At 70.0% G+C, this 56,340-nt stretch carries 57 protein-coding genes and 1 riboswitch (1 of these 58 cut by a window edge); of the genes, 24 read left to right on the forward strand and 33 right to left on the reverse strand.

Annotated elements, in window-relative coordinates; all coding sequences use genetic code 11:
* Positions 1-1,231, reverse strand: partial view of an APC family permease gene (locus tag HH310_RS01490; protein ID WP_169173522.1) — the 5' portion only. It extends 149 nt beyond the left edge of the window; only the first 1,231 of its 1,380 coding nucleotides appear in the window; it begins with the start codon at positions 1,229-1,231; the stop codon falls past the left edge of the window.
* A gap of 193 nt (positions 1,232-1,424) precedes the next feature.
* On the opposite strand from HH310_RS01490, the gene HH310_RS01495 reads away from it, so the two are divergent.
* Complete coding sequence (locus HH310_RS01495; protein WP_169173523.1) at positions 1,425-3,239, forward strand: GAF domain-containing protein; 1,815 nt, start codon at positions 1,425-1,427, stop codon at positions 3,237-3,239.
* Here the strand turns inward: HH310_RS01495 and HH310_RS43460 are convergent.
* On the reverse strand, positions 3,217-4,479 hold the full coding sequence (locus HH310_RS43460; protein ID WP_169173524.1) for a M48 family metalloprotease: 1,263 nt from the start codon (positions 4,477-4,479) through the stop codon (positions 3,217-3,219). The genes HH310_RS01495 and HH310_RS43460 overlap by 23 nt on opposite strands.
* Before the next feature lie 88 nt (positions 4,480-4,567).
* Here HH310_RS43460 and HH310_RS01505 point away from each other — a divergent pair, with 88 nt between their 5' ends.
* From HH310_RS01505 to HH310_RS01520, 4 genes are all read left to right on the forward strand, one after another.
* A complete protein-coding gene (locus tag HH310_RS01505) occupies positions 4,568-5,200 on the forward strand; it encodes a copper resistance CopC family protein (protein ID WP_169173525.1) in 633 nt (210 codons plus the stop codon).
* Positions 5,201-5,268: 68 nt separating this feature from the next.
* The gene (locus tag HH310_RS01510) at positions 5,269-6,396 is read left to right on the forward strand and encodes an acyl-CoA dehydrogenase family protein (RefSeq protein WP_248293552.1); all 1,128 of its coding nucleotides are present in this window, start codon (positions 5,269-5,271) and stop codon (positions 6,394-6,396) included.
* Complete coding sequence (locus tag HH310_RS01515) at positions 6,393-7,223, forward strand: phosphate/phosphite/phosphonate ABC transporter substrate-binding protein (RefSeq protein ID WP_312033746.1); 831 nt, start codon at positions 6,393-6,395, stop codon at positions 7,221-7,223. Before HH310_RS01510 ends, HH310_RS01515 begins: the two co-directional genes overlap by 4 nt.
* Positions 7,201-8,370: a ferritin-like domain-containing protein gene (locus HH310_RS01520; RefSeq protein WP_169173527.1), complete on the forward strand. Its 1,170-nt coding sequence runs from the start codon at positions 7,201-7,203 to the stop codon at positions 8,368-8,370. The genes HH310_RS01515 and HH310_RS01520 overlap by 23 nt, the downstream gene beginning before the upstream one ends.
* A 17-nt stretch (positions 8,371-8,387) precedes the next feature.
* On the opposite strand, the gene HH310_RS01525 is transcribed toward HH310_RS01520, so the two are convergent.
* The 4 genes from HH310_RS01525 to HH310_RS01540 all read right to left on the reverse strand — a co-directional run bounded on the left by HH310_RS01525 (position 8,388) and on the right by HH310_RS01540 (position 9,907).
* A complete protein-coding gene (locus HH310_RS01525; protein WP_169173528.1) occupies positions 8,388-8,813 on the reverse strand; it encodes an SHOCT-like domain-containing protein in 426 nt (141 codons plus the stop codon).
* A 20-nt stretch (positions 8,814-8,833) separates the two neighbouring features.
* Complete coding sequence (locus HH310_RS01530; protein WP_312033747.1) at positions 8,834-9,079, reverse strand: hypothetical protein; 246 nt, start codon at positions 9,077-9,079, stop codon at positions 8,834-8,836.
* Between the two features lie 11 nt (positions 9,080-9,090).
* A complete protein-coding gene (locus tag HH310_RS01535; protein WP_169173530.1) occupies positions 9,091-9,453 on the reverse strand; it encodes a DUF2089 domain-containing protein in 363 nt (120 codons plus the stop codon).
* A gap of 85 nt (positions 9,454-9,538) precedes the next feature.
* A complete protein-coding gene (locus HH310_RS01540) occupies positions 9,539-9,907 on the reverse strand; it encodes a metalloregulator ArsR/SmtB family transcription factor (RefSeq protein ID WP_169173531.1) in 369 nt (122 codons plus the stop codon).
* 50 nt (positions 9,908-9,957) lie between these two features.
* On the opposite strand from HH310_RS01540, the gene HH310_RS01545 reads away from it, so the two are divergent.
* Positions 9,958-11,028 (forward strand): cation diffusion facilitator family transporter, encoded by a 1,071-nt coding sequence (locus HH310_RS01545; RefSeq protein WP_169173532.1) that lies wholly within the window; start codon positions 9,958-9,960, stop codon positions 11,026-11,028.
* Here the strand turns inward: HH310_RS01545 and HH310_RS01550 are convergent.
* The 3 genes from HH310_RS01550 to HH310_RS01560 form a co-directional block, all read right to left on the reverse strand.
* The gene (locus HH310_RS01550; RefSeq protein ID WP_169173533.1) at positions 10,994-12,262 is read right to left on the reverse strand and encodes a hemolysin family protein; all 1,269 of its coding nucleotides are present in this window, start codon (positions 12,260-12,262) and stop codon (positions 10,994-10,996) included. The two genes, HH310_RS01545 and HH310_RS01550, sit on opposite strands and share 35 nt — an antisense overlap.
* A 68-nt stretch (positions 12,263-12,330) precedes the next feature.
* Positions 12,331-12,906, reverse strand: a complete 576-nt coding sequence (locus HH310_RS01555; RefSeq protein WP_169173534.1) for an alpha/beta fold hydrolase — start codon at positions 12,904-12,906, stop codon at positions 12,331-12,333.
* Between the two features lie 89 nt (positions 12,907-12,995).
* Positions 12,996-13,523, reverse strand: a complete 528-nt coding sequence (locus HH310_RS01560) for a hypothetical protein (protein WP_169173535.1) — start codon at positions 13,521-13,523, stop codon at positions 12,996-12,998.
* A gap of 205 nt (positions 13,524-13,728) precedes the next feature.
* Between HH310_RS01560 and HH310_RS01565 the strand changes: the two genes are divergently transcribed.
* From HH310_RS01565 to HH310_RS01595, 7 genes are all read left to right on the forward strand, one after another.
* Positions 13,729-14,577 (forward strand): hypothetical protein, encoded by an 849-nt coding sequence (locus HH310_RS01565; protein ID WP_169173536.1) that lies wholly within the window; start codon positions 13,729-13,731, stop codon positions 14,575-14,577.
* 19 nt (positions 14,578-14,596) lie between these two features.
* A complete protein-coding gene (locus tag HH310_RS01570) occupies positions 14,597-16,099 on the forward strand; it encodes an acyl-CoA ligase (AMP-forming), exosortase A system-associated (protein WP_169173537.1) in 1,503 nt (500 codons plus the stop codon).
* A complete protein-coding gene (locus HH310_RS01575) occupies positions 16,099-17,265 on the forward strand; it encodes a pyridoxal-dependent decarboxylase, exosortase A system-associated (protein WP_169173538.1) in 1,167 nt (388 codons plus the stop codon). The genes HH310_RS01570 and HH310_RS01575 overlap by 1 nt, the downstream gene beginning before the upstream one ends.
* 12 nt (positions 17,266-17,277) lie before the next feature.
* Complete coding sequence (locus HH310_RS01580) at positions 17,278-17,529, forward strand: acyl carrier protein (protein ID WP_169173539.1); 252 nt, start codon at positions 17,278-17,280, stop codon at positions 17,527-17,529.
* A 37-nt stretch (positions 17,530-17,566) separates the two neighbouring features.
* Positions 17,567-18,265, forward strand: a complete 699-nt coding sequence (locus HH310_RS01585) for a DUF1775 domain-containing protein (protein ID WP_312033748.1) — start codon at positions 17,567-17,569, stop codon at positions 18,263-18,265.
* A 137-nt stretch (positions 18,266-18,402) separates the two neighbouring features.
* Positions 18,403-19,026 carry an HD domain-containing protein gene (locus HH310_RS01590; RefSeq protein WP_169173540.1) on the forward strand — a complete coding sequence of 208 codons (624 nt, stop codon included), beginning with the start codon at positions 18,403-18,405 and terminating at the stop codon, positions 19,024-19,026.
* Between the two features lie 97 nt (positions 19,027-19,123).
* Positions 19,124-21,241: a glycoside hydrolase family 3 protein gene (locus HH310_RS01595; protein ID WP_169173541.1), complete on the forward strand. Its 2,118-nt coding sequence runs from the start codon at positions 19,124-19,126 to the stop codon at positions 21,239-21,241.
* Here the strand turns inward: HH310_RS01595 and HH310_RS01600 are convergent.
* The 10 genes from HH310_RS01600 to HH310_RS01645 form a co-directional block, all read right to left on the reverse strand.
* The gene (locus HH310_RS01600) at positions 21,238-22,029 is read right to left on the reverse strand and encodes a hypothetical protein (protein ID WP_169173542.1); all 792 of its coding nucleotides are present in this window, start codon (positions 22,027-22,029) and stop codon (positions 21,238-21,240) included. The genes HH310_RS01595 and HH310_RS01600 overlap by 4 nt on opposite strands.
* Entirely contained in the window at positions 22,026-23,693 is a 1,668-nt protein-coding gene (locus HH310_RS01605) for a CotH kinase family protein (protein ID WP_169173543.1), read from the reverse strand. Before HH310_RS01605 ends, HH310_RS01600 begins: the two co-directional genes overlap by 4 nt.
* Before the next feature lie 148 nt (positions 23,694-23,841).
* On the reverse strand, positions 23,842-24,321 hold the full coding sequence (locus tag HH310_RS01610) for a DUF1877 family protein (RefSeq protein WP_248293553.1): 480 nt from the start codon (positions 24,319-24,321) through the stop codon (positions 23,842-23,844).
* 166 nt (positions 24,322-24,487) lie between these two features.
* Positions 24,488-25,474, reverse strand: a complete 987-nt coding sequence (locus HH310_RS01615) for an aldo/keto reductase (RefSeq protein ID WP_169173545.1) — start codon at positions 25,472-25,474, stop codon at positions 24,488-24,490.
* Positions 25,471-26,532: an NAD-dependent epimerase/dehydratase family protein gene (locus tag HH310_RS01620; protein ID WP_169173546.1), complete on the reverse strand. Its 1,062-nt coding sequence runs from the start codon at positions 26,530-26,532 to the stop codon at positions 25,471-25,473. The genes HH310_RS01615 and HH310_RS01620 overlap by 4 nt, the downstream gene beginning before the upstream one ends.
* A gap of 11 nt (positions 26,533-26,543) precedes the next feature.
* Positions 26,544-26,903, reverse strand: coding sequence for a tautomerase family protein (locus HH310_RS43465; protein ID WP_169173547.1), 360 nt, complete (start codon positions 26,901-26,903; stop codon positions 26,544-26,546).
* An 11-nt stretch (positions 26,904-26,914) separates the two neighbouring features.
* Complete coding sequence (locus HH310_RS01630) at positions 26,915-27,703, reverse strand: carbohydrate ABC transporter permease (protein WP_169173548.1); 789 nt, start codon at positions 27,701-27,703, stop codon at positions 26,915-26,917.
* A complete protein-coding gene (locus HH310_RS01635) occupies positions 27,703-28,662 on the reverse strand; it encodes a carbohydrate ABC transporter permease (protein WP_169173549.1) in 960 nt (319 codons plus the stop codon). The genes HH310_RS01630 and HH310_RS01635 overlap by 1 nt, the downstream gene beginning before the upstream one ends.
* On the reverse strand, positions 28,659-30,002 hold the full coding sequence (locus tag HH310_RS01640) for an ABC transporter substrate-binding protein (protein WP_169173550.1): 1,344 nt from the start codon (positions 30,000-30,002) through the stop codon (positions 28,659-28,661). The genes HH310_RS01635 and HH310_RS01640 overlap by 4 nt, the downstream gene beginning before the upstream one ends.
* Before the next feature lie 241 nt (positions 30,003-30,243).
* A complete protein-coding gene (locus tag HH310_RS01645) occupies positions 30,244-31,338 on the reverse strand; it encodes a LacI family DNA-binding transcriptional regulator (protein ID WP_169173551.1) in 1,095 nt (364 codons plus the stop codon).
* A 158-nt stretch (positions 31,339-31,496) separates the two neighbouring features.
* Here HH310_RS01645 and HH310_RS01650 point away from each other — a divergent pair, with 158 nt between their 5' ends.
* Together HH310_RS01650 and HH310_RS01655 are read left to right on the forward strand one after the other, a co-directional pair.
* The gene (locus HH310_RS01650; RefSeq protein ID WP_169173552.1) at positions 31,497-32,753 is read left to right on the forward strand and encodes an endo-1,4-beta-xylanase; all 1,257 of its coding nucleotides are present in this window, start codon (positions 31,497-31,499) and stop codon (positions 32,751-32,753) included.
* Between the two features lie 71 nt (positions 32,754-32,824).
* Positions 32,825-33,253 (forward strand): MarR family transcriptional regulator, encoded by a 429-nt coding sequence (locus tag HH310_RS01655; protein WP_312033749.1) that lies wholly within the window; start codon positions 32,825-32,827, stop codon positions 33,251-33,253.
* Between the two features lie 28 nt (positions 33,254-33,281).
* Here the strand turns inward: HH310_RS01655 and HH310_RS01660 are convergent, their stop codons facing one another.
* The 4 genes from HH310_RS01660 to HH310_RS01675 form a co-directional block, all read right to left on the reverse strand.
* The gene (locus HH310_RS01660; RefSeq protein ID WP_169173554.1) at positions 33,282-34,205 is read right to left on the reverse strand and encodes a zinc-binding alcohol dehydrogenase family protein; all 924 of its coding nucleotides are present in this window, start codon (positions 34,203-34,205) and stop codon (positions 33,282-33,284) included.
* Between the two features lie 69 nt (positions 34,206-34,274).
* Positions 34,275-34,904: a 5,6-dimethylbenzimidazole synthase gene (gene bluB, locus HH310_RS01665; RefSeq protein WP_169173555.1), complete on the reverse strand. Its 630-nt coding sequence runs from the start codon at positions 34,902-34,904 to the stop codon at positions 34,275-34,277.
* A gap of 35 nt (positions 34,905-34,939) precedes the next feature.
* Positions 34,940-35,130, reverse strand: a riboswitch (cobalamin riboswitch).
* A gap of 43 nt (positions 35,131-35,173) precedes the next feature.
* Positions 35,174-35,323 carry a M55 family metallopeptidase gene (locus tag HH310_RS01670; RefSeq protein ID WP_169173556.1) on the reverse strand — a complete coding sequence of 50 codons (150 nt, stop codon included), beginning with the start codon at positions 35,321-35,323 and terminating at the stop codon, positions 35,174-35,176.
* A gap of 172 nt (positions 35,324-35,495) precedes the next feature.
* A complete protein-coding gene (locus tag HH310_RS01675; RefSeq protein ID WP_169173557.1) occupies positions 35,496-36,401 on the reverse strand; it encodes an alpha/beta hydrolase in 906 nt (301 codons plus the stop codon).
* A gap of 102 nt (positions 36,402-36,503) precedes the next feature.
* Between HH310_RS01675 and HH310_RS01680 the strand changes: the two genes are divergently transcribed.
* Both HH310_RS01680 and HH310_RS01685 read left to right on the forward strand, forming a co-directional pair.
* A complete protein-coding gene (locus tag HH310_RS01680) occupies positions 36,504-37,547 on the forward strand; it encodes a hydroxyneurosporene dehydrogenase (RefSeq protein WP_169173558.1) in 1,044 nt (347 codons plus the stop codon).
* Positions 37,548-37,635: 88 nt separating this feature from the next.
* Complete coding sequence (locus HH310_RS01685; RefSeq protein ID WP_169173559.1) at positions 37,636-38,676, forward strand: aldo/keto reductase; 1,041 nt, start codon at positions 37,636-37,638, stop codon at positions 38,674-38,676.
* Between the two features lie 10 nt (positions 38,677-38,686).
* On the opposite strand, the gene HH310_RS01690 is transcribed toward HH310_RS01685, so the two are convergent.
* Genes HH310_RS01690 through HH310_RS01700 form a run of 3 tightly spaced genes read right to left on the reverse strand, consistent with a single transcriptional unit; the run spans position 38,687 to position 42,115 of the window.
* A complete protein-coding gene (locus HH310_RS01690; RefSeq protein ID WP_169173560.1) occupies positions 38,687-39,910 on the reverse strand; it encodes a nucleotide disphospho-sugar-binding domain-containing protein in 1,224 nt (407 codons plus the stop codon).
* A 2-nt stretch (positions 39,911-39,912) separates the two neighbouring features.
* On the reverse strand, positions 39,913-40,833 hold the full coding sequence (locus tag HH310_RS01695; RefSeq protein ID WP_169173561.1) for an NADP-dependent oxidoreductase: 921 nt from the start codon (positions 40,831-40,833) through the stop codon (positions 39,913-39,915).
* A 25-nt stretch (positions 40,834-40,858) separates the two neighbouring features.
* Positions 40,859-42,115, reverse strand: coding sequence for an MFS transporter (locus HH310_RS01700; RefSeq protein WP_169173562.1), 1,257 nt, complete (start codon positions 42,113-42,115; stop codon positions 40,859-40,861).
* Between the two features lie 122 nt (positions 42,116-42,237).
* On the opposite strand from HH310_RS01700, the gene HH310_RS01705 reads away from it, so the two are divergent.
* The gene (locus HH310_RS01705) at positions 42,238-43,221 is read left to right on the forward strand and encodes a GlxA family transcriptional regulator (protein ID WP_169173563.1); all 984 of its coding nucleotides are present in this window, start codon (positions 42,238-42,240) and stop codon (positions 43,219-43,221) included.
* A gap of 118 nt (positions 43,222-43,339) precedes the next feature.
* Positions 43,340-44,863: an APC family permease gene (locus tag HH310_RS01710; protein ID WP_169173564.1), complete on the forward strand. Its 1,524-nt coding sequence runs from the start codon at positions 43,340-43,342 to the stop codon at positions 44,861-44,863.
* Here the strand turns inward: HH310_RS01710 and HH310_RS01715 are convergent, their stop codons facing one another.
* Positions 44,864-45,664, reverse strand: a complete 801-nt coding sequence (locus HH310_RS01715) for an SAM-dependent methyltransferase (protein WP_169173565.1) — start codon at positions 45,662-45,664, stop codon at positions 44,864-44,866.
* A gap of 207 nt (positions 45,665-45,871) precedes the next feature.
* On the opposite strand from HH310_RS01715, the gene HH310_RS01720 reads away from it, so the two are divergent.
* Positions 45,872-47,833: a S53 family peptidase gene (locus tag HH310_RS01720; protein WP_312033750.1), complete on the forward strand. Its 1,962-nt coding sequence runs from the start codon at positions 45,872-45,874 to the stop codon at positions 47,831-47,833.
* A gap of 190 nt (positions 47,834-48,023) precedes the next feature.
* Here the strand turns inward: HH310_RS01720 and HH310_RS44645 are convergent, their stop codons facing one another.
* The 3 genes from HH310_RS44645 to HH310_RS01730 form a co-directional block, all read right to left on the reverse strand.
* Entirely contained in the window at positions 48,024-48,155 is a 132-nt protein-coding gene (locus HH310_RS44645; RefSeq protein ID WP_282438363.1) for a hypothetical protein, read from the reverse strand.
* A gap of 599 nt (positions 48,156-48,754) precedes the next feature.
* Complete coding sequence (locus tag HH310_RS01725; protein ID WP_169173567.1) at positions 48,755-49,591, reverse strand: class I SAM-dependent methyltransferase; 837 nt, start codon at positions 49,589-49,591, stop codon at positions 48,755-48,757.
* Between the two features lie 89 nt (positions 49,592-49,680).
* Positions 49,681-49,908, reverse strand: coding sequence for a hypothetical protein (locus tag HH310_RS01730; RefSeq protein WP_169173568.1), 228 nt, complete (start codon positions 49,906-49,908; stop codon positions 49,681-49,683).
* A 188-nt stretch (positions 49,909-50,096) separates the two neighbouring features.
* Between HH310_RS01730 and HH310_RS43470 the strand changes: the two genes are divergently transcribed.
* Together HH310_RS43470 and HH310_RS01740 are read left to right on the forward strand one after the other, a co-directional pair.
* The gene (locus HH310_RS43470; protein ID WP_169173569.1) at positions 50,097-50,420 is read left to right on the forward strand and encodes a YciI family protein; all 324 of its coding nucleotides are present in this window, start codon (positions 50,097-50,099) and stop codon (positions 50,418-50,420) included.
* The gene (locus HH310_RS01740; RefSeq protein WP_169173570.1) at positions 50,417-51,643 is read left to right on the forward strand and encodes an RNA polymerase sigma factor; all 1,227 of its coding nucleotides are present in this window, start codon (positions 50,417-50,419) and stop codon (positions 51,641-51,643) included. The genes HH310_RS43470 and HH310_RS01740 overlap by 4 nt, the downstream gene beginning before the upstream one ends.
* On the opposite strand, the gene HH310_RS43475 is transcribed toward HH310_RS01740, so the two are convergent.
* Together HH310_RS43475 and HH310_RS43480 are read right to left on the reverse strand one after the other, a co-directional pair.
* Positions 51,631-51,924, reverse strand: a complete 294-nt coding sequence (locus HH310_RS43475; protein WP_312033752.1) for a LysR substrate-binding domain-containing protein — start codon at positions 51,922-51,924, stop codon at positions 51,631-51,633. The genes HH310_RS01740 and HH310_RS43475 overlap by 13 nt on opposite strands.
* A gap of 50 nt (positions 51,925-51,974) precedes the next feature.
* Positions 51,975-52,196: a LysR family transcriptional regulator gene (locus tag HH310_RS43480; RefSeq protein WP_248293554.1), complete on the reverse strand. Its 222-nt coding sequence runs from the start codon at positions 52,194-52,196 to the stop codon at positions 51,975-51,977.
* A 75-nt stretch (positions 52,197-52,271) separates the two neighbouring features.
* Here HH310_RS43480 and HH310_RS01750 point away from each other — a divergent pair, with 75 nt between their 5' ends.
* The gene (locus HH310_RS01750) at positions 52,272-52,895 is read left to right on the forward strand and encodes a dihydrofolate reductase family protein (RefSeq protein WP_169173571.1); all 624 of its coding nucleotides are present in this window, start codon (positions 52,272-52,274) and stop codon (positions 52,893-52,895) included.
* A 56-nt stretch (positions 52,896-52,951) separates the two neighbouring features.
* Positions 52,952-54,541: a methyl-accepting chemotaxis protein gene (locus HH310_RS01755; protein ID WP_169173572.1), complete on the forward strand. Its 1,590-nt coding sequence runs from the start codon at positions 52,952-52,954 to the stop codon at positions 54,539-54,541.
* Between the two features lie 144 nt (positions 54,542-54,685).
* On the opposite strand, the gene HH310_RS43065 is transcribed toward HH310_RS01755, so the two are convergent.
* Positions 54,686-56,317, reverse strand: a complete 1,632-nt coding sequence (locus HH310_RS43065; protein ID WP_211191613.1) for a CHAP domain-containing protein — start codon at positions 56,315-56,317, stop codon at positions 54,686-54,688.
* Positions 56,318-56,340: the final 23 nt, after the last annotated feature.

Consider the following 56,340-nt stretch of genomic DNA (forward strand, 5'->3'; position numbering starts at 1 on the left):
AGACCGATCCGTACAGCGCCGCCGCGAAGATGAGAATCCCCACCGCCGGAATGCCCAGGTGCAGAAGCGGGCGGTAGCGCGGATGCGTCCGCCGGAAGAAGACCGCGCCGCCGACACACAGTCCGATGTAGACGATGATGATGGCGAGCGTACCGAGCGTGGCGAAGAAGTAATACACCGTGGTCGGCGCCGCACCGAGGGCGCCGGGACCGACGCCGAACCCGACCGCCGCCGCGAGCACGGTCGCCAGCACGGCCGAGGTCACCGTGGCGTTCACCGGCGTCTTGAACCGGGCGTGCACCACCCCCAGCCGGCGTGGCAACGATCCTTCCCGGCCCATGGCGTACAGGGTGCGGGTGGCCGCTGTCACACAGCCGACGCAGACGATGAACGCCGACAGCAGCGCCCCGACCTCGACCAGCGTGCCGAAGGCACCGCCCAGGTAGGTGTCCGCGATCGTCCGCAGCGCGAAGTGGTCGGCGCCGAAGGCGCTCCCGGCCCGGACGCCGAAACCGATGGTGAGGCTGTAGGTGGTCCAGAGGTAGAAGACGATCGCGAACCCGACGGACACGATCACCGCCACCGGGATCGACCGGCGCGGCCGCGATGTCTCCTCGCCGAAGTCGGCCGCCGTCTCGAAGCCGATGTACGACGTGACGCCGAGGATGATCCCGTAGAAGACGCCGTTGAATCCGCCCTTCTGGGTGTGGCTGAACGTGAACGGCGCCAGGGTGTTCCCGTGGGCGCCGCCCTTGGCCGTCACCACCACGTTCACGACCAGGATCACGAGCACCGTGGCGAGCCCGACGGCCAGTTGCAGGCGCGTGGTGATCCGGACGTGCGCGACCGACAGCAGGACCAGCACCACCATGCCCGCCGCGAACAGCGGGAACCACCAGTGAATCGCCAGATGCAGCAGGTCGCAGAGCAGGTAGGAGACCGCGGCCATCGTCATCGGCACGAAACAGAGCACCGCGAACCCGTACGTCCAGCCCGCGACGAAGCCCGCCGGCCTGCCGAGGGTCCGGCTCGCGTACGTGTAGGCGTATCCGGCCGAGGCCATCCGCCGCGCGAACCCGGCGACCACGAACGCGAGCGCCAGGCAGGCGATGCCGCCGATGAGGAACGCCAGCGGTGTCGAACCACCGGCCACCGCCGCCACCCCGGGCACGTTGAGCAGCATCGCCATGCCCGGCGCGAGCACGGTGACCGAGACGGCGACGGCATCCACCGTGGAAAGCACGCCCCGGGCCAGTTGTCTGTCTAAGGGAGGCACTCCACCATGACGTGACGCAGACCGCAAGGTTCACCCGTGCGTTGTGGATCACGTCGCTGAATTCCGGGACGGTGTCGGCGTTTCCCAGGTGCTCCCGACCTGACCTGGCGGCCGTTCCATGTTCAGAAGACCCCACCTCGTAGACGCGGTGACGTTGGTGGTCCTAGCCGCCGCGACCGCTTTCGCGGTGACGTGTGTCGTCTGCGAGGGCCCCCTCGTCGTATCCAGCCTGCTCGTCGGCATGGCGGCGATCGTGGGCACGGTCACCGCGACGATCGCCCGCGACGCGATCCGCTCCGAACGCGCACGCGGCCGTCTGGCCGACGAGCAGGCCGCGCTGCGGCACATCGCCACCTTGGTGGGGTCTTCCGCCGCCCCGGCCGACGTCTGCGCGTCGGTCGCCGAGGCGATCGCGCGGCTCTTCGGTGCCGACGCGACCTTCGTGGCCCGCCTCGATCATCCGGACGACATCGGCCAGGGCGATCCGAGCCTGACCATCGTCGGTTCCTACGGCCTCGCCGCGACGACGGCACCGGCGGGCACGCGGCCCGCGCTGCTGCGGAGCCGGTTGGTGCACACCGCGCTGCAGACGCGCCGGCCGGCCCGCGTGGACACCGGCCGCGACCAGACCGGACCGCCGGCCGCGATCGCCGCCCGGCTCGGCCTGCGGTGCGCGATCGCCGTGCCCATCGTGGTGGGCTCGCGTCTCTGGGGCGTCACGATCGTCGGATCCGCGGGTGACATCGAGGCGGGCGCCGAGCGCAGCATCGCCGACTTCGTCGAGCTCAGCGCCCTGGCCATCGCGAACTCCGAGGCCGACACCGCGGTCACCCGGCTGGTCGAGGTCCAGGCGTCGCTGCGCCGCATCGCCCTGCTCATCGCCGAGGGCGAGCCACCGGAAGTGGTGTTCGCCACGGTCACCCGCGAGGTGCTGCGCCACGTCGGCGAGGACGGCGACACGGCTCGGCTGATGCGCTTCGAGCTCGACGGCACGTTCACGTTGCTGGCGCACGCCGGACCCGATCGGCCGCCCGGCATGGCCGAGCTGCCGGAGATCCTGCCGATCGACGGCGTTCTGGAGACCGTACGCCGGACCGGGCGGCCCAGCCGCGTCGGCGACTATCGCACGCTCGCGGGCGGCGAACCGCTGGTGCGTCAGGGGGTGCTGGCGGCGGCCGGCGTGCCGGTGCACGTCAACGGGCGGCTCTGGGGACTGACCGTGATCGCGGCCCGACGGCCCTGGCTGGCCCCCGATCTGGAAGCCCGGATGACCAAGTTCACCGACCTGGTCGCCACCGCCGTCGCGGACGCCCAGAGCCGCGCCGAACTGATCAGCTCCCGCGCCCGGATCGTCGCGGCCGCCGACGAGACCCGCCGGCGCATCGAACGCGACCTGCACGACGGCGTCCAGCAGAGCCTGACCGCCCTGGCCCTGCGGCTGCGTGCGGCGGCGATGGACGCGGCCGTGCGGGGCGAGACGCACGACGACGCATCCGCCGGTGCCGCCGATCTCATGACGATCATCGAGCACCTGCGGGAGCTGTCCCGCGGCATCCACCCGGTCACGTTGTCCGTCTCCGGCCTGCCCACCGCCCTGCGCGCCCTGGCCCGCCGAGCACCGGTGCCGATGACCGTCGACGTCCGTTTCGACGAACGGCTGCCCATATCGCTCGAGGCCGGCGCCTACTACGTGGTCTCGGAGATGCTCACGAACGCGGCGAAGTACGCCCACGCCTCGGCCATCGAGGTGATGGCCGAGACGAAGGACGACATGCTGACCCTGCGCGTGCACGACGACGGCGTCGGCGGCGCGGACCCGGGCGGCGGGACCGGGCTGCGGGGCCTGCGGGACCGGATCGAGGCGCTGGGCGGGTCCTTCGATCTGCGCAGCCCGCCGGGCGGGGGCACGACGCTCACCTGCCGGGTCCCGGCCGGCGTTCTCAGCCCTGGAGCTCGCGGATGACCCGCTTCTCGTGCACCGCCAGCTCGTCGTCGATGTGTGCGGCCTCGGCCTCGGTCAACGTGACGGCGGCCGCCTGGGCGGGACGGCGCTCGAGCATCTCGGCGCGAAGCGCGGCGGGCGGGTGCGAGGCGTACAGGGAAACCTCGGTGTGGCGGCTGAGCCGGCGCAGCAGCGGGACCTTCGGAGCGAGGTTGCTGCGCGCGACGCGGGCGGCGTCATGCCAGGCCGACATGCCGTGGCCGGCGCGGGCTTCGCGGCGCACGACGGTGTCGATCGAGTCGGTCATCACGATCTGATCGGTCAGGGTGATCGCCGCGGCGGTGCCACCCGCCCGGGCGGCCATCTCGTCGGCCAGGTATTCGGCGCGTTGCGAGTCGCGCTGGCTGATCCACACGAGCAGCACCTGCAGCGTCCGGGCGATGCCCGCGACGACCCGGCCGAGCGCCCGCGTGATGATCGAGGAGACGTACTCCAGCAGCCCGCGCCCGCCGATCCCGTCGAGGGCGAACAGCGCCGCGACCCGGCTCAGCGTCGTCTCGGCGACCTGCGTGAGCAGGCCCCGGCGGACGTCACCGTTGACGAAGTGACCCAGCTCGTGGCCCAGCAGCGCCACCCGCTCCTGCGGTTCCAGCGTCGCCCACAGCGGCAGGCCGACGCAGAGCACCCGGGTGCGGCGCAGACCCACCGTGGTGGTGTACGCGTTCAGCTCGCAGCCGAGCAGCAGCACCTGCGGCATCGGCGCACCGACCGCGGCGGCGACCCGCTCGACCAGCCCGACGAGGTGCGGCGCCTTGTCCAGGTCCACGAGACGGCCCTGTTCGGGCAGTTTGGACAGCCGGCCCAGGCGCGGGCGCAGCATGAAGGCCATGCCCAGCAGCGCGGCGCCGAGAATCGTGCCCAGGCTGATGAAATCGAAGAAGAACAACCACAGCCCGAGTATGCCGATGCCCAGCACCACGGCGAGAAGCACGACCGACGCGGCCAGCGTGGTCAAGCGGGCCGCCGTCATCCGCCGCGGGGACAGCGGACCGTCGGCGAGAGCGGTGAACTGCGCCTCGGTCAGGCGGCTCGCCACCCGGTACAGCCGGCGGTCGAGAAAGCGCCAGCCGAGCACGACCGGCACCGCCTGATCGATGTTCCAGTCGCAGGACGGGCACCACGGCTTCTTGAGCCCGGTGGTCACCGTCGGCTGGGCACACCGGGGGCACGCCACGGCGGGCACAGTGGAGGGAGCAGTCACGGTCGTGGATCATGCCGGGTCGGAAGTCCCTTCGCCACCCCGTACGGCTCCGGCCGCCACGGCGATCGAAAGACGTTAATATCCTTCGATGGGGCGTACCTCGATCAGGTCTTTCATCGTCGTGGCCGGCGTGCTGGCGCTGGCCCTCGTGGCACCGCAACCGGCCTCGGCGCACGGCCGGCTGGTCAGTTCGATCCCGGCGGAGGGCGCGCGGCTGGACTCTCCGACCGCGACGGTGACCCTCGCGTTCACCGAGAAACCAGCGTCGTCCGCGTTCTTCGCGGTCATCGCCCCCAGCGGCGTCCGCGTCGATCAGCCGTGGTCGCACGCGACGCCTTTCCGCCTGGACAAGCCGGTCACCGAGTATCAGCTCGAGAACGGGCAGTGGCAGCCGCGCGAGTTCCACGCCGGGTTCCCCGCCCGCATCCCGGTGACCCATTGGCCCGAGCGCGGGGCGTACGTCGTGCGCTATCAGACGGTGGCGTCGGACGGCGACACCGTGCAGGGCGAAATCCGGTTCACGTACGCCGGTGCGACCACCCCGGCACCGCCCGGCTGGCGGCCGCCTGCGAACGGCCCGAGCGTGGTGCCGGCGGCGGCCGCGGCGACGCCCAGCGAGGAGAACGGCCGGGGTCCGTGGCCGTGGCTCGTACCGGTTCTGCTCGTGGTCGCGGTCGCCGGAGCCGTGGCCCTGGTCCGCACCGAGCGGTCCAAGCACTGATCCCACCAGCGGAAACGCTTGCGTCCCACGGACCCACCGGTGTTACGTTCCTACGAATGAGCGTGCACATGTCTGTCAATGACGACCTGACGCGGATCGTCGACGAGATCGTCGCGCCGGAAGCGGCCGAGATCGACCGTTCCGGATCGTTTCCGCACAAGGCGGTCGACGCGCTGGCGGACGCCGGGCTGCTCGCCGTCACCGTGCCGGCCGAGTTCGGTGGCGGCGGGAGCCTGCGCGACGCCGCCCGCGTGGTGCGGACCCTGTCCGGCGCGTGCGGGTCCACCGCGATGGTCGTGATGATGCACTACAGCGCCGTGGCCGCGCTGGCCGCCGCGGGCCGCGAGGCGGAGTTGCGCGAGATCGCGGACGGGCGGCACCTGAGCACGCTGGCGTTCTCCGAACCCGGTTCGCGCAGCCATTTCTGGGCGCCGATGAGCTCGGCCGCCGCGGACGGCGACGCGGTGCTGCTGAACGCGCGCAAGAGCTGGGTCACCTCGGCCGCCGCGGCGGACAGCTTCGTGTGGTCGAGCCGGCCGATGTCCGGCGACGGGCCGATGTCGCTGTGGTTCGTGCGAGCGGACACGCCCGGGCTGTCGGCGGCCGGCGGCTTCGACGGTCTGGGGCTGCGCGGCAACGGCTCGGTCCCGATGTCGGCGGTCGAGGTGCGGGTGCCGCCGGGGTCGCTGCTCGGCTCCGACGGCGGCGGCCTGGACCTGGCGCTGGCCTCGGTGCTGCCGGTTTTCCTGCTGCTCAACGCCTCGGCCAGCGTCGGGCTGATGGAGGCGGTCACCGCCGAGACGGTGGCGCACCTCGGCCGCACCCGGCTCGAGCATCTCGGCCGGTCGCTCGCCGCCGCGCCGGAACCCCGCGCCGCGGTGGCCCGGATGCGGATCGACACCGACCGCACCGCAGCACTGGTCGACGCGGCGCTCACCGCGATGGAGGAGGGCCGGCCCGAGGCGCAGCTGCTGGTGCTGGAGGTGAAGGCCGCAGCCGACGAGGGCGCGGCGGCCACCGCGGACCTCGCGATGCTCACCTGCGGCGGGGCCGCGTTCCGCAAGGAACTGGGCATCGAGCGCCGGTTCCGCGACTCGCGCGCGGCCCGGGTGATGGCTCCGACCACCGCGGCGCTGCACGACTTCGTCGGGCGGGCGCTGTGCGGTCTGCCGCTGCTGGACGGGCCGGACGCGTGAGCCTGCTGCTGGGCGCGGTCGCCTACGACCCCAAGGTGGTCACCATCTGGACCGGTTTCCGGACGTGGTTCCGCGACCGCGGGGTGGACTTCGACTACGTGCTCTACTCGCAGTACGAACGTCAGGTCGAGGCGTTGCTGGACGGCTCGATCGACCTGGCGTGGAACTCGCCGCTCGCGTGGATCCGGGCGCGGCGGCTGGCCCGGCACCGCGGCGCCGAGGTGCGCGCGGTCGCCATGCGCGACACCGACCGCGACCTGGCCTCGGTCATCGTGGTGCGGGCCGATTCGGACCTGCACACCCTCGACGATCTGCGGGGCCGCACGGTGGCCACCGGCGCGATCGACTCGCCGCAGGCCACCCTGCTCCCCCTCGCGGTGCTGGCCGACGCCGGGGTGCAGGCCCGGATCCGGCGCCACGACATCGGGGTCGGCCTGCACGGCGACCACATCGGCGGGGAACGCGAGGCGGCCCGGGCGCTGCGGACCGGGGGCGCCGACGCGGCCTGCCTGATCGACGCGAACCTGCTGCAGTTCGCCCGCGAGGGGGTACTGCCGTCCGGATCGGTCCGGGTGCTCGGCCAGACCACGCCGTACGACCATTGCAACCTGACCGCCGGCCCGGGCGTGGACGCGGAGGCGTTCGTCGACATGTTGCTGGGCATGGAGTACGGCGACGACCAGCTTCGCCCGCTGCTCGATCTCGAGGGCCTGAAGCAGTGGCTCCCCGGGCGTACGGAGGGGTATGCGGCGCTGGACGCGGCGGTGACCGCGACCGGCTTCTACCGACAGGACGGTGGAATCGGTGCCACCGGTTATCGACCTTGAGGGGCTGGGCCTCGACGGCGGCGCCCACCTGCTGATCGACCACGCCCTGGCAGCGCTGCGGCCGGGCGAGAGCCTGCGGGTCCGCGGTCATCACCCGGCGCTGGCGGTGCAACTGGCCGCGTGGTGCCGGTCCGAGGGCCACCTGTACCTGCCGGAGATGACCGTGGTGAAGGGATCCGCGGACGCGGAACGCTGGGCGCACGCGGAACGCGCCGGACAGGCCGCCGCCACCGTGGCGGAACGCGCGAAACCGGAGTGGGGGCTGGCCGCCCGGGGCGCGCTGGTCGAGCCGGGCGGGCCGCCGCTCGACGTGGACTGGGCCGAACGCGACCATGTGTGGGCGGACATCGCGCCGCAGCTCTACGCGCAGGCCAACGCGAACCAGTGGAATCCGGCGACCGCTGTCGACTGGGCCGGCCCGCACACCGTGCCGGACGACATCGAGGACGCGGTCGTCCAGATCATGACGTACCTGGTGGAGAACGAGCAGGCCGCGCTGATGATCCCGGCCCGGCTGCTGGCCCGGCTGCACCCGCACTACCGCGAGGTGATGCAGCTGCTCGCCGCCCAGGCCGCGGACGAGGCCCGGCACCTGGAGATCTTCACGCGGCGGGCCTTGCTGTATCGCGACGTGCTGGGCGTCTCCGGCGCCGGCGGGCGGTCGTCGCTGCAGAGCCTGCTCGACGAGCCGGACTACACGCTCGCCTCGTTCCTGTTGTCGGTGCTCGGCGAGGGCAGCTTCCTGGACCTGCTGCGGTTCGTGCAGCGGCACGCCCCGGACCGCGCCACCGCCGACGTCACCATGCTGGCCGGGCGCGACGAGGCCCGGCACGTCGCGTTCGGGGTCGCGCACACCGCGCACGTGGTCCGCACCGATCCGGCGTACCTGGCGCGGCTGCGCGGTGCCGTGGAACGCCGGCATTCGGTGCTGGTGGACACCGCCGGGCTCAACAAGGAGGTGTTCGACTCGCTGGTGGTGCTCGCCGCCGGGTCCTGGACACCGGACGCGATCGGGCACGGCTGGCGGCAGGTTCAGCGCCTGCAGCACACCATGGACGAGGGCCGGCAGCGGCGGTTGGAGTTCATCGGCTTCCCGGCCGACGAGGCGGCCGAGATCTCCGCGCTGCACACCCGCAACTTCATGTGACCGCCGGCCGCACGGCGTCACTCGCAGAAGACCTTCACCTTGCTCGCGGCGTCGTCGACGTCGACGGTGAGTTCGTCGAGCTGCTCGATGAGCTCCTCGATGTCCTGCGGCTTGAGCTGGGTCAGGTCGATCGGCACCCCGGACTTGTCCAGCTGCGCGTTGAGCTTGGTGAGCGCCTGCGGCGGGACCAGGCTGGTGAGCCGGACCCCGGCGCGCAGCAACTGCAGCGGCACCCGGATGTTGATCCGCCCCGACTCCTCGCCACCGGAGTTGTCCTCGACGAGCACCCGCAGATATTTCGGGCGTGGCTTCGCCTGGCCCGCGACCCCGGGCGGCGCGGCGGGCTGCTCGCGTCCGAGAGCGTCGATCAACTGCTCGGCCTCGTCCGCGGTGATCTTGCCGTTGGCCAGCATCTGCAGGATCTGGCGCCGGTCCTCGTTCATGTCCGTTCCTCCCCGTTGACTTATCTGACGCTTACCAGGACGGCCATCTCGCCGTCCTCGATCTCGAACCGGGCGCCCGGGAGCGCCGAGAACAATCGCCCGGCCGTCCATAGAGCCCCCGTCGCACTGATCCGGTGGATGCGGCACGCGACCAGCCCACCCACCAGGGCGAGCACCAGCAGCGGGGACAACAGCAGCAGCACCGGGAGAACCGGCACACACCACCGGCGCCAGGGACCGCCGAGCCGGCGGTGCCGAACCGTCACCAGCTGCGGCATCATCGCGACCGGCCCAGCTCGGCCAGCGCCTCCTGGACGCTGATCTCGCCGCGCTGCAGCCGGGAGACCACATCGGCCCCGCTCGGCGCCGGGTCGGTGTCGACGAAGTCGAGGCGCTCGGCGATCCGGTTCAGCCGCGACTTGATCGTCGGATAGCTCACCCCGAAGATCCGCTCCATCTCCTTGATCGACCCGTGCGACCGCACGAACGCGGCCACGAACACCTGGTCGTCGCCGCTGAGCTGAGCCAGCTGCGGCGGCTCGAACTGGCCCTCGACCGCGACGCCGTTGCCGGTCAGCCGGACCCGCTCGACCACGAACGACTGCCCGCGCGTCAGATCCGTCAGCTCCTGCCAGTCCATCCCCGCTCCCCCAGTTCCTCACGTCCTTCATTTCTACCTTGATTTTCTTAATCTCTCAAGCGAGAAACCTTAACTTCTTCAAGAATCAGTGCGGCTGGTGATGTCCGGGGCGGTCGGACAGGCGATGCTCGGCCGCGTACAACGCCTCGGCGACCAACCGGCGCACGTGGTCGTCGGCCAGCGAATAGAGCGCTCGCCGGCCGTCGCGGCGCATCGTCACCAGGCCGGCGAGGCGCAGCTTCGCCAGATGCTGGGACACCGCGGGACGGGCCGCCCCGACCGCCTCGGTCAGCGTCGACACGTCGCGCTCGCCGCGCCGCAGCTCCGCCGCCAAGCGCAGCCGGGTGACGTCGCCGAGCAGCGACAGCATGACGGCGGCTGCCTCGGCCACGCCGTTACCCACCGGCCGTTGCTGCACGTCACTGGCATCTGCAATGTTGTCGCGTGCGTACATGAGCACATATTATGGCGGCACACTCCGAGAAACCAGGGCAGGGACCGACGATGGCCGAGCACGAGCACGCGGGGCCGCACGAGCACAGCCACAGTCACAGCCACGGCCGCTGGCACCGGCTCAAGCACCTCGTCACGCCGCACTCGCACGACAGCGCGGACAAGGTCGACCCCGAGCTCGAGTCGTCCCGCGCGGGCTTACGGGCGCTGTGGGTCTCGCTGGCCGTGCTCGGCGCGACCGCGGCGGCCCAGGCGCTGATCGTGCTCCTCTCCGGCTCGGTCGCCCTGCTCGGCGACACGCTGCACAACGTCGCCGACGCGCTCACCGCGGTTCCGCTCGGCATCGCCTTCCTGCTCGGCCGGCGCGCCGCGACCCGCGCGTACACCTATGGTTTCGGCCGCGCCGAGGACCTCGCCGGGGTGTTCATCGTACTGGTCATCGCCGGTTCCTCGATCGCCGCCGCCTGGCTGGCGATCGACCGGCTGATCGATCCGCGGGAGATGACGCACCTGCCGTGGGTGTTCGTCGCGGGCCTGGCCGGCTTCGCCGGCAACGAGATCGTCGCCCGCTACCGCATCGCGGTCGGCCGCCGGATCGGCTCGGCCGCCCTGGTCGCCGACGGACTGCACGCCCGCACCGACGGCTTCACCTCGCTCGCCGTCGTGCTCGCCGCGGCCGGCACCTGGCTGGGATGGACGTGGGCCGACCCGGTCGTCGGCCTGGCCATCACGGTCGCCATCGCGTTCGTGCTGAAGGACGCCGCCCGCGAGGTCTACCGGCGGCTGATGGACCGGGTCGACCCCCAGCTCGTCGACCGGGCCGAGGCCACGCTGCGCGCGATCCCGGGCGTGCGCGACGTGTCCGGGCTGCGGCTGCGCTGGATCGGGCACCGCATGCACGCGGAGGCCGCCGTGGTCGTCGACGCGCGGCTGAGCCTGGTCGCCGCGCACGAGATCGCCGCGGACGCCGAGCATCAGCTCACCCACCGGGTGCCACGGCTGACCGGCGCCACCGTCCACGTCGACCCGGACAGCCACCCGGGCGACGACCACCACACCGACCTGTCCCACGAGCGTCGCGAGCGGGTCAGTGCCGCAGCGAGCGCAGCCGTATCCGGGTGATGGCCCGGCCGGTGATCTCGGTGACCTCGGCGGTGTGGCCGTCGATCTCGACGACCTCGCCGGGGACGGTCGGGATGTGGCCGAGCCGGGAGAGCACAAGCCCGGCCACGGTGGTGTAGTCGCCGTCCGCGAGCACCTCCAGGTCGACCCCGATGTCCGGCAGGTCGTGCACCGGGAACGTGCCGGGCAGCAGCATCGCGCCGTCGTCCTCGTGGATCACCGACTGGACGTCGCGGTCGGTCTCGTCGTAGATCTCGCCGACGACCTCCTCGACCAGATCCTCCATGGTGACGATGCCGTCGATCGCGCCGCGTTCGTCGACCACCAGGGCCAGTTGCTGGTGGCGGCCGCGCATCTGCCGCATGGCGTCGGACACCTTCAGGCTCTCCGGCAGGAACGTCGCCTCGTACATGTGGTCGCTGACCGGCCCGTCGGCGTCGAACAGGGCGCGCAGGTGCACCACGCCGAGCACGTCGTCGAGGCCGAGCGGGCCGGTGACCGGTGCCCGGGAGTGGCCGCCCTCGACCAGCCGGGTGAGCGCCTTCGGGGCCGGCAGGTCGGCGGCCACGCTCAGCACGTCCCGGCGCGGCACCAGGATCTCGCGCAGCACCCGGTCGGCGATCTCGAACGCGCCGCTGATGATGGTCCGTTGCTGCGGCGTGAACTCCTGCTGCTGGGTGACCAGATCACGAATCTCCTCGGTGGAGACCTCCTCGCGGGTGGCGTTCGGGTCCGCCCCGGTCAGGCGTACGACCAGGTCGGTGGCCTTGCCGAGCAGCCAGACCACCGGCCGGGTCAGCGACGCCAGCAGGTCCAGCGGCCGGGCCACGAACATCGCCCAGCCCTCGGCCCGCTGCAGCGCTATGCGTTTCGGCGCAAGCTCGCCGACCACCAGCGTGAAGAACGTCAGCACGATGGTGACCAGCACGATCGCCACCGCGTCGGCGGCGCCGCCCAGGAAGCCGAGCGGCCCGACCAGGGGCTTGGCGAGCGACACGGCGGCCGCCGCCGAGGCGAGGAAACCGGCCAGCGTGATGCCGATCTGAATGGTGGCCAGGAACCGGTTCGGGTCGCGCGCCAGTTTCGCCAGGGTGCGGCCGGTACGGGAGCCGCGTTCGAGGCGCTGCAACTGGCTGTCACGCAGCGTGATCAGGGCCATCTCGCTGCCGGCGAAGGCGGCGTTCATGAGGACCAGGACAACGACGAGCACGATCTGCCATCCGTACGCCCCCACGACCCACCACCTCCGCTTCCGTCCGACGAAAGGACGTTACCGCCGCGTGTACGACTCGGCACGAACCGTTACAACATCGCGCGCAGATCGTCGGCGAGGTCCGCGGCCCGGCGATCGACCAGCCGCACCCGTGGCCGCGTGGCCGGCCGCCGCACCCACGAGTGCCGGTACTGCTGGAGAATCGCGGCGTCCCGGAACCGCCGGTGCGACTCGTCGACGAGGTCCTCGGGGGCGGCCCGCGCCGGCAGGTTCCGCTCGTCCAGGGTCACCAGGGCGTGCACGGCGAACAGGTTGGCGAAGGCGTCGGCGAGCACGGCCGAGGTGGCGTGCCCGACCACGATCGGCGCCCGGTCCAACTGCTGGGCCTGCACCAGCATGGCCAGGTCGGTGGCCAGGAATTCGGGCAGGCAGTTCCCACGCGCCCGGCTCTGGCCGTGGCCGGGCAGATCGACGGCGAGCAGGGTGCAGTACGGGGCCAGCGCGTCGCCGAGCGGCCACCACATGCTCCGGTCGTGCAGGAGCCCGTGCAACAGGAGCACCGGGCGTCCCGTGGTGCCCCAGCGGTCGTAGGTCAGGTGATACGGGGTCGCGCCCCAGGTGCGCGACGAGCGCAGTCGTTCAGGGGGATTTCCGGCAAGCGTCATCGAGGGGTCCTGACGTGTGGGCGGCGCAGCCGCGAAGAAAGGGACGCACCGGCAACAGCAGCGGCGCGTGAAAGGGCGAAGCGTTGGGGTCAGGCGAGCCCGGGCGGGGCGCGGCCCGCGACCGCCGCCGCCCACAGCAGCCGGCGCGGGCGACGCGTGCGCTGCGAGGCGCGGATCCGGCGGCCGGACGAAGCCTCGCCGGCCGGGCACAGCCAGCCCAGCAGCACCAGGACGGTGCTGGAGAATCGCAGCCACATCAACGAGCTGCCGACGCTGAACAGGATGTGCATCAGGGCGCCGAGCAGCAGCAGGGCGGGCGGCGTGGGCCGCTGCCCGAGGGCCGAGTGCTCGACCGCGTCGGCGGCGAAGAAGACCAGCGTGGACAACCCGACCGAGCCGACCACCCCGCTCGCGGCCCATTCGTAGCGCCGCGACGGCGTACGGCGGACGGCGGCCAGGGCCACGGCGAGAACGCAGACCGCCGCCAGCACGCGGATCGCGGTGGTGGCCCGTTCCGGGGCCCCGGGGTTGCTGTGCGCGGAGAGCCAGAAGGTCACGGCGTGCGCGAGCAGCCAGCCCAGCGCGCCCACGCCGACGGCCGGCCCGGCGCCGGACATCGGCGTCGTGCCTCCCGCGCGCAGGTCGCTGACCAGCCTTATCGCCGCCTTCGCCGAGGGTCGCTTCCGGGCAGGATACCTGACTCACGCGACCCTTCCCGAACACGGAAAGTAGCTGAGCGGGTTTCGCCTTTGACATGACATCGGCGACTGGGAGGGCCCCGACCACGGCTGGCACGGTCGTACCAAGCAAGGGGGTGTGAGGATGACCGTTCGAGTGGTTCCGATCCAGCCGGCCGACGTGCCCCGGGTCGCCGCGTTCCTGCACGCGAACCTGAACTCCCGGCTGCCGGCCGAGGTGTGGGCCCGGTCGATGACGCCGCCGTGGACCGTGGCGGCGCCGAATCACGGGTTCATGCTCGTCGACCGGACCCGGGTCGTCGGCGCCTATCTGGCCTTCTACGCGGAGCGGGACATCGACGGGAGCCGGGAGTCGTTCTGCAACCTGGGCGGCTGGTGTGTGCTGCCGGAGTACCGCTTCCACGGCGTACGGCTGCTGAAAGCTCTTCTGGCGCAGGACGGTTACCATTTCACCGACCTGTCGCCGAGCGGGTCGGTGGTGCCGATCAACGCGCGCCTGGGCTTCGAGTTCCTCGACACCGACCTGGTCGTGGTGCCGAACCTGCCGTGGCCCGGCCGCGGCCGGGTGAGCTCCGATCCGGACGTCATCGAGCGCACCCTGACCGGCGCCGACCTGCGGCGCTATCACGACCATCGGGACGCGGCGGCGGCCCGGCACGTGGTCCTCGACGACGGCCGCGAATGGTGTTACGTCGTCTTCCGGCGGGACCGGCCGAGGAACCTGCCGTTGTTCGCGTCCATTGTGTACGCGAGCCACCCGGCGGTGTTCCGGCGGATGTTCCGGCCGTTCGCGCGGCACCTGTTGCTGCGGCACGGATTGCCGGCCACCTTGGTCGAGCCGCGGATCGCCGGGTACCGGCCGCGCCCGTCGGTGGGTCTCGGCTCACCGCGCCGCAAGATGCTGCGCAGCCCCGCGCTGCGACCGGACCAGATCGACTACCTCTACAGCGAACTCGTCTGCGTGCCGTTCTGACTCGGAAGGAACCGCCTTCGTGCTGACGCAACTGCATCATCTGATCGAGCAGGCCGCCCGCACCTGGCCGGACCGGCCGGCCCTGACCGACCGGACGTCGACCGTCACGTACGCCGAGCTGCGGCGGAAGGTGGCCGAGGTGGCTTCGGCGCTGCACCACCTCGGGGTGGCACCGGGCGACCGCGTCGCGGTCTATCTGGACAAGCGGATCGAGACGGTCACCGCGATGTTCGGCGCGTCGGCGGCCGGCGCGGTCTTCGTGCCGATCAACCCGCTGCTGCGGCCCGAGCAGGTGGCCCATCTGCTCGACGACTGCACGGTGACGGTGCTGGTCACCTCCGCGGATCGGCTGCGCCTGCTGCGTGACGAGCTCGAGGGCTGCAAGTCGGTGGAGCATGTGCTGCTGGTGGGCGCGACGCCGGCGGAGTCCGTCGCGTACCGGGACGGCATCGACGACGACATCGCGGCCATCTTCTACACCTCGGGCAGCACCGGCCGGCCGAAGGGCGTCACGCTGACGCATCGCAATCTGCTGGCCGGCGCGGCAAGCGTGAACGCCTATCTGGGCAACACCGAACGCGACGTCATCGCGGCCGTGCTGCCGCTCAGCTTCGACGCCGGGTTCAGCCAGCTGACGACGGGGTTCGCGGCGGGCGCCCACGTGGTTCTGGTCAACTATGTCGGCCCGGCCGACGTCATCCGCGCCTGCGTACGGCACGGCGTCACCGCGCTCACCTGCGTTCCACCACTGTGGATCCAGTTGGCCGAGCAGGAGTGGCCGGATGCCGTGCGCCTGCGCTATTTCGCCAACACGGGCGGCCGTCTGCCACGCACCACATTGGACCGGCTGCGGCACATTTTCCCGGAGGCGTTGCCCTACCTCATGTACGGGCTCACCGAGGCTTTCCGCTCGACCTACCTCCATCCGTCCGAGGTGGACCGCCGCCCGGATTCCATCGGCAAGGCCATCCCCAACGCCGAGATCCTGGTGGTACGCCCGGACGGGTCACCCTGCGACCCTGGGGAGCCGGGCGAGCTGGTGCACCGCGGCGCCCTCGTCGCGAGCGGCTACTGGAACGATCCGGACCGCACCGCCGAACGCTTCCGGCCCGCGCCCGGCCGGCCGGCCGAGCTGGTCGCCCCCGAGCTCGCCGTGTGGTCCGGCGACCTAGCCGTGCGCGATGACGAAGGCTTCCTGTACTTCGTCGGCCGCACCGACGACATGATCAAAACGTCGGGCTACCGGGTGAGCCCGACCGAGGTGGAGGAGGTGGCGCACGGCACCGGGCTGGTCCGCGACGCGGTCGCTCTCGGCGTCGACGACGAGCGGCTCGGCCAGCACATCGTGCTCGTCGTCAGCCCGCCGGCCGGTCAGGCTCTCGACCGCGCCGGCCTGCTCGACGGCATGCGGCGGCGGCTGCCGCGATACATGGTTCCGCAGCGGGTCGTCGTGCGCGACGAGCTGCCGCGCTCGCCGAACGGCAAGTTCGACCGGGCCGCGCTGCGCGGTGAGGTGGCGTGATGCGGATCGGTGGCATCCCGGTGGACCGGCTCGCCGAACGCGTCGGGAGCACCCCCTTCTTCGCCTACGACCGGGCTCTGGTCACCGCCCGCGTGGCCGCGCTGCGCGCGGTTCTCCCGCCGGACCTGCGGCTCGGCTACGCCGTCAAGGCGAACCCGATGCCGGCGCTGGTCCAGCATCTCAGTGGCCTGGTCGACGCGTTCGACGTCGCGTCCGCCGGCGAGATGCGGACCGCCCTGGACACGACGATCCCGGCCGAGCACATCAGCTTCGCCGGTCCGGGCAAGACGGACGCCGAGTTGTCGCAGGCGGTGGCGGCCGGCGTGCTCGTGGAGGTCGAGAGCGAGAACGAGGCGAGGCGCATCGTCGCGACCGGCGAGCGGCTCGGGATAACGCCCCGCATCGCCGTACGGGTAAATCCGGATTTTTCGGTTAAAGGGTCGGGCATGCGCATGGGTGGCGGCCCGCAGCAGTTCGGGGTCGACGCCGAACGCGTTCCGGCTCTGTTCAAAGAATTGTCTGATGTGGACATTCTGGGTCTGCACATATTCGCCGGCTCCCAATGCTTGCGCGCCGACGTCCTGTGCGAGGCGCAACGCCAAACCGCCGACCTCGCCGTACGCCTCGCCGAGTCGGCCCCCGTCCCGATCCGCTACCTGAACCTCGGCGGCGGCTTCGGCATCCCGTACTCCGACCGCGACGAGCCGCTCGACCCGCGCCCGATCGGGGCCAACCTCGCCGACGTGCTCGCCCGCACGATCCGCCCGAACCTGCCGTCCGCCACCGTCCACATCGAACTCGGCAGGTATCTGGTCGGCGAGAGCGGCTTCTACGTCACCCGGGTGGTCGACCGCAAGGAGTCGCGCGGCAAGGTCTTCCTCGTCGTGGACGGCGGCATGCACCACCAGCTGGCCGCGTCCGGCAATCTCGGCCAGGTGATCCGGCGCAACTACCCGCTGGCCGTCGGCACTCCCGGCGGCCCGGTGGAGCGGGTCACCGTGGTCGGCTCGCTGTGCACGCCGCTCGACCTGCTCGGCGACGACGTGCTGCTGCCGCGCGCCGACGTGGGCGACCTCATCGTCGTCTACCAGGCCGGCGCGTACGGGCTGACCGCCAGCCCGACCAACTTCCTGAGCCATCCCGCACCCGTCGAAACATTGATCTGAGAGGGGACAATCATGGACGCCGGACAAGTGAAAGCGGTCGTCGTCGGCACACTAGGCATCGAGGACCGGGCCGCGTCGATCGACGCGTCGACACCGTTGCTGGGCGGCATGCCGGAGATGGATTCGCTCGCCGCCGTCGAGCTGGTGGCGGCGCTGGAGGCCCAGTTCGGCATCCGCATCGAGGACGAGGACGTGAACGCCGAAGCCTTCGAGACGCTGGGCAGCCTGACCGCGCTGGTGGCCGGCAAGGCATCGACGAGCTGACGGGAACTTTGCGGATCCGGGCGGCGACTATGAGTGTGTGCGTATCAAACTCCGTCTGGTCATGCTCGCCGCCGCGGCCGGGGGCGTCGCCGCCGCCACCCTCGCCACGCCCGCCTGGGCCCACGTGGAGGTGGCGGCCGACAAGCCACAGGCCGGCGCCCGGGACGTGACGTTGACGTTCACCGGCGAGGCCGAGTCGGACAGCGGCGGCATCGCCTCCGAACGCGTGGTGCTTCCGGCCGGCATGACCCCGTCCGACGTACGCCTGAAGAAGGCCCCCAAGGGCTGGAAGCTGACCCCCGGCAGCGACGGGTTCACGGTGGCCGGGCCCGCCCTCAAGATCGGCGAGGACGCGGTGTGGGCGGTCACCGTGGCGCAGCTGCCGACGAACAGCACGACCTTGTCGTTCAAGACCCTGGAGACATACAGCGACGGGCAGATCTCCCGGTGGATCGAGATCCCCCAGGACGGGCAGCCCGAGCCGGACAACCCCGCGCCGACGCTGAAGGTGAAGGCGGCCGCCGCTCCTGCCACCAGCTCGCCGGCGCCCTCCCCGGCCGTCTCGTCCGCTCCGCCCACCGCCGCCTCCTCCGCTCCGGCCGCGGCTCAGGACTTGGCCGACGACTCGTCCGGTTCCGGCGGCACCGGCCTGTGGGTCACGGTCGGGATCGTCGCCGCGATCGCGGTGGCCGCCGTGGCACTGCTGATGGTTCGGCAACGCCGCGGGCGGCCTTGATCGGCCCGCCGCCGCCTGGCCAGGCGCGACAACGCGCCTGCATCCGGCCGTCTTCCCTGCGTGTGACGCTGCTGACGTCACCTTATGGCCATCTTCCGTTCACCTAACCGGGGCCGCCCGGGTGGCACCGTTAACTGATGGCAGTCGTCATCCGCTCTCGCGGCCTCGTGGTCGAGGCTCGAGAGCTGGCCCGCACCTTGCTGACCGACCTCCCGGAGCGGTGGCGGCACAGCGCCGGCGTGGCCCGCCGGGCCGAGCAGGTGTCCGGCACGCTGCCCGACGCCGCCGACCGCAAGATCCTGGTGGCGGCCGCGTGGCTGCACGACATCGGTTACGCGGCGCGGCTGCACATCACCGGCTTCCACCCGTTGGACGGCGGCCTGTATCTGCTGGGCGTCGAGTGGCCGCACCGGGTGGCGTCGCTGGTCGCCCATCACTCCGAGGCGTTCTGCGTCGCCGAGGTCCGCGGCCTGGCCGACCGCCTGAGCCAGTTCCCCGCCGAGAACAGCCCGGTGACCGACGCCCTGACCTACGCCGACCAGACGATCGGCCCGAACGGCCGCGAGATGCACTTCGACGAGCGCGTGCAGGACATGCTGCGCCGCCACGGCCCGGCGTCCCCGAACGCCCTGGCCCACCCGCGCCGGGCCCGACGCCTGCGCGCGGCCGTGGCCCGCGTGGAGCTCCGCCTCGCCGAGCCGCTCCCGTCACTCGCGCAGCAGGCCCCCGCGTTCCGCCTGAGCGGCCCCCTCCCCGCCTGAGCGGCCCACTTCCCAGCATCTGCCAAACCTCGCCAACCCCGGGCTGACATCGACACCCGTAATTGCCAGAGTGGTGGGTGCACCCGAGGAGGCCGGCATGCCACTACGACGCGCCATCGCAGCGCTGTCCGGGTCTGCCCTGGTATTGGCGCTGATACCCGGAACCGCCGTCGCGGCCCGCCCACTGCCGTACGAGGACTCCCGCCAACCGGTCGAGCGCCGCGTCGCCGACCTGCTCAGCCGGATGACGCTCGCCGAGAAGATCGGCCAGATGACCCAGGCCGAGCGCGGAGCCGTCACCGGCGACCCGTCACTGATCGCGCAGTGGCGGCTCGGCTCGGTGCTCTCCGGCGGCGGCTCGTTCCCGACGCCCAACACGCCCGCCGCCTGGGTCGCCATGGTGAACCAGTTCCAGTCGCAGGCGCTGAGCACCCGGCTGCACATCCCGCTGATCTACGGCATCGACGCGGTCCACGGCCACGGCACGGTCTACGGCGCCACGGTCTTCCCGCACAACGTCGGGATGGGCGCCACGCGCGACCCCGGCCTGGTGGAACGCGCGTACGGGATAACCGGTGACGAACTGCGCGCGACCGGCATTCCCTGGGATTTCGCCCCATGTATCTGTGTGGCCCGCGACGAGCGCTGGGGACGCACGTACGAAAGCTTTAGTGAGGATCCGGCGCTGGTGATCCGGATGGAGCCGGCCATCGACGGCCTGCACAGCAAGGGCGTGCTGGCCACCGCGAAGCACTACGCGGGCGACGGCGACACCGAGTACGGCTCGTCCAGCAGCGGCGACTTCACGATCGACCAAGGTGTGACGGTCACCAACCGGCGCGACTTCGCCCGCATCGACCTGTCCCCGTACGTGACGGCGGTGCGCGACCACCACGTCGGCAGCGTCATGCCGTCGTTCTCCAGCGTCGACTGGACCGAGGACGGCGCCGGCAACCCGATCAAGATGCACGCCAACCGCGAGCTGATCACCGACGAGCTCAAGCACAGAATGGGCTTCGATGGCTTCGTGATCACCGACTGGGAGGGCGTCCACCAGATCCCGGACCCGGGCGCGCCCGCCGAGACCGGCCTGACCGGCTACAAGGTCCGGGTCGCGGTCAACGCCGGCAGCGACATGTTCATGGAACCCAACTCCGCGCTCCCGTTCGAGCAGCTGCTGACCGCCGAGGTCACCGCCGGACGCGTCGGCATGTCGCGCATCGACGACGCGGTGCGGCGCATTCTGCGCACAAAGTTCCGGCTGGGACTTTTCGAGCACCCGTACGCCTCGACGACCGGCCTCGACCGCGTCGGCAGCACGGCGCACCGGGCCGTGGCACGTCAAGCCGTCGCCGAGTCGCAGGTCCTGCTGAAGAATCAGGGCAGCGTGCTGCCACTGCGCCGCGACGCCAAGGTCTACGTGGCCGGTCGCAACGCGGACAACATCGGCAACCAGGCCGGCGGCTGGACGTTGCAGTGGCAGGGCGTCAGCGGCGCGGACGTCATCCCCGGCACGTCCATCCTCGACGGCATCCGGCAGACCGCGCCACGGGTGACCTACAGCGCCGACGCCTCGGCCCCCACCACCGGCTCCGACGTGGGCATCGTGGTGGTCGGCGAAACCCCGTACGCGGAAGGCTTCGGTGACGTCGGCGCCTCCTCATGGCCCTACGGCACGCCCGAGCAGCTCGAACCGAAGTCGCTGTCGCTGCAGCCCGGCGACCGCGCGGTGATCGACAAGGTGTGCGCGGCGATCGCCAAGTGCGTCGTGCTGATCGTCTCCGGCCGCCCGCAGATCATCACCGACCAGCTCGGCGAGATCGACTCCTTGGTCGCGTCGTGGCTGCCCGGCAGCGAGGGCGGCGGCGTCGCGGACGTCCTCTTCGGCGCCCGCCCGTTCACCGGCCGCCTGCCGATGAGCTGGCCGCGCACCGAGGCCCAGGTGCCGATCAACGTCGGCGACAAGATCTATCAACCCCTCTTCCCGTACGGCTGGGGCCTGCGCACCGACCCCGGACGGAACCGCCTCGCGGCCGCCGGGTCCGCGACGACCGACGCCCGGCTGTCCGTGCTGCGCGACGCGGCTCAGGCGCACGTCGTTGCCGGTCGCGCCGCCAGCGGCTGGCAGGCCAAGCTCGCCGACGCCGACCATGCCCAGGCCACCGGCGACGACCGGCGCGCGGCCGCCCTGCTCACCGAGGTGATCCGGAGCTAGAGCGCGAAGACGTGCAGCATCTCCTCCTTGGCCTCGCCGCCCGGCTTGCCCCGGTCGGAGACCACCACGACCCGCTCCGGGCCGAGCCAGCAGACCCCTTCCGCCGTACGGTATAAAAGCTCCCCGCCGCGCCCCCGAGGGAAGAGATACGTGTCGCCCGGCCCGGCCGCCTGCCAAGTGTCGGTAGCGAATGCGCCCACCCACATCGCGGACGATTCCTGCGAAACGAGGGCGATCCTGGTGCCGGCCGTCGAGACCGCGCTGTAGTCGGCGAGGCGCACGGGCAATTCCGCGGTGGCCACGTGTTTCCAATTTTGGCGCCCGCGGCGGAACACCAGAAGGCCGCCCGACTCGTGCAGCCCGAGAAGGTAAACGCCGTCGTTCCGGCGTACGATCTCGAGGCCTTCCATGCCTTTGTTGGCGTGCGTCAGCGGATATTCCAGCCAGCCCGCGGACACGAATTGCAACGCCTCGTCGTATTCCTCGACCCGAGCCTGGAGCCCGTTGTCGCGTTTCTCCGCCTCGATCAGCAGGAAAAGATGCCCGGTGATCGGGTCGCGGGCGATGTCCTCGTATCCGGACGCCCGCCCCGGCTCGGTCGGCACCAGCGTGTTCGCGGCCGGCCGGTCAAGGTCCGTGTCGATCACCGCGACCGCCCGCAGATTGTCGAAGATGACCCGGTAACGGCCGTCGGCCGCCACGACGCCGCTGGCCTCCAGCCGATGTGGCGTGCCGGCCGGGAGCAGGCTGTGGATCCGTGCCTCGCGGATCAGCCGGAGCGTCCTCACGCGGGTAACGATTCCGGTGTGGCGGGGAAGGTCGCGCCGCTCGCGCCCGCCCGGAACGTGCGCCGGAGCGTCGCCAGCTGTTGCCGGGCACGGTCGTATCGCATCCGGGTGAAGTGGTAGACGCCGAGCGCGAATTCGTTGGCGTGGCGCAGTTCCTGCTGCTCGTGGCCGGCGCGGTAGACCTCGTCGTTGGTGAACTGCCGCCCGGTGAACGGCTTCGAATTCGGGAAGTCCGCCTCGAAATATGCCGAGGGGATGACCCGCTGCCACAGGCCGTCCATGCGCTTCGTCATCGCGTCCGGGTTGACGTCGGTGTCCAGAAGGAACTCGATGTGGTCCAGGTAGTATTGCGCGAATTCGTGATTGGCCAGCAGTTTCGTCACCAGCGGGATGCGGGAGCGTCCCTTGCCCCCGTGATAGGGACCGGTGCTGGCCGGCCAGTCCAGCAGATCCGTGTATTGCCATCGCGCACCGAAGTAGTCGATGCCGAGGATGTTGTCGTAGTCCCACGGGATGAACGTGAAGTACGGACGGTCCTTGTCGCGCGAGTTGTACAGGTAATAGTTGGCCGGCGTCGCGAAATACGTGTCCCAGCTTCCGAGCAGCACGTTGAGGCCGGCCCAGCGCAGGAACGGGCGTACGTTGAAAATGTCCTCGACCGCGCCCTGCTCCGCCCGCGTTATCGTCCGGACGAATCGGGCCAGGTCGTCGTATCCGTTGAGTTTCGGATCGTCCTCGTTGGTCTTGAGCGCATAGGTCAGGTCCGGGTCGTCGTGGCGGGTGAAATATTGCCGCCCGCTGTCGTCGCCGTCCGCGCCGACCCGGTGTTCCAGCGTCGCGCAGCCCAGGTCGCCGCAATAGCCTTTGTACAGGTTGCCGCGATTCTTCGCCCCGAACCGCTGCCGCAGGAAGCTGCGGTCCACCTGCTCGATCAGCGAGTAAAGCCCCTGGTAGTTCCCGTTGATGGCGAGCCGGGCGTAGGTGTGCCGGGGCGCCGGAACGCCGGCCCGCCGAAACAGCTCCCAGGCCAGGGCTTCGCGCATCTGCGAGGGGTCGTTGTACATGGATTTGAGGTTCAACCGGCTCATCCCGACGAGCCGGTCGTCCCCCGGTTCGACGTTCACCTTCCACGACCGCTTCGGCGCGAACTTGGTCTTGTTACCACTGTTCACCAGCGAGAAGCCCGCCGTCGTGAACAGCACCCCGGCATCGTCGGGCGGCGGCACGACCCGGGTGTCACCGGCGTCGGCCCGCCAGATGCTGACGCGCGCGTCACCGGTGGCGAGCACGGGTTCGTCCGGCCGCATCTCGTTGGCCGGCCAGTCCGTGATCGAGACCTGATACATCGACCAGTCAAACAATTCCTGCAACCCGATCGCCGTACGCCGGTACGTGTCGACGAGCCGCCCCTGGGCCGTGGGGGCGCCGTGCTCGTCGGTCAGGCGCAGCAGGTCCCCGTCGCTGCTGTTGCCGTCGACGCCGCGTATCGCATGGAAGAGCGCCACGAACTCGGCTTTGGTCCGCAGCGTCGCATCCCCGAGCCCGGCGGGTTGGTTGACTTTGGCCGCCAGCTCCCGCGCCGCCCCGGCCGGCACATCAGCGACCACAATCGCCCGATCGTCAAACAGATCCCGAAACTGCTTCTCGCCGATACCGGCATCCATGGCCGCCTCCCCGGTCCGTTCCTCCCCTCATCAGGCCCCCACCGACCCTCGAGCGGAAGTGAAGAGTCGGGTTACCGTCCACCCCGTCGGAGTGACGCCCGCACCCGCGTCAGACCTACGTCCTCTGACCAGCCCGCATCGGCACCGGTCACGCGGTCCAGAAGATCGTGCACTGCCCGTTGCGGGCAGCCGTGCCAAAGAACTCGACCAATCCCGGATAGAACCGCCCGAGCTCGTCGAGATGACTGTCCAGAGCGTCCTCGTCGTACGGTCGCGGCCGCTGCTCTTTCGCAGCCAGGAAGTACCGGTGGCGCGCAAGCTTCTCAAAGGGAACGTTCCGCAGGGCAGCAGCCGCCTCGCCCACCTGAGCCACAGTGAGCGACCGCGACTGCTCAAGGGCACCCCAGCGTGCGACGTCATCGGGATACGGCACCCCGGAGGTGATCGGATTGACCGCGAAATGCTCGGCCTCCATGAGAACCGCTAACCCCGCATAAGTCCCCTCCAGATCAAGCCGGTCCGCAGCGTCGACTCCCTCCACAATGCGGGCATAGGCCTCCCCCGGCACACCACGAACCTCCTCAAGCAGCTCAGGACTCACCCGAGCAAACGCACCCTCGACACTCATCCGCTTCGCCCCACCGTCGACACCGCCGACCAACCGGCCGCTGGCGGCAGGCTATCTCAGCGCACCGCCACCGTCCGCTCACTCCCCGCCCCCGCCCCCGCCAGCCCACGGCCCACGGCCCACGTCACCGCCAGCCCCGCGGGCCACGTCGTGATCGGCGACCCCGCTAGCTTCCTTGTTTCGGGGGATCGAGCCACAGAGAACTGTCGGGGACCAACTTTTCCAGCTCCTCCCATAAGGCGTCGGGAATCGGCACGCCTGCGAGTTCGAGCGTCTGAGCGACACGCTCCGGTGACGACACACCGATCACGGTCGAGTCGATGAAGGGGGCTCGCAGCGAGAATTGCAGGGCGGCTGCGGCCAGCGGCACGTCGGCGCGGGTGGCGGCCGCGCGCATCGCAGCCGCGGCGGTCGCGATGGCGTCGTCGCGCTGACCGTAGGCGTACTGGGTCTGGGTCTCCGGGCCCTTCGCCAGCATTCCGCCACCGTAAGGGGCCGCGTTCAGCACGCCGATGCCCCGCTCGTGCGCCGTGCGGAACAGCGACTCGGCGGATCTGTCGAGCAGCGTGTACCGGTTGTGGGTGAGCACCACCTCGAAGACCCCGGTGTCGAGGTACTGCCGCATCAGGTCGACCGGGCCGCCGGCCACGCCGAGATGCGAGACGAGTCCCTCGCGTTTGAGGTCGGCGAGCGTGTCGACCGGGCCGCCCGGGGCCGTGCCTTCGTCGAAGCTGATGCGTTCCGGGTCGTGCAAGTGGAGCAGGTCGATGTGGTCGAGGCCGAGTCGTTCCATGCTCTCCTCGAGCGACTGCCGCACCCGCTTGCCGGAGAAGTCGCCGGTGTACGGATCCGGGTCGACCTTGGTGGCCAAGATCGTGCCGGCGGGAAGCCCACCCAGCCCCGGCTCGTTTGAGCGCCGCCGGCGTAGCGCCTCGCCGATTCGTTTCTCGGCCGAGCCGTCGTTGCCGTAGCCGTTGGACGTGTCGATGAGGTTGATCGCGCCGTGGCTGTCGAGCACGGCGTTGACGGTGTCGACCGCCTGCTGCTCGGTCACCTCGTAGCCGTACAACCGCGGCATGCTGGCCAGCGGACTCGTGCCGATGCATAACGCGGTCACCTGGAGCCCGGTGCTGCCTAACCGTCGAGTGGTCATAACGCCACCTTTTCCGGCGCGCGGGCGGCAAAGGCCTTGCGGGCGTCGTGGTAGGCGTCGACGATCCGGGCCAGGACCGCGTCGGTCTCGGCGTCGCCGCGGGTCGACTCGGGGTGGGCGTCGCGCCAGGCGATCATGCGGGTCGCCGCCCGGTGGAAGGTCAGGCGTGGCGCGTAACCGGGCACGAAGGTGCGGATCTTGGTGGTGTCGAAGACGGCGCTGTGCCCGATGTCGCCGAGCATTTCGCCGGACCAGAACCAGTCGGGTGCCACCAGCGGGTACATCTCGGAGGCGACGTGCACCAGCCGCGGCGTCACCCCCAGCGCGTCGGCGATGATCGTGTAGATCTGGTCCCACGTGTAGACCTCGGGGCCGGTGATGTTGAACGTCTCGCCGATCGCGCGGGGGTTGCCCAGCAGCCCGACCAGGCCCTGGGCGAAGTCTTCGGCGTGCGTAAGCGTCCACAGTGAGGTGCCGTCGCCGTGCACCGGAATCTCCTCGCCGCGCGCGATCCGGTCGACCACGGACCAGCCCCCGGGCAGCGGCGGATTGGCGTCGTCGTACGTGTGTGACGGCCGCACGATCGTCAGCGGGAAGCCCTCGTGGACGTGCGCGTCAAGCAGTGTCTGTTCGGCTCGCCACTTCGCCGTGGCGTACGGGAGATGGGGGTTGGGCGCGGTCGGCGTCGATTCGGAGATCGGCACCTGGCGGACCGGCTTCGCGTAGATCGACCCGGAGCTGATGTGGATGTACTGCCTCGTGCGCGGCCCGAAGAACGCGACCATGCGGCGGGCGTCGTCGGTGTCGTAGGACAGGAAGTTGACGACGGCGTCGAAGGTGCGGTCGCCGAGCGCGGCGGAGAGCTGAGCGTCGTCGACGACATCGGCTCGGACGGATTCCGCGCCCTCCGGCAGCAGCCGCTCCTGAGTGTTGCGGCCGCGGTTGAGGACGGTCACCCGCATGCCGGCCTCGGCGGACAGGTGTGCGCACGAGGCGCTGATGGTTCCGGAGCCGCCGAGATAGAGCACGCGAAGTTTCGCGGCATCGTGGTGGAGCATCGTGTGTCCCCTCAGTTCTTTCCCGCGTACCAGTCCTCGAAGCCGTTCTCGGTGAGACTGATGAGAACGTCCTCGGGGCGGATGCCCAGCGGTGCGAGCCGATCCACGACAGCCTGGAAGAACGCCTTCTTGATCGCCACCGGGTACATGTGAACCGCGGTCACCCGTACCACGAGGAGGCTTCGCCGGTCGACGCCGTTGTAGCCGGGGTCGAATTTGAGCTCACCGGCGTCGTGCGGTGTGAAGATCTGAAACCGGTCGTCGGCCGGGATGCCGAGGGCGTCGATCTGTGCCTCGTGGATCGCGTTCCCGATGTCCTCGTGGGACTTGTCGTAGACCTCGCGCGTGAGGTCGACCTGGATGAGGGGCACGGTGGTTCCTTTCACTTGATCGAGCCGGCCGCGAGGCCACGTTCGAACAGACGCTGCAGGCTGAGGTAGGCGACGATCTCGGGGATGGCGGTGATGACCGCCGAGGCGAGGATCTTCGTCTGGTCGTTGCTGAACTCGCCGACGAAGAACTGCGGGACGAGCGTGATGGTCTGCAGCTGTGGCGACTGCAGGAAGACCAGGGGCATCAGATAGTCGTTCCAGGCCGCGACGAGGGTGAAGATGACGACCGCGGCGGCGATCGGCCGGGTCAGCGGGATCACCAGGTAGCGGAAGCCGCGCCACGAGTTCGCGCCGTCCACGCGCGCGGCCTCGAACAACTCGTTCGGCAGACCGTTGATGAAGTTGCGGGTGAGCAGCACGGCGAACGGCACCTGCAGCGCGGCCAGCGGCAGGATCACCGCCCAGTACGTGTCGTACAGGCCGAGCTTGAAGTCGGTGACGAACAGCGGCGCCAGCAGCACCACCTCGGGCAGGGTCAGGCAGGCGAGCAGCAGCCAGAAATACACCTCGCGGGCGCGGATGTGCAGCTTGGCGAAACCGAACGCGGCCATCATGGTCACCACGTAGACGAGAGCGATGACCGCGACCGAGATGATGATGCTGTTGAGGAAGAACCGGCCGAACCCCGGCACCCGGAGCACGGCGCTGAAGTTCTTCGCGCCCTCGCCGGCGAACGCGCCCTTGACCATGACGATCAGGGGGAAGAGGTACGGCAGGATCAGGATCGTCGCGACGACCTGCAGCACGACCCGGCCGATGCGGGTACGGACCTCGAACATCAGTCGCCTGCCCCTCGCTCGCGCCCGGCGAACTGCAGGACGAGTGCCATGATCAGCGCCACCACCAGCAGGATGATCGACAGAGCCGCGCCGTACCCGACGTGGCTCAGCGGGATCGTCTGGCGGTAGATGTAGGTGCCGAGGAACTCGGTCGCGTAGTTCGGGCCCCCGATCGTCACCAGGTACGGCACGTCGAACGTCTTCAGAGCGCCGATCGCGCCGAGGATCGCCAGCGCGACCGTGGTGCCGCGCATCTCCGGCCAGATGATGCTGATCAGCGTCCGCAGGTTGCCGGCGCCGTCCATCCGGGCGGCCTCGAGGATCGACGGGTCGATCTGCGTCATGGCCGCGTAGTAGAGGACGAACGTGAGGCCGGTCCACTCCCAGATCGTGATGAACATGATCACCGGGAGCGCGGTGCTCGTCTGACCGATCCACGGCTGCGCCAGCGATCCGAGACCCACGTGGTCGAGCACCCAGTTGAGCTCGCCGTCGGGGGCGAACATGTGCCGGAAGACCGGCGCCATGATCGCCGGGGCCAGCACGACCGGGACGAACACGATCACCTTGTAGATCGCGGCGAGCCGCACCTTGGCGTGCAGCAGGACCGCGAAGACCAGCCCCAGCACGGTCTGGATCACGAAGGTGACCACGAAGAAGACCACCGTGTGCCGGACCGCGGCCCAGAACACCGGGTCGTGCACGATCCGGGTGTAGTTCTGGAGGCCGAGGTGCCCGGGGTCGGGGCTGACGCCGTCCCAGTCCAGCGTGGAGATGTAACCGGTGTAGCCGATCCCGTAATAGATCAGTCCGACGCTGAGCACCAGCGCGGGAAGGATCCAGGGCAGGCCGGGCGGCCGCCTCGGGCCGCGGCGGCCGGGACGCCGGCCGCCGCCGCTCGGATCGGCGGACCGTTCGTCACCGACCCGATTGCCGGTCAGTGTCGAGGTCCCGGTCATTTGAAGGTCACTCCCGCGGCTTCGGCGGCCTTCTGCAACGTGTCGGCGGCCTGCTGCGCTGTGGCCTTTCCGGTCGCCACCGAGGTCGCGGCGGCCAGGATGGCGTTCTGCACGTCCGCGCTCAGCAGCGCCTCACGTGGCTCGGTGATGGTGCTGGCCTTCTCGATCAGGTCTTGCACCGGCGCCTTCTGCGACGCCGGATCGACGAGCTGGATCGTGTCGAAGTCCGGCTCGACGCCCTTGAGCGAAGGCAGGTCGTTCAGTTGGTCGGCGATCGCCTGCTGTCCTTCTTTCGCGGTGGTCAGCCACTTCACGAACGTCTCGGCGGCCGCCTTCTGCTTGGACTTCGTCGAGATGGCCAGGCCGAAGTCGGCGTCGCCGTACATGCCGCTGGTGCTGCCGGCGCCCGCCACGTCGGGGAAGGCGATCGGGAGGATGGGGAACGGTTTGGCCCCGCTGACCCCTGCTGCCGAGAGCGCCGCGGTCATGGCCTTGGTCGTCGCGTACTGCGTATACCAAGTGCCCATCATGACCATGCCGTACTTGCCGGTCAGGAAGTCGTTGTTGGCGTCCGGGTACTGCTGGTACCCGATCGCGCCCTCCTGCATGATGCCGCTGTCGAAGAGGTCCTTCCAGATCGTCAGCGTCTTGACGATCGCCGGCTCGTTCCACTTCGCGTCGCCGGTCGACACCTTGGTCCACAGGCCGGGCTGGACCGAGTTCGCGATCGACTGGAGGGTGTCCTGGTCGAAGCCCTCCTGGGCGGCGCCCTGCACGAAGCAACCGACCTTGTTCGCCTTGAGCGTCTGGCAGACGTTCTTCCACTCCGCGAGCGTGGTGGGGGGCTTCAGGTTGTACTTCTTGAAGATGTCGCCGTTGATCCACAGCATTCCGGCGTAGACCGAGCCGACCGGCATCGCGGTGAGCTTGTTGTCGGCGGTCAGACCGCTGACCCCGATCGGGGCGATCGCCGACTTCCAGTCGGCGCCGAGCGCGTCCTGGGCGAGTTTCGTCTGGTCCTCGGCGAACGACTTGAACTGTGCGACGTAGGCGCCGGGCTGCATGTCGAAGACGTCCGGGCCCTTGCCCGACAGCAGCGCCGGACGCAGCGCCGCCACCCAGTCGGAGATGTTGACCAGCTTGTAGTTGACCTTGATGTTCGGATACTGCTTGTTGAAGGCGGAAATGTAGGTCTCGGCGGTCGCGGTGTCGGTCGGCGTCCAGCCCCACCAGTTGATGGTGCCGGAGGTCGCGCTGCCGGCGGCGGCCGTGTCGCTGCTCGAACCGCCGCATGCGGCCAGGGACGAGACGGCGAGAACGGCGGCGGCAAGAACGGACAACGGCCGGAGACGAGACTGTGAGATCGGCAAAAGGCGCATGGAACCCTCTCCACTCTTCATGGAGCTGACGAAAGATTTCGGGCCCTGAGGGGCGTGCGGAGGCCAACCCGCGTGGTCGCGTGCAAGCGCACGAGATCGCTGGTCGGGTCGTCGTTGTGTCGCTGCGGAACGAAGCTGGATCAGCCTTCTTGGCGATGTGCGACGAGACTAGGCCGTGCGAAACTTGCGCGTCAAGGTTTCTTTATTTCCCGGAAATTTTCGTACGGGCCGAGCGTCCGCGCTTAGCCTCGGCCGACGGCGGGAACACGAAGTCGGCCTGCCTGGTGCTGTTGCGCACGACCAGCGTCGTGTCGATGTCGATACGGCTGAACGCCAGGTCCGGCTCGTCGGCGAGGCGCAGCACCAGGTGCACGGCCTGCTCGGCCATCGCGACCAGCGGGACGTGGACGGTGGTCAGCGGCGGCACCGCCCACTGCGCGATCGACAGGTCGTCATACCCGACGACCGAAAGATCCGCGGGGATCGCCAGCCCGAGCGAGCGGGCCGCCTCGTAGACGCCCAGCGCGTACAGGTCGGAGGAAGCGAAAATGGCGGTGGGCCGCTCCGGCAGGGAGAGCAACGCGAGGCCCTCGGCCAGGCCGTCGGCGTGGTGGAACTCGCCGGACCGGACGAGCTCCGGGGCGACCGGGAGGCCGGACGCGTCCAGCGCGGCGCGGTAGCCGGACAGGCGCGCCGTCGAGGCCATCATGTCGCCGGGGCCGGTGATGATCCCGATGCGCCGGTGGCCCAGGTCGATCAGGTGACGGGTGGCCAGGTAGCCGCCGTTCCAGTCGGCCGAGCCGACGGACGGCACATCCGGTGCCGGCGCGCCCGCGGGGTCGATCGCGACGAGCGGGATGTCGCGCGACAGCAGCCGCTGCTTGACCTCGGCGGGCAGCACGCAGGCGACCAGGACGACCCCGACCGGCTGCCGGCGCAGCACGTCCTCGACCCACTCCTCGTAGGGCGTCTGGTCGGGAGTGGTGCCGGTGAGCACCATGCCGATCCGCCGCTGCCGCGCGGCCTGCTCGATGCTGGCCAGGACCTCGCCGGCGAACGGACTGTCGATTTCGTAGCAGACGACCTCGAGCAGTGGCGCGACCTGGCGTTTCGGCGGCCGCTGCGACTGCCGGTGATCCTGCAGCAGCGCCTCGATGCGCGCGCGTGTCTCGCTGGACACGCCGGCCCGTCCGTTCAGCACCTTCGAGACCGTCGAGATCGACACGTCCGCCAGGGACGCGACCTCCTGCAGGGTCGCGCGGGAACGGGTGCCTTCCGATGAGGGCTCGCTGGCCATGGCATCAGCCTATCTGTGAGTGGATGTCCGGCCGGTGCGGCGGTGCCGCGGCCTTGACCGGGCGGTTCCGGCGCACCTATGCTGCGCTTCCGAACGACACTTTCGCAATTTTCTGCGAAAACTTTCCAAGAGAGTGATCGTCACCACGGAGGCAATTCATGACTGACCCGTACGCCCACCGGCGCGGCCAGGTCACGGTCACCGTCCTCGGCCCCGACGGCGATCCGGTCGCCGGCCGGGTCGTGACCGTTGCCCAGAAACGGCACGCGTTCGCGTTCGGCAACATCGGCTTCGACTTCGTCCGGCCCGTCGGGGGCGCGGATCCGTCGGAGGCCGCCGAGGTCGAGGGCTTCGGCGGATCGTCCGGGATCGGGCTCGACGAGCTCGGTGAGCTGTGGCTCGGCCTGTTCAACACGGCGACGCTGCCGTTCTACTGGGGGCGCTACGAGCCGCGTCGTGGTGCGCCCGACGTCAAGCGGCTGACGGCGACGGCCCGCTGGTTCGCCGAGCGCGGGGTCACCGTGAAGGGCCACCCATTGGTCTGGCACACGGTGCAACCTTCGTGGCTGCTGGGCCTCGACGTCGACGAAGTGGAGACGCTGCTGCGCCGACGGATCCGCGATCTGGTCTCCGGGTTCGCGGGTCTGATCGACACGTGGGACGCGATCAACGAGGCCGTCATCATGCCGGTCTTCGAGAACGGGGAGAACGCGATCACCCCGTTGGCGCGGGCGCGCGGCCGGATCGCGATGGTGCGGCTCGCGTTCGAGGAGGCGCGTGCCGCGAACCCGTCGGCCACCCTGGTGCTCAACGACTTCGACCTCACCTCGGCGTACGAATGCCTGATCGAGGGGGTGCTCGAGGCCGGCGTCCAGATCGACGCGATCGGCCTGCAGACGCACATGCACCAGGGATATCGCGGCGAGGAGTACATGCGGAAGATGCTCGATCGGTTCGCTCGGTACGGGCTGCCGCTGCACCTGACCGAAAGCACGATCGTCTCCGGCCATCTGATGCCGCCCGAGATCCGCGACCTGAACGACTACCAGATTCCGTCGTGGCCGACCACGGAGGAAGGCGAGGCTCGGCAGGCGGACGAGATCGTGCGGCACTACCGGTCGCTGGTCGAGCATCCGGCGGTCCAGTCGATCAACTACTGGGGCATCACGGATGACGGCGCCTGGCTGGGCGCGCCGGTCGGGCTGATCAGGTCGGACGGTACGAAGAAGCCGTCGTACGACAGGCTGGCCGAGCTGATCAAGGGAGAGTGGTGGGTTCCGCCCACCGAGATGCGTACGGACGAGAACGGAAAGATGGTGGTGCATGGCTTCTACGGCGACTACACGGTCGAGGACGAGCCCTTCGCGGTGCGCCCGGGTGAGACGGAAGCGTCGGTGCGGCTGCGAGATCGATAGACACCCGCCTCGGACGTCACGTGGCGCGATAGTTTGTACTACGTACTTAATTGTGTGTAGGGTCGATGCTCGTGGAGAGATCGGACGTCGACGCCCGGCTGATCGACGCGCTCGCGCAGACTGCGTTCAGCGTCATGGCGGTGTTGAATCGGGTCGGCGCTGAGAATGACCTGTCGCTGACGCAGCTGCGGGTCATGGGCATCCTGCGGGACCGGCGGCTGCGGATGACCGCCCTCGCGGACTACCTCGGCCTGGAGAAGTCGACCATGACGGGGCTGGTCGATCGGGCCGAGAAACGCGGGCTGCTGGGCCGGGCGCCGAGCGAGACGGACGGCCGTGCGGTGGACGTGTTCCTCACGCCTGCGGGTGAGGAGCTTGTCGGGCCGGTCTACCGGCGTGTCGTCGAGCTGCTGGCGCCCATGGTCGAGACGCTGCGACCGGCCGAGCGCCGCCAGCTCCAGGCGCATTTGGAAACCATGCTGGGCCCGCCGCTGCCGTAGCGTTCTTCCAGGAGGCCGGCGGCGGGGCTCACGGCACGAACACGATGCGGTCCGCTGTGCCGGCCGTCGCGGGCCAGGCCTCCGCCACCTGCGCCAGCGGCACGGCTCGGGCGCGCACGTCGAACGCCCCCTCGGCGACCGCCGCGGCCATCTTCGGCAGCTCCTTGAGGAAATCGCGGCCGGGGACCGAGCCGATGCCGCTGCCGACGATCTGGAAGCGGGCCGAGCGCAGCGCCGCCGACGGGACCGCGGCCGTGGGGCCCGCGACCGAGCCGATCTGGATCCAGGTCAACTGCTTGCCCCGGTCGGCGCGGGCGGTCAGCACGTCGGTCATCGCGCGGGCGGCCGGCTCGCCCCAGACGTAGTCGAGCACCACGTCCACGTCGGCCGCCTTCGCCAGTTCGTCGAACGTGCACGTGCTGTCCGCGGCCAACCGGGCCAAACGCGCGCTGTCACGGCCGGCCGCGATCACCTGGCCGGCGCCGAACCGCCGGGCGACCTGCACCGCCATCCGGCCGGCGTTGCCGGTCGCGCCCAGGATCAGCACCCGCTGCCGGCGGGCGAAGTCGATGCGCCGGCGCAGCGCCATCCACGACGACATCACCGGGTTCATCGCGGCCGCCACCTGCACCGGGTCGATCCCGGCGGGCAGCACCACGCTGCGGTCCGCCTCGATCACGGTGCGCTCGGCCATCGCGCCGAGGGTGGTGTCGTCGAGGACGGTGTAGCGGATCCGGCCCTTCGGGTCGCGGACCACGGCGTCGATGCCGGGCACCAGGGGTAACTCGTCGGTGCTGGTGTAGTGCGACCCGTCCGCCTGCGACCGGACGCGCGGGTGCAGCGCGGTGGCCAGGACGTCCACGACCATCTCGTCCCGGCCGCGGGCGACGGGCTCCGGATGCTCCTGGTAGCGGGGCGGGGTGTCGAACGAGGTGACGACGGCGGCGTACATGCAAGCCTCCCGAAGCGAAATAGGTTGGTACTACGAACCACTTCAGAATGGTTCGTAGTACCAACTATGTCAAGCCCCCAGCCAACGTCCTTGATGTACCGCTTCCTGCCAGGGGCGACGTTGCCGCCAGCCGTGCCGTTCCAGGTCGGGCCGCGACTCGAGGTGCGTGACCGGACCGAGGCAGAGCCAGGCCACCGGCCGCACGTGCGAGGGGATACCGAGCAGCTCCCGCACGAACGGCTCGCGGTAGAACGACACCCATCCGACACCGAGTTGCTCGGCGGTCGCGGCCAGCCACAGGTTCTGGATCGCGAGGCACACCGAATAGAGACCGGCGTCGGCGATCGCGTGCCGCCCCAGCACCGCCGGACTCCCCCGGTCCGGGTCATAGGTCACCACAACCGACAAGCTGGATTCCCGTACGCCATCGATTTTTATCCGGCTGAACCGCTCAGCGTCCGGCCCCTCGAGAGTGGCGGCGAAGACGTCTCGCTCGCCGCGTACATGCTGGTAGAACGTATCGCGCACACCGTCGTCCTCGATCAGGATGAAGTCCCACGGCTGGGACAGTCCGACGCTGGGCGCGGCGTGGGCGGCGGCCAGCACCCGCTCCAGGACGTCGGCCGCAATGGGCGCGCCGGTGAATTGGCCGCGCACGTCCCGGCGGCGATGGATCACGTCGTACAGCTGGTTGATCATGGGCAGGCTCCCGCTGCGCTCGCGCCCCTCCGGAAAGGGGCGACCAGACGCGAGGCCGGTCTTCGGACTCCCGGATCGTTGCCCGACCGTCCGCCTTCCCAGCCTTACGGCCAGTGGCGTGCCTGGACGGCGGCTCCCCGGTCACCGCGGCGGGCCCGTGCCGGATTCACACCGGCTTCCCGATTCTCCCCGCCATCGGCGGGGCACCTCGCTGACAGTTCGTGCCGCCGACAGCGTACCGCCTCACCTTTCCAGCGCGATTCCCCGCGTCAGCAGGACGCTGGTCTGATGCGCCGCCACCAGCGCGTGGCGAGGAGCAGCTCGCGCCCGGCCGCGGCGTCCGGCCCGTCGCCGACGCACTGCTGCCAGTCGACGATGCCCGCCGTACCCTCCATGTCGGTGGACAGATAAATCTTCACCGCGGGAACTTAGCAGCTACAACGGTCCCCCAACAGAGACGCACTCCAATAGGTTCAGGCTTGCCGCGGTTAGTCAATGGCTTCGTGAATCGGAACACGAGTCGCTATACCGGCCTCGAACGCGCATTAGTCTGGCGGCCGGAATTCGGGCGAGGAATTGCCGGGGCCCCGATCAGAAGAGGGCCTGACGGATCCGGTCCGCGATCCAGGCACGCCCCCGAACCCCATCCTCCAGCACCCCGGCAAAGGAGACAAAGGCATGAATCTGCCCGTCGAACCGGCGCAGCTCGACCGGCACTCCGGCATCACCGAGCCTTCCCGCGTACGCCTCGGCCTCGTCCCGCACCGGGTCGAGCTCGGCGGTGAGAATCGTCGCCGGCGGCAGTCCCGACAGATCGGCCGCGCGCGCCGGCGAGAGGCGCGGGTCCCGTACGTCCGCGGTGCCGGCGTAGTCGCGGACGATGTGCGCGATGTCCTCGGTGGAATGGAAATACCCGCTCTCGCCGAACGCGCGGTAGCTTTCCGTGGCGCCCACCCCGGCAAGGTCGAGCACCGGGTAGATCAGGACCTGGTGCACGATGCCCGTGCCCCGTAGCGACTGGCACGCCGCCGCCAGCAAGTTCGCGCCGCTGCTCTCGCCGCAGACCGCTACCCGCGCCGGATCCACCGCCAAGCCGGCCCCGTCCTGCAGCAGCCGCCGGAGCACGCCCACGCAGTCGTCGAGCCCGGCCGGAAAAGGATGCTCGGGCGCCAGCCGGAAATCGATCGCGACAACCACCGCACCGGAGCGGGCGGCCAGGTCACGTGCCATTCGGTCGTGTGTGTCGAGATTGCCGATCGACCAGCCGCCGCCGTGCGCGAACGCCACCACCGGCAGACCCGGCGAAACGCTCGGCCGGTAAACGCGAACCGGCACCGTATCGACCAGCACGTCGTCGACCGCGGCGAGTTCGGTCACGTCACCGGTCAAGCTCACCGCACGCGTCGCCGCTTGACGACGCGCCTCGATCGGCGTGCTGGCCAACGGTGGCGCGCCGGCGAGCATCGTCAACAGTTCGGCCGCTTGCGAATTCAGCATCAGAAACCTTTCCCGTCATCCGTCGCCACTTGCGACGAGTCGCAGCTAAAGACGATCGGGGCGGGTCGCGGTTCAACGTCTCGGAAAGGGGACCTTCGTTCTATGCCGGCCGAGCTGAGCAATGACTTCGCGCGTTTCGACCTGGACCCGCACGCCGTACGGGAATGGGAGGACGGTGCCCGGATGAGCGACGATTCCGGGGCGTACGAGTGCTGGTATTTCGACGCGCACCTGGCCGACGGTGCGAAGGTCGTGGTGGTGTTCATGGCACTGGCGCCGCAACTGTGGGTCAATCTGGAACTCGCCGACGGGACGCGTTCCGGTACGGCGGTCACCTTTCCGGCGGCGGCGTGGTCGGCGGCGCGCGGGCGTACGGACGTACGGCTGGGTCCTCATCGTTTTGCCGGCAAAGACCTGCGGGAGTATCGGATCCAGGCGACCGCCGGGCGGGTGAGCGTTGATTTCACGCTGACCGCGAACGTGCCCGCGTGGCGTCCGGAAACCGGGCACGTGCTCTTCGGCGAGAAACGTGACCTCGAGTTCAATTGGCTGGCCGCGGTGCCGCGCGGAACGGTGCGCGGGCACTACGTCATCGACGGCGCACGGCACGAGACCACCGGCACCGGCTATCACGACCATCATTGGGGCAACGTCAGCCTGAAAAGGGTCGTCAACGACTGGTATCGCGCCCGGGGACAGGCCGGGCCGTACGCGGTCGTCGCCTCGGTCATCACCAGCACCGAAAAGCATGGCCGCACCGAGCTTCCGCTTCTCATGCTGGCGTTCCAGGGGCGGATCATCGGCGGCGGCACGGCGAAGATGACCTTCGAGCGCCGCTATGTGTTCACCGACTCGAAGACCGGCAAGCCGGTGGCCAACATCCTCCGATACACCTTTGTAGACGGAGAAACCCGTTATGTCGTGATGTTCGAACGAGAGCGCGACCTGACCCGCACCTGGCTGGCCAAGGAGCTGCCCTGGCCGAGACGCGCCGCGTCCCGCCTGACCGGCTTCGACGGCGCCTACCTCCGCTTCGCCGGCGTCCTGACGGTCGAGCACTACGAGTCCGGCCGCCTGATCGACAAGTACACCGGCGACGCGGGATGGGATCTGACGTATCTCGGCCACGCTCCGCAGGGCTTCTGACAGGAACGGTGCTGATCCGCGGCCGGTCACTGACGGTGATCCCGGACGCAGCCATGAATCGCGGGCACTCCCCCGCGTACTAGCTGTCATGAAATATCGCTTGCTCGGGCGCACCGGTGTCTGGGTCTCGGAGCTGTCCCTCGGAACCATGACCTTCGGCGGGCGGGGACACCCCGTCTACGGGGCGATGGGCGCGCTCGGCCCCGACGAGGCGGACCGGTTTGTCGGGGCCGCGCTCGACGCCGGTGTCAACCTTATCGACACGGCCGACGCGTACGCGAACGGCGAGAGCGAGGAACTGCTCGGCCGGGTGATCCGGCAGCGCCGCGCGGACGTCCTGATCGCCAGCAAGGTGATCGCGCCGCTCGGGCCCGGAGTCAACGACCACGGACTGACCCGGCTGCACATCATGCGCGCACTCGAGGAAAGCCTGCGCCGGCTGCGCACCGACTACCTCGACGTGTACTACGTCCACAACTGGGACCCGCTGACGCCGCTGGAGGAAACCCTGGGCGTCCTGGACGACGTCGTACGCCAGGGCAAGGTCCGCTACCTCGGCGCCGCCAACCTCGCCGCCTGGCAGATCAGCAAGGGGCTGGGCCTGTCGGCGCTGCACGACCGGGCCAGGTTCGTGGTCGGCCAGACGGCCTATTCGCTGGTCACCCGCGACGCCGAGCACGAGCTCATCCCGATGGGCGTGGACGCCGGCCTCGGGCTGACCGTCACCAAACCGCTCGCCGACGGCCTGCTCACCGGCAAGTTCAGCAACGGCCCGGTGCCCGACTCCCGCCGCGGCCGGATCGGCTCGACACTCCAGCTCCGCGTCGACGAGCAGAAGGCCGTCCGGGTGGTCGACGTGCTGCGGACCGTCGCCGAGCGGCACGCCACCACCTCGGCCCGGGTCGCGATCGCCTGGCTGCTCGCCCAGCCCGCCGTCACCAGCGTCACCCTCGGCGCCCGCACCCCGGATCAGCTCACCGAGAACCTCACCGCCGGCCAGCTCACCCTCACCGCCCAGGACCTGGCCGAACTGGACGAGGCCAGCCGGCCCGCACCGCCGTACACCAGCTACATGCAGTCGAATTTCGCCCCGATCCGGACGCCGGCCGCCCATCAGCTCGACTCGTGACATGAGCCGCTCAGCGCAGTAGTCCTTCGATCAGGTCGGCGCCGCGCGGGGCGCCGCCGCTCCGGGCGAACCCGGCGGCGACCCGGCGCGCGCCCTCGGTCATCGCCATCGTCCGCCGGACCTTCTCCCGGAGCCGGTGCGGGGTGAGATCGCCGGGCCGCAGCCGGGTGCCGCAGCCCGCCACCTCGACGCGCCGGGCCACCTCGAACTGGTCGCGGCCCTGCGGCGCCACGCACACCGGGACGCCGCGCAGGAGAGCCTTCTGGGTGGTGCCCATGCCGCCGTGGGTGATGGCGCACGCCGCGCGGTCCAGCACCATGCCGTGCGGCGCGAACTCGAGGACGGTGGCGTTCGCCGGCACGGTGATTCCGGCGGGCACACCGCCCGGAAACGTGGCCACGACGTGGACCGGCTCGCCTGCCAGCGCGGTGAGTGCGGCGAGCGCCACGTCGGTGTCGCCCTGGAACTCCGAGGACGTCGACACCAGCACGATCGGCCGGTCGACGGCGGCCAGCCAGCCGGGCACCCGCTCGGGCGCCGGGTCGAACGACAGCGGGCCGATGAGCTGGATCGAGTCGTCCCAGTCCGGATGCGCGTACTCGAACGGTTCGGCGGTGGTGACGAGCTTCAGCGGTGGCCGCAGCACGTAGTCGTCGGCCGAGCTCAGCGGCGGTACGCCGACCCGCGCGCGCACCCGGTTCAGCGGAGTGAGCATCGCGTCGTTGAAGACCCGGCTCAGCTTCGGCCGCATCCGCGCGTCCCGGATCCGGCCCAGCAGTCCCGGCAACGGTTTGAGTCCCGGCCCGTACGGCGGTGCCGCCGTCGACCGCAGGTACGGCAGATAGGCCCAGAACGACAGCCACGGCAACCCACTGGCCTCCGCCGCCGCCGCCGCGCCCCAGCAGTTCGCGTCGATGATGAGCACGTCCGCGGCGACCTCGTCGATCGCCGTGCGCAGATCGTCCACCTCGATCTCGGCCCGCCGCCCGAAGGTGGCGAACGCCCGCCGCAGAGCGTCTTCGGGCCCGGTCGCGTCGGCGTCGTCCAACGGCATCGCCTCGATGCGCGGATCGACAGCCTCGACCGCAAACCCCCATTCCCGGCCCAGCCGTACGCCCGTGCGAAGCGTCCGCAGCGCGATCCGGTGCCCGCGCTCGCGCAGTTCGGTCAGTAGCACGCTGGTGGGAAACAGGTGACCCATAGCGGGGGTCTGGTATGCCAGCACCGTTGCCATGCTCAGTCCTTCGTGACCCGGATGATCGTCCGCCCGGTGATGCGGGGGTGACGCGCGAAACCGGCGTCGGCCTCGGCGAGCGGGAGCACGCGGCCGACGAGAGGCCGCAGCCGCCCGGTGCGCATGCGCTCGGCCAGGTCGGCGAGGCGGGCCCGGTCGGGCTCGACGACGAAGAAGATGGCCCGCCCGTCGCGGGGCTGGACCGCCGGCGGCCCGGCGACGGTGACGACCGTGCCGCCCGGGCGGACCAGTTCGGTCGATTTCGCCAGGATGTCGCCGCCGATGACGTCGAGGACCAGGTCGACCTCGCCGATGCCGTCCAGGTCGTCGGCGGCCAGATCCACGAAGGCGTGCACGCCGAGGCCGCGGGCGGTGTCCCGGTCGGCGGCCCGGCCGGTGCCGATCACGTACGCCCCGGCCTGGCGCGCGAGCTGCACGGCGATCGAGCCGACCCCGCCGGCGGCGCCGTGGATCAGCACGCTCTGCCCGGCCGTGAGCCGGCCGTGTTCGAAAAGGCCCTGCCACGCGGTCAGCCCGGAGACGGGCAGGGCCGCGGCGAACGTGTGGCCGACGTCGGCGGGCAGCGGTGCGAGGTTGCGGGCCTCGACCGCCGTGTATTCGGCCAGCGACCCGTCCCGGGTCCAGTCGGTCAGTCCGAACACGCGCTGGCCGACAGTGAGTCCGGTGGTTCCGTAGCCGAGCTCGATGACGACACCGGACAACTCGTGACCGGGAATGCTGGGGGTGCGGTCGCGGCCGGCGCGGTCGGTCCAGGTGGTGGACCACTCGAGCTCACCGCGGGTGAACCCGGCGGCGTGGACCTGCACGATGACGTCGTTCAGATCGGCGCGGGGGTGCGGCATCTCGGTGCGGGTGAGTCCGACGATTCCGGCGTCCCGGTCGCGCACGGTGATGGCATGCAAGGGTGGTTCCTTCCCGGCCGGCGGGTCAGCCGGCGGTCGGTGCGGGCGCCCCGACGCGCAGGGCGGTGCGCCGCCGGGCGTGCATGCGGGCGGCGTGAGTCGCGGCGGTCACCGCCAGCACGACGACGAACGCGATGTACACGTAGCCGGTGGTCGCCAGTCCCCAGGACGGCGCGACCACGCCGGCGCCGAGCGCGGGCAGGCTCATCGCCGCGTAGCTGATCACGTACGCCGCGGAGAACACCTCCGAGCGCGACTTCGCCGTGGTGGCCGCGCTGATGCTGCGCAGCGTCCCGTTGAACGTCAGGCCCACGGCCACTCCGGAGACCACCGTTCCGGCGATGAAGACGGCCGGGGAGGCGTACAGGAGGGAAAGGGCCAAGCCGATCGCACCCAGGGTGAGCAGACTCGCGCCCAGCAGGATCGCGATCCGCGGCGCGTGCCGGATCGCCCAGAGACCGCCCGCGCTGTTCGCGATGAACAGCAGCGCGATGGTGAGCCCGCCCGCGGCGCCGAACCGCACGTGCAGGACGTTGCCCACCAGCGACGGGGTGAGGGCGAGGAACAGCCCGGCGACCGACCAGCCCGCGACGATGGCCGGGATCGAGGCGACGAACTCCGAGCGGGTCTCGCGCGGGATCCGGATCTTGGGCCGCACCGAGGCCAGGCCGCCGGCCCGCCGCGCGCTGGTCTCCGGGATGGTCAGGACCAGGGCCGCGAGGACCACGAACGCCGCGGTCAGAACGGGGAAGACGTACGCGTCGGGATGGCTGGTCACCTGCACGATGAGCCCGACCACGCCGGCGCCGAGCGCCAGGCCGAAGCTGGTGGCGACGGCGGTCATGGCCGGGCCCAGATGCGGTCGTTCCCGCGGGGCGAACTCGACCAGGCCGGCCGCGAGCGCACCGGTCGCCATCCCGGTGGCGATGCCCTGCACCACCCGCGCGATCAGCAGCGACGTCACGCCGCCGGCGGTCCAGAAGATCGTGGTGCTGCCCGCCGCCACCAGCAGCGAGACGATCAGCAGCGGGCGCCGGCCCAGGTGGTCGCTCAACGAGCCGACGGTCAGCAGGGCGCCGAGCAGGCCGGCGACGTAGACCGCGAAGATCACCGTCAACATCGTGACCGAGAAGCCCCAGCGTTGCAGATACAGCGGGTAGATCGGCGACGGTGCGCTGGCGGCCGCCATCATCAGCACGTTGGCGACCACGAGCAGAGCGAAGGAGGAGCCTCGGCCCAACCGGCGGCGGGTCGGCGGCGTCTCCATGGTGATCTGTGACATGACCTCTGCGTCTTCCGGGATCGGGGCGATGGTTCCATGCTGGCGATCGGGAGGCCTCCGCGACCGCCTTGGTCCGGCCACGAACTCCTCGGATCCGGACTACGGTGTGCTACCAATGGGCTGTGGCTCAGAGTTCCGGTAAGGGGCAGGAGGAAACCCGCGTCGCGATCCTGGTGTACGACGGCGTCACGCTGCTGGACGTCGCCGGGCCCGCCGAGGTCTTCCAGGAGGCGAACCGGTTCGGCGCCCACTACAAGATCGTGCTGGTGTCGCCGACCGGTGGCGACGTCGTGTCGAACCTCGGCGTCAAGATCGCCGTCGACGGCTCGGTCACGGACACGCCGCCGGCCGACACGTTCCTGGTGGCCGGCTCGGACCTCTTCCCGCGCAACCCGGTCCCGTGGGATCTGGCGGACGCCACCCGGGTGCCGGTCGCGGCCGCCCGGCGGGTCGCGTCGATCTGCACGGGGGCCTTCGTGCTCGGCGCCGCCGGACTGCTCGACGGCAAGCGCGCGACGACCCACTGGAAGGTCACCCACGTGCTGGCGGCCCGGTGCCCGACGGTTCAGGTCGACAAGGACGCGATCTACGTGAAGGACGGCAGCACGTACACCTCGGCCGGGGTCACCGCCGGCATCGACCTGGCGCTGGCGCTGGTCGAGGAGGACCTGGGTGCCGACGTGGCCCGCGACGTGGCCCGGCACCTGGTCGTGTACATGCAGCGTGCGGGTGGTCAGTCCCAGTTCTCGGCGCCGCTGCAGGGCCCGCCGCCCCGCTCGCCGGCGTTGCGGACGATCACCGACCTGGTGACCGCGAACCCCGGCGGCAACTACTCGCTCGGCGAGCTGGCGAAGCACCTGAACGTCAGCACCCGGCACCTCACCCGGATCTTCCATGACGAGCTGTCCACCGCACCCGCCCGGTATGTGGAGAGCATCCGGTTCGAGATGGCTCGCGCGCTGCTCGACCAGGGCCACACCGCCACGCAGGCGGCGGTCCGGGCCGGATTCCCCAACTACGAGAGTATGCGGCGGGTGTTCGCGAAGAAGCTGTCGATGAGCCCGTCGGCCTACCAGCGCCGCTTCGGTACGACCCGCCGCGCCTAGCTATTCCGCGAAGTAACCCAGTTCACGAATGGTGAACTTGCTACCCGTGCGTGCGTTTGCCTGATACGGCACCAGTAGCGAACCCCCCGCGCGAATGGAAGTGCGAATCGTGGACAGCATGGCCCTTCGTTCCCTGCCCGGGGACGGTGACGGCGCCCCCGAATCCGCGGATCGGGAAATTCCGAACGGGGATCCGCGACTGGCCCACGGGGTGCTTTCCACGCTCGATGTCATCGCCGTCTCGGTGACCCTCATCGCACCCGGCATGACGATGCTGCTGAACCTTCCCGGGATCGCGGCGGTGGCCGGCGGTTCCACTCCGCTGGCCTTTCTCATCGGCGGTGCCGCCTGTCTGGCGCTCGCTTTCGTCGTCGTCGGATTCACCCGGCGCATGGCGACGGCCGGTTACGCCTATACCTACGTGAGCCGCACGCTGGGCAAGTCGGCGGGCTTCGTGGCGGGCTGGCTCTACGGATTCTGCATGCTCTGCGCGATACCGATGGCGATGGCGGCCGCGGCCTTCCTGCTCACCGATCTGCTGCATCTTTCGACGCATTGGTGGTTCCCGCTCTTCGTGGCCGGAATGGCGTTATTGGTGGCACTGTCGGTCGCCCGCATCCGGATAGCGACCCGCCTTCTGCTGGTCGTCGGGACCGCCGTCGTGATCATCATTCTCATCGTGAATATCGCGGTGACGGCAAAAGGCGGCGCACACGGGAACACGCTGCAGCCGTTCACGTTCGCGCACACCAACCGCGGCGGGTTCTCCGGCGTCTTCTACGGGATCATCCTGGCCGTCTCGTCGTTCCTCGGATTCGAGACCGCCGCCGATTTCGGCGAGGAGACGTCGATGCCGCGCCGCTCGGTCCCCACCGCGGTGATCGTGTCCGTGCTGTTCGCGATCGTCCTGTACCTGTGGACCGCGTACACGCTCACGATCGGCTTCGGGGTGTCGGCGGGCACCGTCTTCGGCGCCGACCCGTTCGCGTTGAAGACGATCGCGGACGAATATCTGGGCCACGGCTTCGGCACGCTCGTCGAGGTCGGCGGCGTGCTGTCGGCGTTCTTCCTCTGCGTGGGATGCATGACCGCGGGCACCCGGACGCTGCACGCCATGAGCCGCGAGGGGGCGCTGCCCGCCTGGCTGGGGCGGATCAACTCGCGGTCCAGGACGCCGGCCAACGCGTCGGTGTCGCTGGCCGCGGTGGCCACCGTTCTCGCCGCCGCCGTCGGGTTCGGCCTCGGGTCGGACAACCTCGGCGGGCAGCCCACCACCGTCTACTACTTCTTCGCGACGCTCGGCACGCTCTGCATCGTGATGGTCTTCATCGGCCTCTGCGTGGGCAGCGTGATCTTCTTCCGCCGGACCCGCCCGCGCTACAACCTGTTCCTGCACGCGGTCATCCCGGTGATCGGTGTCGCCATCTTCTGTGCCGCCCTCTACGGATCGGTCTATCCGTCGCCGGTCTATCCGATCAACCTGACGCCCTACCTCGCGCACATCTGGCTGATGATCGGCATCATCGTGGTGGCCGTGCTGCGGAACCGGCGGCCCGGCACGGTGCGGCGGATCGGGTCCATCGTCGGCGAGGAAGGCCCCGATCTGCCGCGTGAGCGGGTGCCGTGGTGGCTGACCCGCTGATCAGGGCTTCTTACCGACGGCTCCGATGATCGCGACGTCCTTGCGGTCCGGCAGCGGCCCGTCGGTGTCGGGCCGCCACTCGGTCACCGGCACCAGGCCCGGTTCCTCCAGCTCGAGCCCGTCGAACACCGCACCGAACTCGTCCGAGCCGCGCAGCCACGCATCCGAGCGCCCGGCCGCGCGTAGCTCCTCGTGGGCCTTACGGTACTCCGGCGGCGAGAACTCCAGCGTGCCGTGGGTCGCCGAAAGATAGCTCCCGGACGGCATCGCGTCGAGCAGCTCACGGACGAGTGGCCGGGCGGCACCCGTACCGGGAATGAAATGCAGGACGGCCACCAGCAGCACGGCGATCGGCCGGCCGAAATCGAGCGTCTCGGCCGCCTCCCGCAGAATGTCGCCGGGGTTACGGAGATCGGCTTCTAAATAGGCCGTACGCCCTTGCGGCGTGCTGTCGAGCAACGCCCGCGCGTGCGTCATCACCAGCGGGTCGTTGTCGACATACACCACCCGGGACTCGGGCGCGACGCGTTGCGCCACCTCGTGCGTGTTGTCGGCGGTGGGTAAGCCGGTGCCGATGTCGAGGAACTGCCGGATCCCCCGCTCGGCGGCCAGGAACCGCACGGTGCGCTGCAGGAACGCGCGGTTGGCGCGGACCCCGATGCGGACGCCGGGAAAGCGCCGCGCGAACTCGTCGCCCGATTCGCGGTCGGCGGCGAAGTTGTCCTTGCCGCCCAGCCAGTAGTTGTACCGCCGGGCCGGATGCGGCACCGACGTGTCGATCCCCCGCTTCGCATCATCCATATCGGACACGCTACCGCTTTCGGAGATGGTTTTCTAAATATCGATGTAATGAACACCACCCCCTAATAGGCGAATATGTCAATGGCTGCGGTATGGATGAGATCAATATTTCAAGATCTTGACCACGGTGTGTCGGCGCGAGTTCTCTGACCGTGCCCCCGTTTATCCCTCGTACCATTTTGGAGATGCCGCATGGGTGGTTTCACCGTGCACAGGCGCGTCGCCATCGGTGCCATAGCCGGAGCCGCGGCCCTCGTGGTCACGGCAGCGGCAGCACCGGCGTCGGCCGCGCCGACCCCCTCGCCCGGCCGGCACGCGATCGCGAACAGCGCGCCGAAGTGGTTGTCCCAGGCCAAAAGCCTCGGAGCCACGCCGAGCAACGACCGCATCACGTTCGGGTTACTTCTGAACATGCGCAACAGTGACGACGCCGTCGCCACGCTACAGCGAGTCTCCGATCCGGACAGCCGCGACTACGGTAAGTGGTTGTCCGACGGCGAGTTCCGCAGCCGGTTCGGCCCCAAGGCGTCCGACGTCGCCGAGGTCCAGAACTGGCTCAAGGCCAACGGGTTCCGGGTCGAGAAGACCCTACCCAGCGGCATGTACGTCGAGGCGAGCGGCACGACCGCACAAATCGACAAGGTCTTCGGCACCACCGTCAACGAATACTCCTACCAGAGCAAGACGGTGCACGCGAACGCCGGCGCGCTGTCCTTCCCGGGCGGCACCACCGACTCGGTCGTCGCTTCGGTCGCCGGTGTGCTCGGCATCGACCAGGGCGCCCAGTTGCACCGCCCGGCCGACGTGGAACCGGGTCCCGCGACCGGGTTCCGGCCGGGTCAGCCGTGTTCTGCCTACTTCGGCCAGAACGCGGCGAAGGACCAACCCGCTTTCCAGGGCAAGACCCAGTCGTACGACGTGTGCGGTTACGGGCCGCAGCAACTCCAGACGGCGTACGGGGAAAGCTCTTTGCTCCGTAGTGGGGTGGACGGCCGGGGCGTGACGGTGGCCATCACCGACGCCTACGCCTCGCCGACCATGGCCGCGGACGCGCAGCAGTACAACCGGGTGCACCACCAGCCGGCCTTCCGCCCGGGTCAGTACCGCGAGGTCAAGCCCGCCGCGAACGGCTACGACCAGCTCGACCAGTGCGACCCGCAGGGCTGGTACGGCGAGGAGAGCCTGGACGTCGAGGCCGTGCACGCGATGGCGCCGGGGGCGAACATCGTCTACGTCGGCGCGACCGACTGCAACGCGGGCCTGGACACCGCCTGGGCCGAGACCATCGACTACCACCGCGCCGATGTCGTGTCGAACTCGTGGGGCAACGACAACGACGACATCAACGTGATCGGCGCGGACACCGTCAAGTTCTACAGCCAGTTCTCGCTGGAGGCGGCGCTGACCGGCATCACCGTCAACTTCTCCAGCGGCGACGCCGGGGACCAGACGGCCGGCGGCACCGACCTGGCGGGCAAGACGGTGGACTTCCCGGCCGACCTGCCGTACGTGACCGGCGTGGGCGGCACCAGCATCGGCATCGGCAAGAACGGCGAGCGCCAGTTCGAGTACGGCTGGCAGGGCGCCTACTCCGCGCTGGACGGCAAGGGCGGCTGGGCCGACCCGGTCTACGCCTCCGGCGGTGGCGGCGGCACCAGCTTCATCTTCCCGCAGCCCTTCTACCAGAAGGGCAAGGTCGCGGCCGCGGACTCGAAGTACTTCGGCGGCCAGGCCATGCGCACGGTCCCGGACATCGCGATGGTCGGCGACCCGAACACCGGCTTCCAGGTCGGGCAGACCCAGGTCTTCCCCGAGGGCACGCACTGGGACCAGTACCGGATCGGCGGCACCAGCCTGTCCTCGCCGTTGCTGGCCGGCGTCATCGCCGTCGCGTCCCAGAACGCGCACCACAAGCTGGGCTTCGTGAACCCGTTCTACTACAAGTTGCTGTCGTCGTCCGCGCTGGACGACATCAAGGCGCCGGCCAAGCCGGTGACGCAGGTGCGCACCGACTTCATCAACACGTTCGACGCGAGCGGTGGGCTGCAGTTCCGGCTGGAGACCATCGACACGCAGGCCTCGACGATCCACTCCCGTAAGGGGTACGACACCGAGACCGGCACCGGTACGCCGAACGGCGCGCCGTTCTTCAAGGCACTGAAGCACTGATCGCCGCGGCGCCGGCCGGCTGCCTGCCGGCCGGCGCCGCTCTGCCGGCGGATGGTCTCCCTTCGGCGCGAGCCGCCATCGCGGTAGCTTCCGCACCCCTCGCGCCCCAGCGCGACCGGCATGTCGAGCACCACGATGAACGACGCCAGGGAACTCAGGCCGAGCACGCATCGCTGTGCGGGCGTCGCGTTCACCGGTTCGCCAGTTCCAGGCGTACGGGCAAGGTCTTTGCCGGCGCCAAAGCGGCCGCGACGATGCCGGCCAGCGCAACCGCCGCGGCGACGATCTCGGCCGCGTGCTCACGACTCTGCGCCGCAATCACATGGCACCTTCCACAGCACCGCCCAGCCGGGCCCGCGCATTTTCGCCGTTGGTAGGTCACGCGGTCGGCGCAGTTGGTGGGTCACGCGGTCGGGACAGTTGCTGGGGACGTCGTGCGCTGCCGCCTGCCTCGCCCGCATATCCGATATTTCCGAGGAAAGTGTGATCGGCCGGGCCAGTGGTTCAGCGGGTGGCGGGTGGCGGGTGGCGGGTGGCGGGTGGCGGGTGGCGCTTCCATTATGTGGGACGCGCGGCCAGGTGCTGAGACTGGTGACCGCTTGCTGGACTCCGCGTCCGCAGTATGGGATCCGCATCCATTGTGGAGCACAATTTTGTCGGATAATGCCGTATTAGTCCAGCGAGTTTTCCAGGCCGGATGTGAACCTTGGAGAGTTATGGCTCGTATGTGGGCGCAACTCTCCAAGGTTCACAAAAATCCACGATGTGGCCGTGTCATCCACATAATGGGACGACCGGCCGTGTGCAGGTCGGGGCGTGTGCAGGTCGAGCCGTTGGCAGGTCGGCCCGCGAGTAGGCCCGCTGCGGCCGACCCTCGCCGGCGTTTCGTCTCTGGCTGGACCGCGGGGAGGGCGAAACATTTCACGATCGGGCGGGTTTGCGGGCCCGCCCGTAGACGATGTTCGTCTGCACCTGACGGACCCCCGCCTCGCGCAGCGCCGCCACGTTGGCATCCCTGACCCGGGCTTCCGCCGCCGGGCCGAGTTGCTCGACCGTCGCGCGGTAGCCCATCCCGCGCACGATGGTCCACCAGTCCTCGGGGTCGGGCAGCGGATGCGTGCCCGGCTCGGCCTCGACCACCGGGGCGGTCGCGCCGCCGTCGCGGTAGAGCCGGGCGAGGGCGTCGGCGGTCGTGACGCGGGTCCACGGGTGGAAGCCCTTCACCAGGTCCGGGCGTTCGGCGCCGACCGTGGTCCAGAAGTCGGTGGTGGCCGGTTCGAGCCAGCCCGGTCCCCAGACCGTGAGGGCGAGCACGCCGCCGGGCCGGAGCAGGCGCCAGAGCTCGGCCACCGCGGCGGCCATGTCCGGCACGAAGAAGACCCCGAAGACGCAGACCACGGCGTCGAACGACTCGGCGGGCAGGCCGGTGCGCTCGATGTCGCCCAACCGGAACTCCGCGTTGGTCAGGCCCTGCGCCCGCGCCTTGGCCCGGGCCAGCTCGAGCGGCGGCTCGGCCAGGTCGAAGCCCAGTACCTGGCCGGTGGCGCCGACCTCCTGAGCGGCGGGCAACGCCGAGGCGCCGGTGCCGCAGCAGCCGTCGAAGACGTGGTCGCCCTGGTGCAGGCCGAGCCGGGCGACGGTCTCCCGGCCGAACCTGTCCCAGAACGACAACGCCGGATCGTCGAAGTGGTCCGCGGTGGCCGCGAACGTCGACGTCGACATCGATTTGATACCCGAATTGTTGTCCGTGAAATTCATTTCGCTCACCCACCAATATCAAATGCAAAATGGCAAGCGAAATGCTACGGCGATTTACGTGAGTGAGCTATTCGAATTGTTGAGGTGAGCTATTCCGCCGGCTCTTCCTCGCTGACCGGGGACGAGGTGAGCAGCTCCACCTCCCAGTGCTCGACCAGGCCCTCGCCCTCCTCCTCGGCCTCCAGATAGCTGCGCACCCGTACGCCCAGGCCCAGTTGATTAGCGGCCCGCAGGTGTTCGGTCACCTCGTCGATGCTGGTCAGGTAGTGCGTGGCGATGAGATCGGTCGGCAGGGTGGTCTCGTCAAGATCGGTCACCAGCACAGCGTAGGAGGCGACGTGGACCCGAGCCAGAGCACGGCCGAGTGGTTCCGGTCGCCGCCGGCCGTTCGCACCGGCGTACCGGGAAATCTGGAAAGGTGTGTCGGATCCGGGGCGGGACGTTCGTAGCAGAGGTGACGGGCCGCTCACGAGGAGCGCCCGCGACCGCAGGGAGATGATCCGCGATGCAGTACCTGATTTCCGTGATCAACGAGTCGTCCGACCTCGCGACCGAGGACGAGCAGGCCGCGATCGACGTGTTCAACGAACGGGTCATCGCCGAGGGCAACTGGGTCTTCGCCGGCGGGCTCGCGGGGCCCGGCTCGGCCACCGTCGTCGACAACCGGGGTGCGAATGCCCTGGTCACCGACGGGCCGTTCGTGGAGACGAAGGAATATATCGTCGGCTTCTGGGTCTTCGAGGCCCCCGACCTGGACGCCGCCCTCAAGCTCGCCGCCGACGGGTCGAAGGCGTGCAACCGCAAGGTCGAGGTGCGTCCGTTCCTGTGATCGACGTCCGGACCGCGATCACCCAGGCGCATCAGGGCGAGTGGGCCCGGGTGGTCGCGAGCTTGACCAGGCGTTTCGGTGACCTCGACATCGCCGAGGAGGCGGCCGCCGAGGCGTTCGCGACCGCCGTCGAGCGCTGGCCCGCCGACGGCGTCCCGCCGAACCCGGGCGCCTGGCTGACCACCACGGCGAACCGCAAGGCCATCGACCGGATCCGGCGCGAGAGCAAGCGCGACGACAAGCAGAAGGAGGCGCGGATGTGGCTGGACGACGATCCGCCGCCGTCTCCCGGCGTCATCGACGACGAGCGGCTCCGGCTGATCTTCACCTGCTGTCACCCCGCGCTGGCGATGGAGTCCCGGGTCGCGCTCACTCTCCGTATGCTCGGCGGTCTGACCGTGCCCGAGATCGCCCGCGCCTTCCTGGTGCAGGAGGCCGCGATGGGCCAGCGGATCACCCGCGCCAAATCCAAGATCAAGGCGGCTCGCATCCCCTATCGGGTGCCGTCGGCCGAGGATCTCCCGGTACGCCTCGACGGCGTCCTCGCCGTGCTCTTCCTCGTGTTCAACGAGGGCTACCTGGCGACCGGCCCGGACACCCAGCCGGTACGCGTCGACCTGACCACCGAAGCGATCCGGCTGACCCGGCTGATCCGGACGCTGATGCCGCGCGACGGTGAGGTGGCCGGGCTGCTGGCGCTGATGCTGCTCATCGAGGCCCGCCGCACCGCCCGGATGTCGGCGACCGGCGAACTGGTCACCCTCGACGAGCAGGACCGCGGCTCCTGGGACGCGGCGCTGATCACCGAGGGTCACCGGCTGGTGCGTGAGCGCCTGGCGTCCGGCGTGCCCCCGGGCCGCTATCAGATCCTCGCCGCGATCAACGCCGTGCACACCTCGGCCCCCGACGCCCGGGACACCGACTGGTCGCAGGTGGTCGCGCTTTACGACCAGCTCGTACGCCTCGACGCCTCGCCGATCGTCGCGCTGAACCGGGCCGTCGCGGTCGCCGAGCTGGACGGCCCGGCGGTGGCGCTGGCGGCGGTGGACCGGCTCGAGGACCGGTTGGGTGTCTATCGCGAATACCACGCGACGCGGGCCGACCTGCTGCGCCGGCTGGGCCGCAGCTCGTTGTCGCGCGCGGCCTACGACCACGCCATCGAGCTCCCGGGCAACGCCGCCCAGACCGCCTACCTGGTACGCCGCCGCGATCAGCTCGGATAGGTCAGGATCTCGATCAGCGCGGTGGTCGCGGGCGGGTCCGGCGGCTCACCGTAGGTGGCGGCGTAGATCTGGCGGGCGTTGCCGTCCAGCCGGGTGGCGTGCACGCCGGGCTCCCGGTGCGCCCGCAAGGCCAGCCCGTTGACGATGGCGACACCCATCCCGGCGGCCACCAGCGACTGGGTGATGACGGTGTCGTCGCAGGAGTACGCGATGCCGGGCGCGAACCCGGCCTGCGCGCAGGCGGCGATCGTGGCGGCCCGGCAGCGTTCGCAGCCGCCCACCCAGGCCGAGTCGCGGTGGTCCTCGAGACGCTGATCGGGACGGTCGCTGATCAGGTAGAGTCGGCCGCCCGTTGCGCCAGCAGCTCGCCCTCGGGGGTGAGCCGGATGCCGCGGCCCACCCGCTGGACGAGCCTGGCTCCGGTGGCCGCCTCCAGCCGCCCGAGATGGTGACTGACCGACGGCTGGGAGTAGCGCAGTTCCCTCGCGGCCTCGGTCACCGAGCCGTGGCGGGCGACCGCCTCCAGCACCTTGAGCTGCGTCAGGTTCAGCATGGATCAAGTTTATCTATGAGATGTGGGCGGATTTGGCATTGGACGTCATCACTTGGGGCTGCGAGCATCGAGGCCATGTCACTCGTTCGCGTACAGAACTTCTCCATCTCGCTCGACGGCTTCGGCACCGGCGAAGGGCAGAGCCGCGATCTGCATTTCGGTCACGCCGGCGACCGGTTGCATGAATGGATGTTCGCCACCCGGTATTGGGATTCCGGCGGCAGCGGCGGCATCGACGACTCGTTCGCGCGGCAATTCGAGTCCGGGATCGGCGCCGAGATCATGGGGGCCGGGAAATTCGGTCACCCGGGATGGCACGAGGACCCGGATTGGAAAGGCGCGTGGGGTCCTAATCCGCCGTTCCACACGCCGGTTTTTGTGCTCACCCACCACCCGCGGCCGTCGATCGAGATGGACGGCGGGACGACGTTCCACTTCCTCGACGCGCCGCCGGCCGAGGCGCTGAAGACGGTCCTGGGGGTGGTCGGCGACCGGGACATCCGGCTCGGCGGCGGCCCTACCGTGATCCGGGAGTTCCTGGCGGCCGGACTCGTCGACCATCTGCATGTCGTGGTGGTCCCGATCGTGCTGGGCCGGGGCGTACGGCTGTGGGAGGGGTTGGAAGGTGTCGAGAAGGACTACCGGGTCGAGGCGACCTCCTCGCCCAGCGGGGTCACCCACCTGACGTTCACCCGGTGACCCGCGAAGATCGGTAAACGCCGTCCCGTCCACGATCCGGCTCGTACGGTGAGGTGGTGACCGGTTTCCTGGGCGATCTGAGCGTCCGGATCAAGATCCTTGCCGCGATCGGTGTCGCCGCTGTCGTGGCGCTCGTCGTCGGCCTGGTTACCCTCTTCGCGCTGAACAAGGCCGCCAACTCCGCGCAGTCGATCTACAACAACAACGTCGTCAACGTGGCCCAGGTCGGGCAGATTCGCGCGGCCGTCACGCAGGCCCGGCTCGATCTGGCCACGGCGGCGATCGCTCCCGACGAGGCGACCAGCGACAAATACAACAAGGCGTACGCGGCCGATCTGCAAGCCGTCAACGAGGCCATCGCCAGCTATCGCGATGGCACGTACGCCGGCGACCCGGCGGTGCTGACCGCGCTGGACAAGGACTGGCAGGCCTACGAGCAGGTCGTCCAGGAGCGCCAAGCCGCCTCGGCCACCGCCAACGACTACACCGGCTGGACCAGGATCAACGAGTCGGAGATCGCCCCGGTCACCGCCAGACTCACCGACGAGATCGAGGCACTGAGTGCGGCCGAGTCGGCGGACGCCGCCCGCAACGCCACCGCGGCCAAGGCGAGTTCCTCGTCGTCGCGGATGCTGTCGGTCGCGCTGCTCAGCGTCGGCTTGGTGCTGGCCCTCGTCCTGGGCACGGTGGTGGCCACCGCGATCGTGCGGTCACTCACCCGGGTGAAGGCGGTGTGCGACGCGCTCGCCGACGGTGACCTCACCCGGACCAGCGGTCTCGCGTCCCGGGATGAACCGGGTCGGATGGGTCAAGCGCTCGACGCCGCCGTGACCCGGCTGCGGCAGACGGTCGCCACCATCCACGACTCCGCCTCCTCGCTGGCGGGCGCCACCGAGGAGATGACCGGCGTTTCCGCCCAGATGGCCACGTCCGCCGATCAGGCCACGGCCCAGGCGCAGAGTGTGTCGGCCGCCGCGGACCAGATTTCCGGCAGCGTCGGCACCGTCTCGGCCGGCAGCGAGCAGATGGGCGCCTCGATCCGGGAGATCTCGCAGAACGCCACCGAGGCCGCGCAGGTGGCCGGCGAGGCGGTACAGCTGGCGTCCAGCACCTCGCAGACCATGGGCAAGCTGGGCGAGTCGTCGGCGGAAATCGGCAACGTCATCAAGGTGATCACCGCGATCGCGGAGCAGACGAACCTGCTGGCGCTCAACGCCACCATCGAAGCGGCCCGCGCCGGCGAACTCGGCAAAGGCTTCGCGGTGGTGGCCTCCGAGGTGAAAGACCTGGCGCAGGAGACGGCCCGCGCCACCGAGGACATCTCGCGCCGAGTGGAGACCATCCAGTCGGACACCACCGGGGCGATCACCGCGATCGAGGAGATCTCGCGGGTCATCGCGCGGATCAGCGACTTCCAGACCACGATCGCGTCCGCCGTGGAAGAACAGACCGCCACCACCGCCGAGATGAATCGCAGCGTCGCGGAAGCAGCCGGAGGCACGTCCAGCATCGCGCAGACCATCACCACGGTCGCCGACGCCGCCCGGGTCACCAGCGACGGTGCCATCCGGTCCGAGCAGGTCACCGGCAAACTGGCCAGACTGTCCACCGAGCTCAGCGGCCTGGTGACGACGTTCCGTTACTGAGACCTGCCTCTTCCCCAGGCGGACACGTCCAGCGCCGGGTAGCGCAGCGCCACGCCCGCGAGCGTCCGCCGACATGACAGACCGCATCAACGTTGACGACGTCTTGATTCGCGCCGGCAACGTTGATGCCGTCAAGTCATGACGTCAGACGCAGTGTGACCAATCGCTGACCCAGGACGTGCTCTCGTACGAGCCGCCCCACTTCACACACGCACCGGCAGCCGACAACCGGACCGGGCCGGCGTACCACTCGAACAACCCCGGATTGCTCGCCGACGAGCCACCCTGGACGGACAGCGTCGCGTTCAGGCCCACCGGTCCGTTGCCGTTGTGGGCCATCGTCACCACGCAGTTAGCCCCGCCGTTGTAGAGCAGGTACACGGTCGCCGAACCCAGGTCGCGCGAGTCGATGACGGTGTATCCCGAGCCACAAACGGCGGCCGCGGTGTACGGGTTGGCGGTCGACGAGCCGGACCCGCAGTGCCCGTAGTCGCTGGTCCACGTGGCCGACCCGTTCGAGCCGCCCCACTTCACGCACGAGTTCGGCGCCAGCTCGTAGACCGGCCCCGCGTAGTAGGTGAACGATCCCGGGTTGCTCGCCGCCTGCCCGCCCTGCACCGCCAGCGTCGCGTTGCCGGCGACCTTGCCCGCCACGTCGGTGTAGAGCGTCACCACGCAATTGTCACCGGTCGCGTTGCTGTAGAGCAGGTAGACCGTCGCCCCGGGCAGCGCGTGGTGGTCGACGACCTGGTATCCGGCCCCGCACGCCGCGCCCGCCGAGTACGGGTTCGACCCGGTCGGCGCCGGCGATCCGTCGCCGCTGCCGCAGTGTCCGTAGTCGCTGGTCCACGTACTGGTCTTGTACGTGCCGCCCCACTTCACACACGCGTTCGGGGCGTACGCCGTGACCGGCCCCGCATACCAGTCGTAGTTGCCGGGGTCGGCGACCTGGCTGGACCCTTGCACCTGGAGTGTGGCGTTCATGGCGACCGCCCCGCCGTCCGCGTCGGCGAGCGTCACCACGCAGTTCTTTCCGGAGTCGTCGTCATACAGCAGGAAGACGGTCGCCGCGCCCAAGTCGTGCGAGTCCACCACGCCGTATCCGCTGCCGCAGATCGAGGCCGCCGAGTACGGGCTGCCGGATCCCTCCGGCGGAGCGGACCCGCCGCTGCCCGAGGCACCCACGATGCCGGTGATGTAGTAGTTCGCCGCGGCGACCCACGACCCGGTCGACGCCGATGCGGCCGGGATGGTGACCTTCACGACCGACGAGGTGACGGCGAAGTGGGCCATCGTGCCGCTCTGCCCGCCCCAGTCGCCGTTGGCGGTGACCACCGAGCCGTCCGCGTTGACCGCGGTGACGATCGCGACGTGGTCCGCGTAGCCACCCGGACTCGACGAGTAGACCACGGCGTCGCCGGGCTGGGCGGTGCTGTGGAAGGTGCCATGCGATTGCCCGTACGTGTAAAAGCTCTGCGCCGCCGCGGTAAGGCCGGACACGTTGAGGCCGGAGTTGCGCCAGACCCATTTCGCGAAGTCCGCGCACCAGTATTCGGGGCCACCGGAGTAGCCACCCGCGCAGCTGTGCTCGAACTGCGAGCCGCCGAGCGAGTTGGCGGTCGGGTTCTGGGCGCACGTACCGGCGGTCTTGGTGAAGTTGGCCGCCGCGAGCGTGGCCGCGCCCGCGGTGGAGGCCGAGGCCGGGGACGCGCCGACGACCAGGGTGGCCCAGGTCGCCACGATCAGCGCCAGGGTCGTGAGCAGGATGCGTTTCATGGGCACACCCTGCGGGGCCGGAG

This window comes from Actinoplanes sp. TBRC 11911, from assembly GCF_012933445.1.
GTDB lineage: Bacteria > Actinomycetota > Actinomycetes > Mycobacteriales > Micromonosporaceae > Actinoplanes.

Coding starts and splice junctions, on each gene's coding strand:
- HH310_RS01525 (WP_169173528.1), bottom strand. CDS start 8,813: ATGAACGAGGACCGGCGCCAGATCCTGCAGATGCTGGCCAACGGCAAG.
- HH310_RS01750 (WP_169173571.1), top strand. CDS start 52,272: ATGTCACTCGTTCGCGTACAGAACTTCTCCATCTCGCTCGACGGCTTC.
- HH310_RS01685 (WP_169173559.1), top strand. CDS start 37,636: ATGAAATATCGCTTGCTCGGGCGCACCGGTGTCTGGGTCTCGGAGCTG.
- HH310_RS01565 (WP_169173536.1), top strand. CDS start 13,729: ATGACCGTTCGAGTGGTTCCGATCCAGCCGGCCGACGTGCCCCGGGTC.
- HH310_RS01595 (WP_169173541.1), top strand. CDS start 19,124: ATGCCACTACGACGCGCCATCGCAGCGCTGTCCGGGTCTGCCCTGGTA.
- HH310_RS01610 (WP_248293553.1), bottom strand. CDS start 24,321: ATGAGTGTCGAGGGTGCGTTTGCTCGGGTGAGTCCTGAGCTGCTTGAG.
- HH310_RS01535 (WP_169173530.1), bottom strand. CDS start 9,453: ATGGACTGGCAGGAGCTGACGGATCTGACGCGCGGGCAGTCGTTCGTG.
- HH310_RS01545 (WP_169173532.1), top strand. CDS start 9,958: ATGGCCGAGCACGAGCACGCGGGGCCGCACGAGCACAGCCACAGTCAC.
- HH310_RS01555 (WP_169173534.1), bottom strand. CDS start 12,906: ATGACGCTTGCCGGAAATCCCCCTGAACGACTGCGCTCGTCGCGCACC.
- HH310_RS01560 (WP_169173535.1), bottom strand. CDS start 13,523: ATGTCCGGCGCCGGGCCGGCCGTCGGCGTGGGCGCGCTGGGCTGGCTG.
- HH310_RS43470 (WP_169173569.1), top strand. CDS start 50,097: ATGCAGTACCTGATTTCCGTGATCAACGAGTCGTCCGACCTCGCGACC.
- HH310_RS01590 (WP_169173540.1), top strand. CDS start 18,403: ATGGCAGTCGTCATCCGCTCTCGCGGCCTCGTGGTCGAGGCTCGAGAG.
- HH310_RS01680 (WP_169173558.1), top strand. CDS start 36,504: ATGCCGGCCGAGCTGAGCAATGACTTCGCGCGTTTCGACCTGGACCCG.
- HH310_RS01725 (WP_169173567.1), bottom strand. CDS start 49,591: ATGAATTTCACGGACAACAATTCGGGTATCAAATCGATGTCGACGTCG.
- HH310_RS01635 (WP_169173549.1), bottom strand. CDS start 28,662: ATGACCGGGACCTCGACACTGACCGGCAATCGGGTCGGTGACGAACGG.
- HH310_RS01700 (WP_169173562.1), bottom strand. CDS start 42,115: ATGTCACAGATCACCATGGAGACGCCGCCGACCCGCCGCCGGTTGGGC.
- HH310_RS01715 (WP_169173565.1), bottom strand. CDS start 45,664: ATGGATGATGCGAAGCGGGGGATCGACACGTCGGTGCCGCATCCGGCC.
- HH310_RS01690 (WP_169173560.1), bottom strand. CDS start 39,910: ATGGCAACGGTGCTGGCATACCAGACCCCCGCTATGGGTCACCTGTTT.
- HH310_RS01620 (WP_169173546.1), bottom strand. CDS start 26,532: ATGCTCCACCACGATGCCGCGAAACTTCGCGTGCTCTATCTCGGCGGC.
- HH310_RS01505 (WP_169173525.1), top strand. CDS start 4,568: ATGGGGCGTACCTCGATCAGGTCTTTCATCGTCGTGGCCGGCGTGCTG.
- HH310_RS01605 (WP_169173543.1), bottom strand. CDS start 23,693: ATGGATGCCGGTATCGGCGAGAAGCAGTTTCGGGATCTGTTTGACGAT.
- HH310_RS01580 (WP_169173539.1), top strand. CDS start 17,278: ATGGACGCCGGACAAGTGAAAGCGGTCGTCGTCGGCACACTAGGCATC.
- HH310_RS01660 (WP_169173554.1), bottom strand. CDS start 34,205: ATGTACGCCGCCGTCGTCACCTCGTTCGACACCCCGCCCCGCTACCAG.
- HH310_RS01615 (WP_169173545.1), bottom strand. CDS start 25,474: ATGACCACTCGACGGTTAGGCAGCACCGGGCTCCAGGTGACCGCGTTA.
- HH310_RS01675 (WP_169173557.1), bottom strand. CDS start 36,401: ATGCTGAATTCGCAAGCGGCCGAACTGTTGACGATGCTCGCCGGCGCG.
- HH310_RS01630 (WP_169173548.1), bottom strand. CDS start 27,703: ATGTTCGAGGTCCGTACCCGCATCGGCCGGGTCGTGCTGCAGGTCGTC.
- HH310_RS01575 (WP_169173538.1), top strand. CDS start 16,099: ATGCGGATCGGTGGCATCCCGGTGGACCGGCTCGCCGAACGCGTCGGG.
- HH310_RS01645 (WP_169173551.1), bottom strand. CDS start 31,338: ATGGCCAGCGAGCCCTCATCGGAAGGCACCCGTTCCCGCGCGACCCTG.
- HH310_RS01710 (WP_169173564.1), top strand. CDS start 43,340: ATGGCCCTTCGTTCCCTGCCCGGGGACGGTGACGGCGCCCCCGAATCC.
- HH310_RS01650 (WP_169173552.1), top strand. CDS start 31,497: ATGACTGACCCGTACGCCCACCGGCGCGGCCAGGTCACGGTCACCGTC.
- HH310_RS01510 (WP_248293552.1), top strand. CDS start 5,269: ATGTCTGTCAATGACGACCTGACGCGGATCGTCGACGAGATCGTCGCG.
- HH310_RS43065 (WP_211191613.1), bottom strand. CDS start 56,317: ATGAAACGCATCCTGCTCACGACCCTGGCGCTGATCGTGGCGACCTGG.
- HH310_RS01540 (WP_169173531.1), bottom strand. CDS start 9,907: ATGTACGCACGCGACAACATTGCAGATGCCAGTGACGTGCAGCAACGG.
- HH310_RS43480 (WP_248293554.1), bottom strand. CDS start 52,196: ATGCTGAACCTGACGCAGCTCAAGGTGCTGGAGGCGGTCGCCCGCCAC.
- bluB (WP_169173555.1), bottom strand. CDS start 34,904: ATGATCAACCAGCTGTACGACGTGATCCATCGCCGCCGGGACGTGCGC.